Here is a 57,068-nt window from a genome sequence, read left to right as displayed (position 1 = left end):
GTGGAGGGAGAAGGACCAGGGGCTCTGGGAGCTGCGCTGCGAGCCGCGCCACCACGTGCACTCGAAGCTGATGTGCTGGGTGGCGTTGGACAGGGCCGTCTCGCTGGCGGAGCGGCTGGAGGCGCAGGACAGGGTGGCGCGCTGGCGCCGCACGCGTGATGACATCCGCGGGGCGCTGCTGGAGGAGGGCTGGAACGAGCAGGTGGGCGCCTTCACGCAGTCCTTCGGCTCGGACGCGCTGGACGCCGCCTGCCTGATGATTCCGATTGTCGGCTTCCTGCCCGCGGACGACCCGCGCGTGCGCTCCACCGTCCGGGCCATCCAGGCGCACCTGACGGACCGGCACGGGCTCGTGCACCGCTACTCCGTGGACGACGGGCTGGAGGGGAAGGAGGGCGCGTTCCTCCTGTGCACCTTCTGGCTGGCGCAGGTGCAGGCGCTGGCGGGCGAGCTGGAGGCGGCCACCGTCACCTTCACGCGCGCGGCGTCGTATGCGAACGACGTGGGGCTCCTGGCGGAGGAGGTGGACCCGGAGCGGCGGGTGCTGCTGGGCAACTACCCGCAGGCCTTCAGCCACGTGGGGCTGGTGAACGCGGCCTGGGCCATCTCCCAGGCGCGCGAGCACCCGGGCAGGCCGGCGGAGTCCACCGACGCGGCGCCTCCCGCCGGCTGAGGCCGGGTGCGCCTCGGGTGAAGTCCACGTCCGTCGGGGTGCGTGCCTTCGTCCAGGGCGCTGCGTCCTGGTGAGACGCGGGCGCGTCCCACCAGGACGCAAGGCATTGGGGGAAGGCACTGGGAGGGAGAGTCTGGTATATCGCTTGCTCTTACAGTTCAATGGCAGGACGGGCCGCGCGGCCCGCTTCCTTGGAGAGACATTGCATGCGCTACAGGGCCCTGGCCTTCACCGTGGTAATGGCTGTCGCTGGCTGCAAGGAAGACCCCGGGGAAACGGCCCCGCCTGGCGGGCAGCGCTCGTCTGACGCATTGTCCGTGGCGCCTCCCATCCCCTCTGGCTTCGACTACCCGCTGTCGGCCCAGGTGCTGGAGCAGGCGGTGGCCAACAGGGACGAGAAGCGCATCCGCCAGCACGGCTGGTACCTCTTCGCCGGCATCAACTTCCCCGCCAAGGAAGACCTGTCGCTCTGGCGGAGCTGGCACACGTCGACGGAGGCCTACGCTTCGCCGCACCCGGCCTCCTCGCAGGACGCGAGCCCGCACCGCGCGCGCTCGCTGATTCAGGCGAACAAGGACAATGTCCCGGTGTCCCTGCCGGGGCCCCTGTACCCGGTGCCGGAGGACGTGTGCAGGAAGTACGGGCTCGACGGGTGCCCGGGCTCGCCCGGCTCGCTCTACCAGCTCGCCGACGGCCTCACCTTCCAGAACAACGGCGACATCATGATTGCCGGCGTCATCTACAACGAGGCTGCGTTCACCTGGCTTCGCGGCAATAACGGGACGGGCAATCCGCCGTTCTACAAGGGCTCCGTCCTCACGGGCCTGCTGCCGCCGAAGGGCCAGACGAAGCAGGTATTTCCCTTTCCCATCCGCTCCGTCGTGCTCAAGCACATGTACTGGCCGGTGCCCGGTGATGCGTGCGGCGCCCTGCCGGTCTGGGACAACCCCACGCCGCCCACGCCCTCGACGTACATGGGCTATGAGAACAACACGGACGCGTGGACCCGCGCCGTAGCCGTGGCGACCCCGGGCTGCCCGGTGCCTCCTGGCGGAATCACGGAGGTCTCCTTCCTCCACGGGGTGCTGGACGCGGACGGCCATCCGCTCGAGCCCCTCGTGTTCAAGGAGGCGAAGGTCGTCCCGCTCACGGACTTCTACCACCAGACCTTCTCCCAGGAGGCGCTGGACGCGCTGGGCCCGCAGGACCGCGCCATCCTCGACGCGTCCGCGTGGTGGGCCTATGGCCGCGAGTTCCAGGCCGGTGACGCCGTGGTCTCCATCGCCACGCACATCCTCACCAAGGAGATGCCCAGGTGGACCATGCAGACCTTCTGGTGGCACGACGACGCGGACTCGGGGCCGTACGCGAGCGACCGCCCCGCCATCTCGCAGGGGCCGCCGACCTGGCGCAACTACCTCATGGTCAGTGAGTACGGCATTCCCGACCTCGGGGCCCCCTCGCAGCTGCCCGCCCACTTCAATCCATACATCGAGCTGGTCAGTCACCCGGTGGAGACGAACTGTCGCAACTGCCACCAGCGCGCGGCCTGGCCGCGCGGGGGGCTGGGCATGAGCCCCTCCGCGCAATACCAGTTGGACGCTGGCGACCCGGGCCTGCTCACCCTGCTGAAGCCGACGGACTCCCTCTTCCAGAGCCTGCTGCTGGTGGACTTCCAGTGGGCGCTGAGCGACCGCGCCTTCGTGCCCACGGTGCCGTCTCCGGCCGCTCCGTAGCGGGCTTCAGCCCCAGGGGCCTCTGCGGCCTGCTCTATTTGGAGCTGGCGGGCGCGGCATCGCCGACGCGCTCGGCAATCGGACGGGCATGGCGGACGAGTGAGAGCAGCACCTTGCCCGGCTCCTCGGCCATCAGCTCGTGCGCCGACTGCTCGAACCAGACGAGCTGCTTCGACGGCGCCTTGACGCCCGCGAACCATTCGGCGGCGACCGTCGCCGAGACATTGTAGTCGTGGCGTCCGAGGAACAGGAGCAGCGGCGTCTTCAGCCGCTTCACCTGCGACAGGTCCGTCGTCAGTATCGCGGAAAGAAGCCTCTCGACCGAGAGCTCCTCCGCCTTCCAGACCTGGCGCACCTCCTCGTCGGTGTATTCGGGCGACAGCGCCATCGCTGCGCCCTCGAAGCTCGCATCGGGACGGCGCCAGGCGGCACCCCCGAAGAAGTTGAGCCAGCGGCGCTGCACCATGATGTCCTTCAGCGGAACCGGCTCCTTGCCGGCGGCATAGGGCGCAATCGAGTTGAGGTCGCGGATGGCCTCTTCGTTCTTCGCCGCGCGAGCCTGTTCCATCGCCCAGGCCCAGCCGCGCCGTTCGCTCTCCATCGCGTCGATGCCCTGGCCCACGCCGATGTAGGCGTGGAGCCATTCGGGGTGCTTCGCCGCGAGGGTGAGCCCGAGGATGCTGCCCCAGCTATGGCCGAGGACGAAGACCTTCTCCTTGCGGAACGTCTTGCGCGCCCATTGGACGACCTCCGCGGCATCGGCGTGCATCCGGTCGACCGTGAGCGTGGGGGCGACCGTGGCCGCGTCGTTCGCGCCATAAGTCTTGCCCGCGCCGCGCTGGTCCCACTGGATGACGGTGAAGAACTCGTCCCAGCCGTGCGCGACATACCAACTCGTCGGCATGGCCACCCAGCCGGGGCCGCCATGGAGCACGAGCAGCACCGGATTGCGCGGGTCTCGGCTGCGAACCGAGACCCATTGGTCGATGCCGCCGATGCGGAGCTTCTCCGTGCGCTCCAATCCCTCGGGCGCCACGATTTTTCGGAGGTCCGCGATGACCTTGACGGCCTCGGCCCGGCAATTGGGGCCCGGCGCCTCCTGCGCCTGTGCCTGAATGCCTCCCAGCAGCAGCACCGCCAGCAGCAGCCACGATTCTTTGCGCACCCTATCCCCCGACTCTGCTCGTGATTCCCGTGGGTACCACGAGCCCTATCACCGAGCCAATGACCGGCCGCTCATGGCGGCTCTCCCTTCCTCGCCCTCAACAGGGCCCCCATCCAGCTTATTCGTTGATGATGATTGGCAATACACTGCTGTGTTCAGCGCACGTATCTTGCCGCGCTCGATGACGTGGCAGGTTAGCACTACTGCGTCAGGGGCCCGAGGGGTGCTCGGGGAGACCGGGCAGGCTACGTGAGGCGCGCCGGTAGTTGGAGCGGTGGCAGGTGGGGCAGCGCGGCAGCCAGGTGGCAATCACGCGCGCCATGGCGAGCCGTGCGGTGATGAAGCTGTCGTGGAAGTGGCGCTCAGGCCTGGAGCGGCTGCGTGTGGGCTTCAGCCGTCCCTCGTGCCGAGGGGGGAAAACGCCGCGCGCGTTCCGCCACGAGGAACGCGTAGCAGCACAGGGCCACCGAGACGTAGTGATGCCAGCCAGGGAAGCGGCGGCCTTCGTAATGGTCCAGCCCCAGTTCGCCCTTGAGGTCCTCGTAGACGCGCTCGGTTCTCCAGCGCTGCATCACCAGGCGGATGAGCTGCTTCTTCGTTCTGAGCTCTGGCAGGGAAACGAGGAAGTAATTGGCGGGCTCGGGCTCATCGTCCCGCCACTCGATGAGCAGCCACAGCGGCTCCTGCTCGCGCTGGGGCACGCCCGCGGCGATGACTCGACGCAGGGCAAAACATGCCGACAAGTCCTCCTGGGTGCCCTTGCGCCAGGAGCACCGTCGGAAGCCTTCCCGCTCATGAAGGCGCAGGGCCAGGTCCGAAACGCTCCGCGCGTCACCTCGGGGGCGCCCCTTTTCATCCAACAGGCAGACGGCGGTCTGGGGGGCCACCGCGACCGCGTAATGCAAGCCCAGCGAGCGCAGGTGCGCGCGGAACTTACTGGACGTGCCATAGGCGGTGTCCCCCAAGACAACGCCCGGAGGGACACCGTCCTGCACGGCCCGGTCAATCATTTGCAGTGCCAGTTGGGGTTTGGTCTTGAAGGGGACGTCGGGAGGGATTCGGGCCTCGCGGCGGCGAGCCTCGTCGTTGGCCCATCTGTCGGGCAGGTACAGTTCGAAGTCGAGGGGCAGGTGCTCGGTGCGAGTGGCGACACTGAGGCTGACGCCAATCTGGCAGTTCGTGATTTTGCCCGCCGAGCCGGTGTACTGCCGCTGCACGCCCACCGAGTGCTTGCCCTGCTTGAGGAAGCCCGTGTCATCCACAATCCAGGCGTCCACCGGCTCTCGCCGGGTCATCGCCTCCAGCGCGTACTGCGCCGCCGCCCGCCGCACGTCCCGGTCGCTCCACTTCGAGTCCACAGCGAAGTGCAACAGCCGTTGGTGCATGGCATCCACCCGTCCGGGGTCCGGGCATGCGCGGGCGGCGATGGGCTCGACGCTCTTGCGCTCTCCGTCTCCCAGCAGGCCCATGGCATAGAGGGCGAACGAGCCACGTCGGCTCTCCTCGCCGAGCACGTCGCCGATTCGCTGGAAGTACCTCTCAAGCCGCTGCACGGCAGCGGCATTCATGAAGGAGTCCATACCTACTTCATGAGTAGGTCGCCGGGCGCACAACGCAATGGTAGCCAGGGGCGCGCAGCCCTCAGTCGCTCGCTCCCCCGCATACCCCTAACGCAGTAGTGCTAGGTGCCCCTGCTCGTCGAGCGGATGGCCACCGTCGCCTCCGACGTGAAGGACATCAAGGCGGACCTGCGCCGGGTGAGGGAGCACGAGTCTCACTTGCGTGAGGTGAGTCTACGACTGAAGGCGCTGGAGACATGGTAACTGGAGGCTCGCCCGCAACTCGCCTGCGCCGCGAGCGATGCCCACTTGTTGATGGGCGAGCGCAGCGCCCGGCAGATGCAGCATGCTGCGAACGTGGTGGCCTCCAAGGATGCCGGGCGCGCCGGTCCTTAAGGACTTTGCTCTGACTGTCTGAATCCACGCGACGAATGCACTGCGGACCCTTTCCGAGCTTGCGCGACAACAGAGGGTGTCCAGAGCAGTCAGCACGCACGCCAGCGAAGCGCCTCTTTGAATGGCGAAATCAAGCGTGCCAATCCAATGTGCATTCGTCGACAAATTCGGCCTGGGCTCCCTTGTTGCTCTTGAATCGATATTGGACCATCTTGGGTATGATCAAAGTCACCCTTCAGTCGTTCGAGAATGCAACCCAAGGGCAGCAATCTTTTGGCCTTTCAACGACTCGCTACCTGGAGGACATGGTAAACGATCCTACTTTTCTAGGGCGCCTCATCTCGGTGCCTTACACGCGAAATATATACTTCCCAAACGACAAATACCAGATCGAAGCCACGAACGACGATCTTGTAAGAGTCATTACTGGCGGGCTTGAGTGGCGGGCCATTCCAAGTGGCGTGCCAGATAACGAAATAGACCTTCAGGTGAAGTTAGTGCCCAACGAAGACGGAATCCTTGGGGGGGCGGATCATCCAGACCCAACCATTAAGACAAATCCTGTTTATTACAATCGCTGGTATGAAGCCAACGACTGGTTGTCCTTAGCAGGGCACTGGTTTCACGAGTGGCTGCATGTTGCTGGTTTCCAGCATGCCTATCGTGAAGCGGGAGTGGGGCCGGACTTTGGTGATGCAGTCTATGTGGTGGGAAATCTATTGGTCGAAGTCGCAAGGGAGCGAGCGGAAGTCCAAAAGTCTGGGGTGCCTTCCAGGCTGGGACAGGGATACTTTGATTTGTATCATTCCGACGAATCGCCCCATAACGGCCCATTCTTAGATCCAAACTCCATGGCGCGGGCGGTCGCACGGTGAGTGTTCACCTGCTTTTCGGTTTTGCGGCTGCGTACACCTGCTTGAGCAGCATTGCGGAACGCTTGGCGTGCCCATTCCCCTGGTAACTGTCCTCTAGAAGCCCAGGATCTTCCATTCTGACTCCGGGGTGCGTCACCTTCCTCGCCCTCATTCTCCAGCATCTGCACGTTCCCTAACCGCTGGAACGTGAAGGGGACGCGGGACGCCACCACCGGGCAGCGCCTCTTCGACTGCTCGGGCTAGTGACGTGGGCCCTGCGTGAGGTGGGCAAGCTGGACTGGCGCGCCACCCACGACACGGACTGGCTCTGGGCGGAGTGCCGGCCGGTGCTGCTCGCCGGCGAGCTGCTGCCCGGGGACCTAGCGATGTGCCCACCGCGCGGGCGTGCCCGAGGATGCCGAGCACGTCATGGTGCACGTGGGCGGGATCGTGGTGGTGGACGCCTCTGGCGGGGGCCGTGCCACCCTAACGCTGGCGGACGCCATGGCGCACGAGGCGCGCGTGAAGGCCTTTCTGCACTTCAGCTACCGGGCTGCCACAGGGGGGGGATTCCGCCGGCTGCCCTTCGCATCCTGAGCGCCTCTTCTCCTTGGGGCTGTTCCCCTCGCAGTCCGCCGGAGTCCTCCATGAAGAAGCGTCTCACCCTCACCGTTGTGCTCGCACTGGCCCTCTCCGCGCCGGTGGCCCTGGCCCAGGCAGGCAGCTCGCCGTCGGAGCCCTCGCTGAAGTCCATCCTCATGTCCGCAGAGGTCTCGGTGACGCCCGTGGTGGCCACGGCCCTGGCCGGACTCCTCGCGACCGCGCTCCTCGCCCTGACGAAGAAGCTCCAGGCCCAGGCCGGGGAGTCGAAGCTCTCGCAGGTGGGCGCGCGGGTCAGCATGGTCGCCGAGGGCGTCGTCCGGGACATCGAGGTGACGCTGAAGCCGAAGCTTGAGGCCGCCGTCGCGGACGGCGTGCTCGCTCCGGCCGAGCTGAAGCAGCTCAAGGACGAGGCCCTCGCGGAGCTGAAGCGCAGCCTGGGCGAGCACGGCTTGGCCGAGTTGCAGCAGGTGCTCCAGCTCACCTCCGGCAGCGTGGACACTTTCCTCTCCGGGCTCATCGAGGCGGCCTTGGACCGGATGAAGGCGAGCCGCGCGCCCGCGCTGGCGGACGAGGTGGTGTCGGCGGCGCTGTCGCTGGGGCCAGCGGCAGCACTGCCGCGCTGGCCCCGGTGGCGGCCTCCCCTCAGACGCCCCGCGGGTAGCCGTCGCCGCAGGGCTCTCCCGGGTGCTCAGTGACGTGCCCGTGCGCAGCGGGAACGTGGGGAGGCTCAGGCCGGCGTGTCTTCGCTCTCCGGCGCTACGCGCGCCTGGAGGGCGGGGCGCGGCTCCGGACGGGGCTGGGGCGCTTCGTCTTCGCCGAGGCCCACCAGCACGATCGCATGGCGGGCGCGGACGTGAGGTGGACGTTCGGATGGTGAGACACAGTGGCTGACGTGCGACGGCCCGCTCTGGACATCCAGGGCGGGCCGTTGTGCTTCCATCAGGAGTCCTTCACGTGCCGCTGGTCGTCTTCTTGGCGGCGGGTGCCTTGACCGCTGTTGGAGGACTTGCTGCCGACGCCGCTGGATTCATTAGCACGTCTATCATCGACTCTTGGTGAGGTAGGGTCGTTGGATCCAGCACGGGCACTTTACAGAGCTTCGCAGCTTCAATCAGATCCGTATCCATGCACAGAAGGAGTTCCGCGTTGTGACGAATTGCGGACGCCAGGATCATTTCATCGTACTTGGCGACGGTGCGGGACGTGCCCGTGTGCATCTTGATGACAGGCCAGTTCGGCAGCTTGGTCGCGAGATCGACGGCCGCATCCTGGTCAAATGCGACCACCTCTACCCGCGAGTGACGCTTGGGCTGGTCGTGTGGCGGCCTGCGCATGTACTCAGCTAGCGCGACTGCGGGAATCAGAATGTGCCGCCCTGAGCGAAGCAGTTCCCTGAAGAGCTCCTGACAAAGCTCAGAATGAGGGGCCGTCGAGTTCGCTCGGGTGCGTGTTAGCACGGACGAGTCGAACATGATGCGATGCGGCAGTCCGCTCAGGTCAATCATCACGCCGCCCCAGTTCCTCCAGCGGGTCCTTCACCTCGTCCCAGTGTTTCCCATTCTCAGTCAGCCACCGGATCCACTCTTCGCCATCGTCGTTCGACTCCATCGGATAGAAGTGAAGGACGGTGCCGTCGTCAATGTCGCCGTACCTGTTACGGCGGAACGTAAAGACGAGGTCGAGATCTTCGTTGAGGTGATGGCGGAGTTCCTCTGCTTGCGCCACTGAGACTGGAAGGCTGAATGGGTTCTTCTCGGACCCTGACGTGAATCGTGCTCGCGCCGGTTCAACTCCGATGTCGGTCAGGTGAACTCGAAGCGTGGTCGTGCTGATGGGCGGCAGAGGAAGTTGTGGGTCCACCAGCTTGAGTTGCTGCTCCCACCTGCCCACCGCAATTGTTGCGGTCGCTTCCTTCCCGAACTGACGCACCAGTTTGTTGAAGTGGCGGACCACCTCTTCATCGGGCTTGGAGTCAATCTCTTCTTCACCCGAGACCCATGCGCTGACTGTTTCCAGGGCCTTCTTGGTGAGATGGGGCTCAGAGGTGCCAAATCCAGCGTGGAAGCACTTGTCCTCGATGGTGATGCCCTTGAGATGAAGGGGGACACCTGCGGCAGATGCAGCCCGGCTCAGGAGCTGGAAAAAGCTGTGGATGAGGTCGGCGGCAAGGCGCGGGTCAACGGTGGACGGATGGATGTCCGTCCCGTCAATCTCCAGATGCGCTTCGACGAGGCCGCTCACGCGGGCATGGATAGCACACGGACGCCATGAGGTCACCCACGGCCCCCTCGCTGGACGCTGTATGGAGGGGCCGACGCTATTTTGCTGACGCATTGCGGATGACTCAGGGCCTCAGGCACCCGTCCTGCACTTGTCAGTAGTGCCGCGCCGGAAAGGACCGCGTGAAGCCCTACTACCGCAACGACTCCGTCACCCTGTAACCTCGGCGACTGCCGCGACCAGCTTCTGGACTTCCCGTCTCACTCCGTGGACCTGCTGCTCACGGACCCGCCCTACGGCATGGCCTACGAGGGGAAGGGCGAGCACGCCGCGCTCCTCCGCGCGGACGTGCGCGCCAGGGCGTGCGCGTGCTTCGGCAGGCACTCACCGCCGCCAGACTCCAGGCGGAATGGGGGCCCTGTTTGAGGGGACGGGCTGGTGCAAAGGGCGTGAAAAGGGTCGCTGGAGGGTGACGCGCGGGCTGTGCGCCGGGCCGGAGCAGAGGCCGAGCCGCCCCTTGGGGCCCACGCCGGCCCAAGTGCCCTGGCCAGGCGGCAGGCCGCCGGCGAGCGCCCGGCGTGATGCGGCTCATGCCTCCGCGCGCAGCACCGTCATCGGGTCCACGCGCGCCGCGCGCCGCGCCGGCAGCCAGCTCGCGAGCAGCGCCACGCCGAGCAGGAGGAGCGCCACCGCGCCGAGGACCAGCGGGTCGGTGGTGCTCACCCCATACACGAGCCCCGCGAGCACCCGGCTCAGCCCCACGGCGCCCAGTACGCCGAGCGCCACGCCCACCCCCGCGAGCAGCGCGGCCTGACGGAGCACCAGCCCCAGCACGTCTCCCGCCGTCGCCCCCAGGGCGAAGCGGATGCCGAACTCCTTCGTGCGCTGCGCCACCGCGTAGGACACGACAGCCGCGAGGCCGGCCACCGAGAGCAGCAGCGCCACCGCGCCGAAGGCCCCCAGCAGCAGGAAGCTGAAGCGCCGCTGGGCGAGTGCGCCCGCGAGGAGGCTCTCCACGGTGCGCATGCGCACGGGGAGCTCGGGGGCGAGCTCGCGCAGCACCGGTCGCGCCGCGGTGGCCAGGGCCGTGGAGCCCGCCGGGCCGTGCACGGCGAGGTGGAAGCGCTCGGAGGCCCGCAGTCGCTGGCGGGAGCAGCCGTAGAGCGTGGGCTTCGGCTCCTCGTCCAGCCCCGCGTCGCGCACGTCCGCGACCACGCCCACGACGGTGAAGGCGCGCAAATCTCCGTCCATGTTGCCGAACTGGATGAGCTTGCCCAGCGGGTCCTCGTCGGGCCAGCGGGCCCTCGCGAGCGACTCACTGATGACGGCCACGTGCGGCGCCTCGGAGGTGTCGCGCGCGTCGAAGAGGCGCCCGCGCACGAGCGGGATGCCGAGCGCGCGGAAGTAGCCCTCGCTCGCCACGCGGTAGTCGGCGGAACCCGTGCGCGCGGGCTCGTGCACCAGGCGTCCGAAGTCCTCGAAGTTCTTCACCTCGTCGGGACGGTTGAGCACGAGGAAGGTGCCGTCACCCGCCGGGCTTCCCTCGAGCGGGAAGTTGCTCACGGCGCCCACCGCGCGCACGCCGGGCAGCGCGCTCAGCCGGGAGATGAGGTGCTCCTGCATCCGCACATTGCGCAGCCGCCCCGCCTCGTCCTCGGCCGAGGGAAGCACGAGGCTCAGCACCGCGACGTCCTCGGTGCGATAGCCCGGGTCCAGCGCGAGCAGGCGCGCCAGGCTGCGCGCGAGCAGCGCAGCCCCCACGAGCAGCACCAATGCCAGTGCGAGCTGCCCCACCACCAGGGCGCGGCGCGTGCGCTCCGCGCCCCCACCCCCGGCCTGCGTGCGCGCGCCCTGCACCAGCGTGGCCCATGGGCCCTGGCGCGCCGCACGCAGCGCCGTCACCAGCCCCAGCCCCAGCGCGAGCAGCAACGAGAGCCCGAGCGCGAAGAGGAGCGCCGTGGCATTCACCTCCACCTCGCCGACGCGCGGCAGGTTGCCGGGCTCGGCGGCCAGCAGCGCATGCACGCCCCATGCGGCGAGCAGGGCCCCCAGCGCGCCGCCTGTCAGCGAGAGCAGCAGTGACTCGGTGAGGAACTGCCGCACCAGCGCGCCGGGCCCCGCGCCCAGCGCCACATGGATGGCGAGCTCGCGCCTGCGTGTCGCCGCCCGGGCGAGCAGCAGGTTGGTGACATTGGCGCCCGCCACCAGGAGCAGGAAGGCCGCGGCGCCCAGCAGCACGAAGAGCGTGGGCCGGGCACGTCCCACCAGGCTCTCGTGCAGGGGCACCCCGGCGATGTCGTGCATCCGGGTGTCCTGGCCGTACTGTGCCAGGAGCCCGCGCGCGATGCCCGTGAGCTCCGCCCGCGCGGCCTCCAGGCTGACTCCGTCCGCCAGCCGTCCCACCACCCGCCAGTTGTGCGCGGTGCGGCTGGGCAGGCGCGGCTCCAGCTCACGGGGAACCCACAACTGCGTGCCCACCGGGTAGTCGAAGGCCTCGGGCATCACCCCCACCACGGTATGGGCGCGCCCATCGAAGGTGAGGGTGCGCGACAGCGGCAGCGGCTGCGCGCCCAGGTGCCGCCTCCAGAAGGCGTGGTTCACCACCACCACGGGAGCGCCTCCCGCCCGCTGCTCGTCCGCGTCGAACAGGCGGCCCCGCACCGGCTGCACCGCGAAGGCACGGAAGAAGTCGCGCGAGGCCAGCGCCAGCGTGGCGAAGGTCGGCTCGTCGGTACCGGTGACGGCGACGCTCGCCCCTCCCGCTACCTGGGCCAGCGCCCCGAAGCTTCGGCTCTGCGCCTGGACGTCCTCGAAGTTGGGGTCGGAGAACTGCATCAGGTGGCCGTCGGCCGCCCGCTGGGAGACTTGCAGGAGTCGCTCGGGGCGCGGATAGGGCAGGGGGCGCAGCAACACCCCTTCCACCACGCTGAAGAGCGCCGTGCTCGCCCCGATGCCCACGGCCAGCATCAGGATGCAACTGAACGCGAAGCCGGGGCTCCGCCGCAGCGAGCGCAAGGCTTGACGCAAGCCACCGTGAAGGGTGTCCATGCCGGCAGTCTCCTGGAGACGCGGGGAAAGTCCCCGGGAGGCTACGTCCTCGCCTCGAGATGATTGCCTTGACCTCAATCGAGCAGCCGTCCCTTGACGCGGCGGTTGTTCGGCTCCCTGTCACCTGGTAGCGGCTGCCATCGAAGGTGACCGAGGGCCGCTGCTGTCCGAAAGGACTCTAGGCGGAATGTGGGCCCTGGTTGAGGGGCGGGCGGGTGCAAAGGGGTTCAAAAGGGTCGCTGGAGGGTGACGCGCGGGCTGTGCGCCGGGCCGGAGCACAGGCCGTGCCGCCCCATGGGGCACACGCCGGCCCAAGCGGCCTGGCCAGGCGGCAGGCCCACGCGTCACCAGAAGCCGCGAGGCAGGTCCCACTCGACGCGCGCGTAGCCGGCGGTGGCTGCCTCCAGCAGGGACCGGTGCCTCGCCTTGAGGCGGCGCCGGGAGTGGAGGCGGAGCGCGCGGGCACCGAAGCCCGCCGCGGCGCGGAGGGCTTCCGCCAAGGCCGCGCAGTGAGCCTCGTGCTCCAGGGTGGCCTCGACGGGCACTTCCGCCGCCGGCACTACCGCGAGCGACCAGGCGCCGGGGCTCGATGCCTCGAAGCGCTCCAGCCGCCGGGCCAGCGGGGAGCTTGCGCACAGGTGTACGTCCTGGGGTTCGGCTTCCTGGACCTCCACCCATGACAGATGCGGCAGGGCGGCCAGCCCGGTGAACACGTCCGGTCCGTCGCGGGTGAGCTGCCCCCTCAGCTCGAGCCGTCGCACCGCGAGGGGGTGCAGGCCCAGCCGCCGGGCGACTTCGGCGTTCACCTGCCGCAGCACCGTCACGCGGCGCAGGTGCGGGTGCGCGAGCCAGTCCGCCCGCGCCTCGCGGCCAAGCCAGGCCCAGGCGATTTCCCGGACGGTGCTCCAGAACGGCCCGGGAGGCGGCAGGTGCCAGCTGGGTGGCGCCCCCACCTGGACGGCCACCGGGAAGCCTCGCTCGAAGCGGACGCTCTCGAGCACGGCACAGGGGCCGAGCGGCGCCGCCCACCGGTTCCGGTGCACCTCGAGCAGCCGGGCGACGCGAACCTCGTCGGGCTGGGGCATGCATTGGAGCGTGATGAATTCACCGAGCGGGTCTCCCTGCTCCAACAGGTGGTCGGCCAGTACCAGCCGCGGGCCGTCATCGTCCGGATTGGCGGCGACGCGGGCAAGGAGCGACTCGCGCAGGGGCGCGCTCCGGGCCGTGGCTTCCTCGCGCCGGGTGAGGGCCTTCTCCAGCGCGTCGCACAGGGTGGAGGTCTCCGCGCCTGGCGTGGAGACCTGCTGCATGGCGATGCGTTGGATGGCGACGTCGAGCCTGTCCGCGTACCGGCTGGCGGGAGGCAGGGTGGCGTGAAGGGCGCGGAGTGGCCCGAGGCTGCGCGGGTCCCTCACGTGGCAGAGCAGGTCGCAGAGCCGGCGGAAGACTCCCTCTCGCTGGGCATCGGGCATCGGTGCGAGGGCGAGCAACACGGGGGTGAGCCGGGGGTCGGCGGGCCACTTCTCGTGGTCGATGAGCTGGGTGCTCAGCAAACGAGGGTACCTGCCTCGCGCGAGCACCAGGAGGTCCTCGACCAGCAGCGGCAGGTCGACCGGTCCCGTGAGCGGAGCGAGCCAGGTGGGGAGCAACACCGACAGCCGCTCGATGAGCCGGGCGAGGCGTTCAGCACGCGACTCGCGCCAGGCCTCCAGCAACTGCTGGAGGGCCTCCTCGTCCTCGTAGTGCTCGAAGGCCGCCACCGCGCGCTCGAGGAACTCGGCCAGGGAATCGCTCACGGTGGGGAGTCTACCTCTCCCGCGAGAAGTGTACGGAAGGTGCTTCCACTTGCCTCGAGGCGCTGCATCAGCGCCTCTGCCACAGTGGCGCTGAGGGCCTCTCTACCTCTGAGGGGGATGCTCATTGCGGTTGCCAACGACTGGAGCTTGTTCCGAAGCTCTTTGGCATTCCCGCATACAGGCTGGGCTTCGAGATGCCGGGCTCGGTCGTCAGGTCCTCGCGGGAGGCCCCCCCGGGAGCTGCTGCCCCCGGAGGGTCATGTCCGCGACGAGAACGCGGTGGCGCTTCCACGACCGCCCGCGCCCTGGCTGCCAGCTGCCGACGTGGCGACTACGGGCTGATGGAGAAGCTCCCCCCCCAGTAACCGTAGGAGAGCGTGGTGATGCCGTTGCGGGTGGTGCTCAGGTAACTGCTCTGTCCCGGCTGGAGGGTGACGGCCAACTGCCCGCCGGTGGAGGGAATCGCGCCCGCGTGCACGGCCGCCGCGCAGACATCCGAGTCATCGGTATAGAGGTCCGTGCCCCACACCGACGCCCCGAGGCTCACCGTCGGGCAGTTGCACCGGATGCTCGACCCGTTCTGCCCGCGGTAGGACATGATGTTGAAGCTGGAGCAGAGCGGCGGCGGCTGCGGCACCTGCGCACCGATGAAGCGGAAGCTCCCCGGCCAGGCGCCGTAGGAACTCGTGGTGACGCCGTTGCGGGTGGTTCCGATGAAGATGCTCTGGGCCGGCTGGACCTCGAGGACCACCGCCCCGCCGCTGGTGGTCATCACCCCCGCGTGCACCGCGGCGGTGCAGATGTTCGAGTCATCGGTGTAGAGGTTCGTTCCCCAGACCGGGCCTCCGCCCCCCGAGGAGCAGGTGCAGCGAATCTGCGCCCCCGTCTGCCCTTGGTAGGCCGCGACGTTGACGTTCGGGCAACTCTGGGTCGCGCTCGGGCCATAGAGGATGTTCAGCGCGGTGATGTCCACGCTGGTGAACTCGCCGGTATTGTCGATGTGGGGGCAGGCGTTCATGACGGACCCGTTCCAGACAGCGGTGGTCGGTGTTCCCGGAATGTGGATGACGCCCACTCCCTCGTCCCCTTCGACGCCGCTGTAGGGGCCTGGGGGGCAGCTGATGCTGCGATCAAAGTAGTCCGTGTGGCGCAGGCCGAGGGTGTGGCCGAGCTCGTGAGTGATGATGTGCTCGTTGATGTCGAGGGGTTGGTCGTTCAGCGCGGGGATCATGTTGATGGACCCGCCGGGCAGGCCGTACGAAGGGAAGTCCGCCCAGTTTTCGTCTGGTCGGATGATGGAGATCCCCGCGGTGATGGTCGCGGAGCAGCCGGTCGTCGGACCGCGCGCGAAGGTGAATCGCAGACCGAGCGCGTTGTAGTTGCCGATGGCCAGGTCGAGTCCCTGGCTCATATTGGAGTAGCTGTTGAACGCGGCCGAGGAGTCGATGCAGATCTTCGTCACCTGAGGGCCGACGAGGTTGGTCGAGCGGTAATGCTCGGCGCTCCCCGGGGGAGCCTGAATCATCTCGCGGGACGCCTGGAGCGTCACATGCCCGTCGCCGCTCACGAACACGGCCTCGTTGATGACGTGGATGTCCTCGGCCGGATAGCCGGCCTCGATGAGGTTGGAGATGATCTCCTCGTTCTCCATCTGCGGGTCCATACCGCCGCAGCCGACCAGCAATGCGACACCGGTCACCGCGAGGACTGCTGCCTGCTTGAACATGGATGCTCGTTTCTCTGACTGCGGGGAATGCTTCGTCCGGCTCGAGGTTCCAGCCGCGACCGCGCGGCGTCTCAGGTAAGGCGTCACGTGCGGGGCCGCCCCGGGCTGGCAGGCGGCCCCGCACGTGTGTCCTGCGGGGACTGCTCAGTCGTCGATGTCCTCGTCGCAGTTGGTGCCGCAGGCCTCGTGGCAGTCGCAGAGCTTGGCGGTGCAGCGCTGGACGCAGGCCCCGTAGCCGACTTCCTCGCCGGTGCCACACGAGGCCACGCACGTGGTGTGCTTGTTCGTGCACGCGGAGGACTCCTCGGCGGTGCACTCACCATCATCTCCGCAGGCGGTGGCGAAGAAGGCGAGCGACATCGAGGCGGCGAGAACCAGAACGAACGTCTTCATGAAGAGGCAGCTCCGTGGATGGGGATGATTGGGTTTCGGCACGCGGCTTCCGTGCGTGCAGGGGAGGTTGCACGCCCCATGCCCTCAGCGGAGCCGGTGCGCTCCCGGCGCTTCCCGCGCCTCATCTCGCGGGGTTGGCGCGTCAGGCCCTTTAGGAGCGCGGCAAGGCTGTCCCCTGCCAGGAGACAGCTGTCCGGGGGCACGACACTTCGGGCCTCAGCGGGTCGGCTCGAAGTCCACTCGCAGGATGGCGACAGCGCCCGGCTCGATTCGGACGGTGCGCTGCTCGGTCCGTCCCAGCACGGGGTTGTGGAAGACGATGGTGTGGCGTCCCGCGGGCAACGGGTAGCGGGCCAGCGGCGTCCGGTCCACCTCGCGCCCGTCCACGGAGATGACCGCCCACGGACGCGCGTCCACGGTCAGGTAGCCGATACCGGCAGGGGCCTTCGCCTCCATGGCCCGTGGGGGCTCGCGCCTCACCGGCGCAGCGGAGGACGACGGGCGCCTCGGGACCTCTACGGGGGCGGGCTGCTCCATGGGGGACGGAGACGGGATAGCGACGGCCGGTGGTTGCCGGGCACCGTCGGCGGACGCCTCCCCGGTACGGCTGGCAGCCGCTGGCCGCGAGCCCTGCCACCAGAGCCCGCCGCCCGCCACCACCACGGCCGCGCCTCCCACCAGGACGAGGCTCCGTCTTCTCCTGGGTGGGCGTGTCCCTCCCTGACGCTCCACCGCCTCCGGCTCGCCGGCAGGGGGCACGGTCCGGGTAGGGCCTGCGTCCAGCGACGGCAGAGGCTGGCGGAAGCGGGCCAGCTCGGCGGCGCACAGTGACTCGACGAGCGCGCCCAGCTCGGCGGGCCCGGCCACCGGCCCCTCCAGGAAGCCGTCGAGGAGCGCCCGCGCTGACGGCAGCCGCAGCTCCCGCTCGCGAGCGGCGCCCCGCTGGAGCGTGTCGCGCAGGCGTGCGCTGGCATCCGGCCGGAGGTGCGTCACATCCGGCAGCGACTCGCGGCGGATGGCGTCCATGGTGGCCGGGTCCGTCTCGCGCTGGAACGGTGAGCTCAACGTGAGCGCCTGGTACAGCGTCACGGCCGCCGCGAAGACATCCGCCCGTGCATCCACGGGCCCCGTCGCCTCCAGCTGCTCCGGAGCCATGTACGCGAACTTGCCCCATGGACGGCCGCCGCGGGTCGTCACGTGGGAGAGCAACCGGGCGATGCCGAAGTCGCCGAGCAGCACGGCCCCGCGTGTGGACACCATGACGTTGGACGGGCTGACGTCGCGGTGGACGACACCGAAGTCCTCGCCCCCGGGGCCCCGGAGGTGGTGTGCGTAGTCGAGCGCCTCGCAAAGGCCGGTGGCCACCGCCCGCACCACGGGAAGCGAAAGGCGCCGGCCTTCCCGCCGGCACGCGCGCAGCAACTGCGACAGGCTCACGCCCTCCACGAGCGCCATCGCCATGTAGTAGCGCCCGTCTGCCTGGCCCGCGTCGAAGAGCGGGATGATGTGGGGGTGCTCCATCAGCGCGGCGATGCGGGCCTCCTCCAGGAAGAGGTCCACCAGCCCGGGCTCCTCGGAGAGGTGGGGCAGCAGCAGCTTGAGTGCCGCGCGCTTCTCGAAGCCGGCCGGGCCCGTGCGCCGGGCGATGAACACCTCGCCCATGCCCCCCGCTGCGATTCGCGAGAGCAGCTCGTAGGGGCCCACGCGCAGCCCCCGGTTGGCGAGCCCGGTCGCTACCATGTGAGGAGATAGCCGCCGCCGAGCGCCGCCGCTCCGCCGCCGATGAAGAGGCCCGTGGCCCAACCGGCCTGCGTGCGCGCCCGCTCGGAGTGTCGCCGCGAGTCACCGGCCCACTCCGCGCGCGACGCGGCGTCATGCGACTCGCCGGACCGGACCTGGAGCCACGTGCCGCCCACGCCCGCGGCGACTGCCACCCCCAGCGACACCCACCCCAGCGTCCTGCGGAGGCGGGGCGTCGTGGAGGCCCTCCTGTCCCCATGCACGTCCCCGGGTCCGGCACCCGGAGGAGGCACGGGAGCCACCAGGGACTCCGTCACGCCACCGTCCTGGGCCTCGGTGCCCGGCGCAGACGCGGAAGCCATGCCCCGCGTCCACTCCTGCGGCGCCTCCGGAGCACCCAGCCGGGTCAGCCCGGTGCCCTCCGGGCCCTGCGCCTCGACGTACCAGCGCACGGGGCCGGGCCCACCGCCGGGAAGCTGGAAGACGCAGCACTCCGCGTCGGGCCGGGCACGCAGCGGCCGCCAGTCCGCGTCGCGCGGGCCGCGCCAGTGCAGCACCACGGCGTCGACGCGCCGCCACGGGTCCACCACCTCCGCGCGCACCAGGCCTTCGGCCGCGGGCAGCTGCTTGAGGGCCACGTAGCCGGCTGGAAAGAGCCGGGCCTTCACGGCCTGGAACGTCTCGAGAATCTTGGGCGACAGGTCCGCCGGAGGCTCGGCGCGCGGGTCGAGCATCAGCATCCGCTCGTAGGTGGCCTCGGCCTCCTGGCGCCGGCCCTCGGCCAGCTCACAGCGGGCCCGCAGCTCGAGGATGTCCAGGTGCTGGGCGCGGGTGCTGGAGGGCACCTGCTCGGCGAGCTCGAGCAGCTCCACCGCTTCGCTGAAGTGAAGCGCCTCGTACCGCGCCCGTGCCTGCTCCAGATAGGGATTGGCCGGCACGGCATGTCCCAGCACCACCAGCAGTGTCACGGCGAGCCACATGTCGCGCGCATCCTAGCTCAGCCCCTGTCGCGTCCGGGGAGCAGCCCGTGTGTCTTGAGGAGCCGGTAGAAGTAGGAGCGCGCCAGGCCCGCCTCCCGCGCGGCCGCCGAGGCGGAGCCCCGGTGCCGTGCGAGCTGCGCCTCCAGGTAGCTGCGCTCGAAGACCCCGAGGACGCGCTCGCGTGCCGCGTGGAAGTCCTCCTTCGCTCCGCCAGGGAGCGCGAGCTCGGGCAGCGCGGCCTCGGCGCCCAGGGTGAGGGTCCGCTCCACCGCGTTGCGCAGCTCCCGCACGTTGCCGGGCCAGTGATAGGCGGTCAGCGTGGCGAGGCTCGCGGGGGACAGCGGAAGCGAGGCCCCGAGGCTCCGGGCGAAGTGCTCGGCGAGCAGCGGAATGTCGTCCAGCCGCTCCCGCAAGGGCGGCGCGTGCAGCACGAGGCTCGCCAGCCGGTGGTAGAGGTCCGGCCGGAAGGTGCCCTTCTTCATCGCGGCCGTGAGGTCCCGGTGCGTGGCGGCGACGAGCCGGAAGCGGACGTGGCGCTCGCGCGTCTCGCCCAGCCGGCAGAAGCGCCCCGTCTCCAGGACCCGCAGGAAGGTGGGTTGGACTTCCAGCGGCAGCTCCGCCACCTCGTCGAGGAAGAGGGTGCCCTGATGGGCGGCCTCGAGGGCGCCCGGGGTGTCCGCCACCGCGCCCGTGAAGGCGCCGCGCGCATGGCCGAAGAGGATGCCGGGCAGCAGGGACGCGGGGACGGCGCCACAGTCGAAGGCGCGCAGCGCGCCCGTCTTTCCGGACAGGGCATGCAGGGCCCTCGCGATGCCCTCCTTGCCCGTGCCCGTCTCGCCCTGGATGAGGACGGAGATGTCCACGGGAGCCACGCGCTCGACTTCGGCGAAGAGCCGGCGCATCGCGAGCGAGCGGCCGAGCAGTCCCGCGAGCTCGGTCTGTTCGCTGAGGCGCTCGGGCGCGGCCTCCGCCGGGAGCAGGGCGAGCCGGGTCTTCCCGAGCGAGACGATGGCGCCCAGGGGGACCTCCACCACCTCCACCCGGGCCCCCAGGTAGCGCGTCCCGTTGCGGCTCTTGAGGTCCCTGACACGCACGCGGGGCCCGAGCAGCTCGAGGCTCACGTGCTGGCGGGACACGGTGTCATCGGTGAGGACCAGCTGGCAGTCCGGCAGCGTCCCCACCACGACGGTGCCCCCCTCCACCAGGGCGGACCGGCCACGGTCCGGTCCCTCCAGGACGAGCAGCCGTACCCGGGGCGGGCCGTCGGGGTCCGTCTTCTCGGTGATGGGCGAGGTGCGCGGGGGAGCCGCGCTCATGGCGCGTCCTCGCAGAGCGAGCTGTCCGAGCGCCACAGCTTCACGTCATCGACCCACACCGGCGTCTCGACTCCGGCCGGAAGGACGAGCCGCACGGAGCCCACCATGTCCGGGAAGAAGAGCGTGGAGGCGGTGACCTGCCGCCAGGTGTCATCCAGCGGCAGCTCCACTGTCTCCTCGGGCTCGGAGTCCACCAGCAGGTGGAGCACGGCGGTGCGGCCCTCGCTTCCGCGAATCCAGGCCGAGGCGCAGTAGAAGCCCTCCACCGGGTCGAGGAGCGGCGGTGAGCGGGGCGTCAGCGTCACGGGGGTCCCCTCCTGCCGGGCCACGAGCCGCGCCGCGACGGCGCCGGTGAAGCCCGGGGCCTCGGAAGTCAGCACGCCGGGGGTTTCCCACCCTTGCGCACCCTCTTCGAAGCCGGAGTTGGACACGAGGTTGGCCGGCCGCGGCGTCTCGTCCCCCGCCGAGCAGCGCCCCGCCAGACACTGGAGGCCCGGCCCACAGGACTGGTCCGGGCCACAGCGCTTGCCGGTGACGTCGACGGCCTCGGGAATGCAGCCTGGCGCGGCGGCGACACCGAGCACGAGCAGCGCGGCGCGTTTCCTGAAGCGTCCCAGCACGGGCGCGACACTACCGGCTCGGCCCGCATGGAGCCAGCGTCACACCGTCAGGCCAGGGCCCCCCCGTACATCGACTCAATCAACGCCGCGTACTTCCGAACGACCGCGTGGCGCTTGACCTTCAGCGACGCCGTGAGCTCGCCCCCCTCCACCGTGAACGGGCCGGGCGACACACGAAACGTCTTGATGCGCTCGAAGGACGCCAGGCTCGAATTCGCTTCCGCGACCAGTGTCTGCAGGACGTCGTTGATTCGCGGGTGCGAGGGAGCCGCCGGAATCCCCTCGCGTCGCGCCACCACGGCGAGTATCTCCGGGTCGAGCGCAAACAAGGCCGTACAGAAATTCCGCCCCTCACCGATAACGACCGCCTCCTGGACGAGCGGGTTTCGCTTGAGCAGTGCCTCGAGCTTCAGCGGCGCCACGTATTTTCCACCACTCGTCTTGAGCAGCTCCTTCTTCCGCCCGGTAATCCGAACGAACCCCTCCGAATCAATGGAGCCAAGATCTCCCGTCCGGAACCATCCGTCGTCATCGAAGGCTTCAGCCGTTGCCTCCGGGCGATTCAAGTACCCCCGGGAGATATTCGGCCCGCGAGCAAGGAGCTCACCATCGGGCCCCACCTTGAGCTCGCATCGCTTGAACGGTCTCCCAACGCTCCCTGGACGCACGTCCTCTTTGCGATTGACGGTCAATCCGGGGCACGTCTCCGTCAGCCCGTAGGCTTCAAGAACGGTCAGACCCAGGGAGAGAAAGAACATCTGAACGTCCACGCGAAGCGCGGCGGCCCCCGAGAGGAGAACGGAAGCGTTGTCCAAACCCAGTCGTGCGCGCAGCTTCGCCAGCACGAGGCGGTCCGCCAGGCCACGCTGGGCCTCCAGCAACACCGGCAGCGACTTGCCGGCAGCGCCACGGGCCGCGACTTGACGACCCACGCCCAGGGCCCATTCCAGAACCCATCGTCGCAACCCCTGCTCGCTCTCGATGGCGCTCGTAATCTTCGCCATCATCTTCTCGAAGACACGCGGCGCCGCCGGGAAGAACCCCGGGCGCGCGGCGAGAAGATCCGCTGCCAGCGTGGGCACCGACGACATGACCAGCGGCGCGCCGAAGAACGGACCCGCGAACTCCACCATTCGTCCGAAGGAGTGCGCAGCGGGTAGGAAGAGAAACAAGCCGTGGCTGCGCACGTTGTCATCCACGAGCCCCGCGTCGGCGACGTCTTCGAGCATCGCCAGCATGTTGTCGTGGGTTTGAATCACCGCCTTCGGTGCTCCGGTGGTTCCCGAGGTATAGGTGTAGGTCGCGACGTGCTCGCGTCGAATCAGCGATGCTCTTCGACGCATCTCCTCCTCCAGCGCGGTTCGTCGGGCGCGACCCCGGGCCTCGAGGCTCTCCAGGCTCTCCCAGTCGTCCGCGGGAGCAAGACCGGCCGGATGGATGACCACCACCTTCGCTCGGGCACCGAGCTCGGCCGGCGAGTAACGCCTCTCGAAGAACGTGAATCCCTCTCGAAAGGCTCGCACCTTGTCGAGTTGACTCCCGTCGTCCACGACGACGAGCTGTGCGGCGGTGTCCACGTGCATGTAGCCCACCTCTTCCGGCAGCAGGCTCGCGTAGACGGGGACCGTCTTGAGACCGACGCTCAGTGCAGCGAAGTCGACGAGACACGATTCCATCGTGGTGTTTCCGACGATGGTGATGCACGCGCCATCGTCCACCGGCCCGGCGCTCAACAACCCCGCCGCGATGGCTTCGATGCGCGGGGACAACTCCGCCCAGGGGACGTCGACATAGGCCTCGTCTCGTCGCACACGGAATGCGACGCGCTGCGGCGACGCGCGCGCCCGGTCGAGAATCATCTGGGAGAGGGACGGGGTTTCATGGGCCATGAGGCCTCCTCTGTTCGAACGAAGAGCCATCGCTACGGGCTGGGGCAAGGGGCAGGGGAGCGGCGGGGTTCAACGCCTCAAGCTACGTGCGGCGCCACGTCCACGCTTGTATGATTCTGCACATGCAGAGCCACTTGTTGCTGGGCGGAGGAAGAGCGCTGTACGTCGGCCGCTTCCACGAGCTGCCCAGGCATCGGTTCGCCGCCAACGCCGTTCTCGTGGGTCTCGATGATGCGTTCGACCTCGTCGACGGCGACGGCCACGTCGAACACCACGAAGCCGCCTTCGTGCGTGGGTGGCAGTGGCATGCGCTCGACTTTCATGGCGGACGGGCAGCAGTGCTGTTTCTGGAGCCTGGCGCGGGACTCAGCCGTCGGGTCGACGCGGGCGCGTTGCGCGCGGCAGTCGAAACCGCCCTTGCTGCGCGAAAGCCCGAACCCTGGACCGAGCTCTTCCAGCACGCTCTGAACCTAGGACCCTGTCCGCTGACGGTCGACGCACGCATCGCTCGTGTCGCTGGGCTTCTTTCCACACCCGACGACGAACCCTCCGATGCGGTGACGCTGGCGCAACGGGTGGGGGCCTCCACTTCCCTCGTCGAACACCGATTCAGGGAACAGGTCGGCGTCCCGATGGGCGCATTTCGCGCCTGGCACCGGATGCAAGCGGCCACCGCGCTCGCACTCAGGGGCCGAAGCCTCACCGAAGTCGCGCACGCCGCGGGCTTCTACGATTCGGCCCATTTCTCCCGACTGTTTCGCGGCATGTTCGGCTTGCCGCCCTCGAAGGTCTTCACCCATGGCCTCACGGGCGCCGTCCTCGATGGCGGCCGGCCGCCCGGCGGGTAGAGACTGGCGTCAGGGAGTGAGGTGCGAATCCTTACGATGATGCATGTGAAACCCAGTGGCGTGATTGGCATGGGGTGTGCTTCGATGCCGCTCGACCCCTCAAGGAGAGACATGCCATGAAGAGCTTCCTGGGTGTGCTGACGGTACTCGTCGTCCCGGTGCTGGTGGCCTGTGGTGGAGTGGAACCTGTCGAGGCGCCGGAGCTGGGGCAGGAGTCGAGCGCCCTCGTCACGTGCACACAGACCTGTCCGAATGGCTCGACAGTGTCTTGTGAGGGGAACACCTGCTCGGTGCAGGCGGACTCCGTCGAGTGCGATGGCTTCTACAATATCTGCTTCACGCCCATCCCCATCTGTGGGCTGAACAATCGCTGCAGCAAGCTCGCGGGGACCCCGTGTTCGCCCGTTGGCGGGACGCGGAGCTGCTGCCTGACAGGCCACCCCAATCCCAATTGCTACTGCACGCCCCTTGGCGTCTGGGCCTGCAGCGCGCTGTGACGCTCTGGGGCCGCGCGGGCGCCATGCCGGACGCCCGCCCTCCCTCGCGCTCCCTTCACGTACGCCAAGACCCTCCAGCCAGCCTCCGGCTCGGCGCACCCGGAGGCTGAGGGGGTCGGCCCCGCCGATTACGGGGTCTCGAAGAAGCCCTTCGGCGTCTGGCCTTTCAGGAACGGCTCGATGAAGGCGTGAAGCAGCTCCGACTGGCTGATGACGGCGGTGTGTGCAGTCGCCGGCATGACCGCCAGCCGCGAGGGGGACAGCGGCTTGCCCATCTCGCCCGGGCCGCCGCCGCCGAGGAGCCGGAACATGGCGACGGAGTGCTCGAGCGTCGCGACGTCGGCGTCGCCGGTGATGATGAGGACGGGCGTCTTGAGCGCCTTCACGTCCTTCTCCCACGCCATCGGCTCCTTCTCGAGCTGGATCAGCTTCTTGACCAGCTCAGGGAAGCCCTTCGGATTGGCCGCGAGCTTCGGGTACTCCTTCGCGAAGGGCATCTCGAGGAACATCTCCACGGTCATCTTCGGGATGAACTCCCTGAACTCGGGCTGCCAGCCCTGGATGTCGTACGCGACAGAAGCCGCGACGAGCTTGTTCACCTTTTCCGGATGGCGGATGGCGAGCTGCAACCCGGCGGCGGACCCCATCGAGTAGCCGAACACGTCGGCTTTCTTCAGACCGACCGCGTCCATGAAGGCGGCCACGTCGTCCGCGAGGTTTTGATAGGTGATGGGCCGGTCGATGTCGGTGGTGCGGCCGTGTCCCTGGAACTCGAGCGCGTAGACCTTATGGGTCTTCGCGAGCTTCGGGATGATGGCGCCCATCGTCGGGATGTTCATGTAGGCGCCGTGCAGCACGACCAGCGGCTCGCCTTTGCCCGAAACCTCGTAATAGACCTGCATCCCGTTCACCTTGACCCGAGCGCCCTTCGGTTGCGCGTCGGCCGCGGTGGAGGTGAAGAGCAGGCTCACAGCCATCAAGGCAGCGTGGATCATCGTCAACCGCATGTGGGTCTCCTTCAGGGAAGCGAGGACCGGCACCTGCCGGCCCCTTCACCGATGCGTCGAACGAAGTCCGCGCGGATCGACAACCGGCGATTATTTTTCCGTCGCCCTCTCGAGCAGCCCAGCGAATCTCGATAGATAGCTCCGCGTGGCCCTGCTGATGAGCCGGCGGTAGTCGCTCGCGTGCTACGCATGGAGGAGGTGAAGCGGTCGGCCAGCCACGGAGGTGGAGGCCGGCCCACCGAGCCCTGGACCAGGCGGCACTCCGCCTGCTGCGGGCGAAGAAACCCGAGACAGCCCATTTGCGCGCTGCCCTGGCCCTCCAGGAGCAGCCCCAGGCGGACGAGAGCCCCAGGCCCGCATCAGTCGCGCAGCGCCTGCTCGGCGTACGCCCGGCCGTTCAGAAGCCCGTCAACAGGTAGAAGTCGTCCTGGCCTGTCAGGCCGTAGACCAGCTTCTTGCCGTCCTGGGAGACATCCAGTTCCCTGGGCGCGCCGCCTTCGAGCACGAGGTTTCGCTGCGGCGTCACGCCGGAGGGGTCGACGAAGGTGAACCCATCCTTCGTCACCACCACGAGTCGTCCATCGGGCATCCAGGCCATGGGCTGATGATTGTGGATGGCTCTCATCACCGGCAGGTCTTCCCCTGTGCTGATCGTGAGCACTCGGACTTCGAAGGGGCCTGGCGCCACGCGGACCAGATACGCCACACGCTGGCCGTCCGGCGAGAGGACCGGCGAGAAGCCGTCCTCCCTGAGCGTCCGCACTTCCCGGGTCGTCCAGTCGAAGAGGTTCAGCCCGCGGCGCTCGCCGCTGGAGGACGTGCCCGCCATGCCAAAGACAATCCACTGATTGTCGGGCGACACGTCCATGCGGCCGTCGGAAGGGAAGCCGATGTCCTCGGCCTCGAGCACCTCTGGGAGTCCATCCACCGGGCGGCTGTGAAGACTGCCCCACCGGGGATAGATGAAGCGGGTTCCGTCCGCGCTCCAGATGGCGGCATGGGGAACGTGCGCTTCCTGGAGGTCCGTGCCGTCCACGTTCACACGCTGAACGTTGTTCACGCCGGTATCGCCGATCGGGGCAAAGCTCGAGAAGAGGATGCGGGAGCCATCTGGAGAGAACCGGGGCGAGCTCCAGGACTCACCTGCCGTGGCCGCGAGGACGGTACGCACGGGCTCGGGCTCATCACCACAAGCCGCGAGCAGGAAGGCCATGGGAAGCATGGCGAGGACTCGGGGAAGGCGCAGCGACGTCAACCAGGACCTCACGAGCTCGAAAGTGGAGAGGGCCATCTTGGCTTCGAGGCGGTGGCGCTGTGTACAGCGCTCGTCGGCGCGCATCGTCACGAACCGGCGCTCCCAGCGGCTCAGGTCCTCGGGAGAGGAGCCCAGGCTGCAGTGGTTCTTCGATGAACAGCCAGCGCATCCAACACCCCAAACCTGAGGGCCCCAGGCGGAATGGGGGCCCTGTTTGAGGGGGGCTGGTGCAAAGGGGGTGAAAAGGGTCGGCGCAGCAGTCCCGCCCAATCCCATCGCGGCGTGCGGACTCCACCGTCGCAGCCAGGGTCGGGCTCTGCTCCTCCAGCCCAGGCTCCGCCCCCGCTTGAGGGAGCTCCTTCCCGGCCGGACGCGCTGCAAGGCGGCTCAGGTCCGCCGCCAGGCCGGCGAGAGATGCCTTCAGCGCTCTGCGGAGCGCATCCCGGAGGACTTCTTCCAACGGCAGCGGGCCCAACGCGGGGCCACCGGAAACGCGGGGACGCGTGCTTCGGGGGGGACGGAGTGGCACGACGGCGACGGGCTCTGGGCATGTGGGCTTCGCTGCTGGAGGTGTGGGCGCTCCAGGATGCGAGTTGACGCTTGGCACCCCCAGCCTGCTGAGCAGCCCACACCGAGCCATGGCTACCAGTTCATGTCAGTATCGCTGCCTCACCAAATGGCCTGTGAAGTTGTAGCTATAAAGATGCCGCTTCACGCCAGTGTCATTGAACGTGAAGGTCTGGATGTAATCCCCTTGCTCCAGCACGAGGGCAACGCTGTATGAGCCGGCGGCACGGTCTTGGTCGGCGGTGTAGCCGCTCCAGGCAAGTCCCTTGCTGACTCCGTTCTGCAGAATCTGGACATACACGTCTCTATTCGTTGCGCCGTAATTGGTTGCGTCCTTCACGAAGGACACGGCAAAGAAGTACAGCCCGGCACATGGCGCGACGAATGTGCCTCCGCCAGTCGGCCAATTTGCGCCTTCATTCGTGATGACATGGGGATACCCCAAGAGCGTGGCGCCACCCTCTGAGACATGATTTCCGCCGGATACGCTGAACGCAACGATTCCAGATTCCGGGCAGAGATATGGGTTGTAGGTCGCGAGGTAGGCGGGAAGTACGGGGTCCGCAGTCCTGTAGTCGTGGATGACCTGCCCACTCATGCGAGCGCCATCGACGGCAGCATCACTGCCCTCTGCCTGCGCGGCGCTTGCAATGAGCGATGATGCGATTCCAAATACCAATGTCTTCCATGGTCGCTGCATAATTGCCTTCCTGGTGGGTGTGCTGCTTCTGGTTTGGAAGTGGAATGCTGGGTTGCGCACTTCTGTCTTTCAAAAATGGGCGCGAACCGACGGCGGAATTCATTGTCATTCACGTGCTCTCGCGCCCGCTCCTCGTGAGCCCTAACAGCCGGTGGGCGCTCAGAGTCCGTAGGTGTGCGTGTTGGAAGCCGCGTAGTTCCGGCAGTCGCTCGGCCTCGCGCAGAGTGGCGAGCACTGGTTGTGTCGCTGGTGGCATGCGTGGGCTGCACTCTCGCCACCAGGCCCGTTCCGCGTCCAGGGCCACACCCGCCTCCGCCAGGAAGACTGTGGTCTCCACCGTGCTTCCTCCCGTGTGTCCTCGAGCGACGCACTGTGCGCGAGCCGCAGGGCGGTGTCACGGGGGCAGCGGGCGATAGTCCTGGAAGGCAGGCGCTGCGGAAAGGCGCGCCTGCTCCCAACGTTTGTTGTCAGCTAATGGCAGAGCCCATTCCAGCGCACGTATCCCTCGGTCCGCCCTATCGTTGTACGACCGGGCGCCCAGTACTCTCCTTCGGAGAGAATCGGGTTGCCCAGCACTTCGAAGTTGTTGCCGCTACCTCTATGAAGCGTTGTGTGAAGGTAGGAGCTCGTTGACGGGCCGTTGTAGACACCGAGCGCTGGCCAGCACAGCATATAGACGGCTGCCGCGCGCTTGATGTCGCCGTCCTCCGGTGTCGCCTCGGAAGGTGTCGGCGCGGTGGGACTCGCGTTGTCCTCGACAGGCACACCACATCCGGCTCCAAACAACAGGGCTGTTCCGACAGCACAGCGCAGTGCTCGCACCAGCGTCATTGGCGTCTCCTCATGGGGATTGATGACGGCCGCGGCTGCAGCACCACGAACAGGCCACGAAGTCGCACGATGCGAAACATCCAGGCCTCCTTCGAAGCCACCTCATCAGTCGCATCCCGTCGCGCCGCCCAAGGGCAGCACAAACGATATAGACCAGATCTCCGGTTAAATGCAAACGTCCCAAGAGAGTCCTTGAGAAGAGGTTGTCAGCCTCTTCTTGAGTCAAGGCATGCAAGTTCATGGCATGCGAAAAATCGCATATCATTGACTGGCCAACATCGCGCCCTACATTCATGACCCATGACTTCGGGATGGGGCCGCGCCCCCGGAACGCGCCTCGTGACTCGTACAAGGCATCAGTGAACCGGAGCGGTCGTTCGCGGTGAAGCGCTCCCTTTCCCAAGGAGGGAGCGTCCCCACCGCCAGCCACGGCGAGCTGCTTCGTCGCGGACTCCGGCGACGTGCCACCGTCCGTCTCGGGGAGGGGCCCGACGGGTCCCGGCGGCTCGCTCGGCTCGGTCTGGATAGGCTCGCGAACCTCGGGCGGAGCAGAAATGGCCGCAATTTCGCGCCTGGAGCGAAGACGCCGTGGAACCTTGTGCGCTTCCACAGCCCGGCCCGAAGGCCAGTCCGAGTAGGGTGATGTAGCTCAGCCCCGCGGCAGAGAGCGCGGGCTGGTCGATGAAGCCCTCCGACTGTCCCGTGGCGATGTCGAAGCGCAGCACCTGGCTGGGGAGACCGGAGAAGGTGGGCTGTCCCCGCTCGACACGTACAGGTCGCCGCTGGGACCGAAGACGAGTGCGACGAGCCCTGCCGGGCCATCGTCCGCGACGAAGTCCTCGAGGAAATCGCCCGTCTCCGCGTCGACGCGCACCACGTTGTCCGCGCGCGTGTTTCCGATGCGCAGGACGCCACGCCCGGCGGGGGGCTCTGGCGGGTCATCGCTATAGTCCACGGTGAAGGCAAGGACGCAGCAGGCCAGCGCGAAGAGGTTGGAACGCGAAGGAGGGAGACAAGGGGACGTGGACGGACGGCGATTCTTGCCGTGCACGATAGGGGAGGCGATAGCCTCACGCCCATGCACTACCAGCCCAGCCGGGTTCCACTCCGCGACGGACGCTCCTGTGTCATCCGCCAGGCCACGAGCGAGGACGCGGCGGCGCTATACGCGCTGGATCGAGCCATCGTCCGGGCCCGGCAGGGCATCGTGAAGCACGAGGACGAGCTGCCGCCGGACGCGGCCACGTTCGCCGCGGGACGCGAGAGCGCGGGGCTCCACAAGACGGACGGCACGGCGTTCCCCCTCCTCGTGGAAGCGGAGGACGGCGGCGTATTGGGTGAGGCGTCCGTGCTGCGCATCGGCTACCGGATGCTGCGCCACGTGGGTGTGCTGGGCATCGGCGTCCACCCGGCGGCCCAGGGACTGGGCGTGGGCCGCCTGTTGATGCAGCACCTGCTCCAGTGGGTGCGGTCGCACCGGGATGCGGATGGCCAGCGAGTGCTTCGAGTGGAACTCTACGTCCGCGCCGACAATCCCCGCGCCATCGCCCTCTATCGCTCGCTGGGCTTCGAGCACGAGGGAACGCGCAGGGCGTTCCTCCGGGCCGACGACGGCGCGCTCGTGGATGACCTGCTCATGGGGCTCCTGCTCACGTAGGTGCAACATGGCTACGGGAAATTCACAGGGTCATGGATGTCCCGGGCGGGTGTGGCGCCGCGGGTCGAGGAGGGGGCGCTTCCCCACACCGAGCTCCGCGAGGGAATGTGCTCTCATTCAGGCCCCCCTTTTGAAAGGAGTGTCACCATGAAGAGCACCCTGAGTGGCTTCGTCGTGCTGGCTGCGGGCTTCCTGATGGCGTGTGGCGCGGAGCCCCAGCCGCCCGCGGAGCAGTCCGCCCCGCCGACCGTCTCGGAAGGAGCGCCCACGGAGGGCACCGCTGGCGAGGTGTCCGCCCAGGCCTGTGTGCAGCTCTACCGCCCCCGGTACAGCTCCTGGCACAACTCGCTCCCCTACACCGAGGAGGGGTGGGTGCTCTCCTGCTACACGAACGACGACTGCACCACGGATTGCTGGGGCCCGGGCGGGGACGGGCCGTACGCCTCGCACTCCGACTTCTTCTACTGCACTTACTGCCCCTGACGGGCGGCGGGGCCGAGCGCTTCCACGGCGCTCGGCGGTGGAAACCCTGAGTGGAGCCGCATCACCCGAACGAGCCGGCGTGCACGGCCTGCACCGCGGTCTCCGCTCGCGCACGGCCAGCTGAGCCCCGCTGTCAGTGCAGGCACTCGCCGCAGGAGCCGGACAGCCTGGTATTGGCGACAAAGGAATCGTAGTCCGCCTTCGAGGTGACAACTGCTGAGCCGAAGTCGGCGTAGACCGCCCAGGTGGAGGGAGTGGCCGCGGCGTCCTTGAATGTTCCGCGATAGTAGTCCACCCCATTGTTCTTCTTGATGAAGCTCCACCCGTAATTGCTATTCCATGGACGGCAGCTCGCATGGGTAGCCATGTAGCCCTCCGAGGGAGGACCTCCACGCCCCTTCCACAGGTAGCACGCATTTGCGGGCGTCTGAGTCGAGGGAGCCTGAGCGGGTGGTGTCTGCGCTCCAGCGCCAGTCATCAGCAGACAGCTGCCCAGTGAGAAGAGAGTCACGAACTTGCGCATGGTTGTAGTTCATCTCCGGTAGGGGCCCGTGGTTGGTGGGCCTGAGTCCACACAGCAAGCCTCATGCCCAGGAGCGACGAGGCTCAGCGCGAGTCAACCCGCGCATGCCCGAGGTCCGCTCCACTCTCGTTGACGTGTCAGTTGACGCGAATGACGCGTCAGCAGACGTGCTGGTGCCGGCATGTGTTCCCTGGATTGGGTCCAAATCGGGTCCGCCAGGCGCCCCTCTCGGCTGCAGCTGGCTCGCGGGCTTGACTCGACCGCCGGCGCCCGCCGTGCCACCCTTTCGTCGCCTTCCCCCTTTATCGTCTGCCGAGGTGTTCTCACATGCCGAAACCGATGACGCTTTCCCAGGTGATGAAGCAACTCGAGAGCCATGGCGACGAGAAGGTGCGCCAGCGCTACGTGCGCGACGGTGCGGGCGACAACGTCTTCGGCGTGCTGCTCGGCAAGCTCCGTGGCCTCGCAGAGGCGCTTGGGACGAACCACGGGCTCGGCCTGGAACTGTGGGCGACCGGCAACCACGAGGCGCGCATCCTCGCGTGCATGCTGCTCGAGCCCGCGGCGCTCACCGAGAAGGAGGCGCGCGGACTCCTCGAGCCGCTCTCGACCCCGACCCTGGTCGACGAGCTCGTCGGACGCGTGCTCGTGCATGCGCCCATCGCCCAGGCGCTGCAGGTGCGGTGGATGGACGGCCGCGCGGAGCTCCCTCGCCGCGCCGGATGGAAGCTCCTCGCCGGGCGCATCGCGCGCGGGCTCGCGACGGAGCTCGACGTTGGCGCGACGCTCGCGCGCATCGAGAGTGAGCTGCCGGACGCACCGTACCGGGTGAAGGAGGGCATCAACTTCTGCCTGGTCTGGATTGGCCTCCACCTGCCCGAGTACACCGCGGAGGTCATCGCCATCGGCGAGCGCCTCGGCCGGTGGGACCCGAGACCGATTCCGAAGGGCTGCACGTCGAGCTACGCGCCGGAGTGGATTGCCGCGGCGCTCGCGCTGCGGAAAGGCGAGAAGACCGCGGCCCGAAAGGCGATGGAGGCGGCGGCACCCTCGAAGGCGAAGGCCGCTCCGGCCAGGAACAAGAGCGCCGCAAAGAAGCCATCCGCTGGGAGGCGTGCGCGCTGACGTCGGCCATGTCGGAGCAACGTCCGGCACCTGGGCAGTCCGGTCCCGAACCTGACGTTTCGAAGAGCGTGTGCCGTTTCGGGTTTAGGGCACCCCCTCGTCCACGGGTTCAAATCCTGTCTCCCCGACCACCTACTTGTCCTCCTCAAGCCAGAAAAACCGGCGCATCCGCCCTCAGGTGCCCGGACGAGAGTAGGACGGCTGAATGGGGCCGCCGCGAAGTTGGGAGCGGTAGATAATCTCCCCGGCGTGCTTGTAGATCTCCTCCGGGGTGGCCCGCTGGTTCCCCTTCATGCCCATGCGTCCTCCGCTGCTGGGGTAGCCTCCCGCCCGCCCCGGCGGTCCGGGGCCTCGGAGGCACGGATGGCAGCACGCAAGGTGACGGCGAAGAAGACACCCACGAAGAAGACCCCTGTGAAGACGAGCACCGCCAGGAAGACGCCCGCGAAGAGCGCGGCTGCGAAGAAGACCCCGGCGAAGAGCGCGGCTGCGAAGAAGGCGCCGGCGAAGGGCGCGGCCGCGAAGAAGGCCCCTGTCCGCCCGTACCTGCGCCGCGAGGACCTCGGCGCCCCGGCGGACGCCTTCTTCGCGCAGCAGCCCCCGGAGCGGCGCGAGCACCTCGAGGCCCTGCGTGCCCTGGTGAAGAAGGCCGCCCCCGGCGCTCGCGAGTCCATGAAGTGGGGCATGCCCTATTTCGAGCTGAAGGGCGGCTTCTGTGCGCTCTACACCTCGACGACCTACGCCGCCCTCAGCATCATGGCGCCCCCGGAGAAGCTCGACGACCCGGAAGGAAAGCTCGAGGGCACCGGGAAGACCATGCGCCACCTCAAGGTGCGCAGCGCCGCGGACATTGACGAGGCGAGCATCCTGCGCTGGGTGAAGGCCGCGGTGGCGCACCACTCCTGAAGGAGGCACGCCCCGAAGTGGCCTACCGACGCGAGCCCGGGGGCTACACCAGTGGCTCAGTGAGCTCCTGGCTTCGTCTCCAAAATGTCTCCAAGGGGCCCGGGCTCGCGCTAGGCCGGCGCCGTCTCGCGCTGGCCCGAGGCGTCGTCACGGCGCATGGGCTGGGCTTTTCCATACGTCAGAGACCGCCACACCCACTCCGCGGGGCCGAAGCGGAACTTCGACAGCCACAGGTGGCTCCACACCACTTGGACGGAGAAGACGGTCAGGCAATACGCCACGCACGCCAGGGGGCCCAGCTTCGTGATGTAGCCCAGTCCGTAGCCGTAGAAGAACAGCACGCTGATGATGGACTGTGAGAGGTAGTTCGTCAGCGCCATGCGCCCCACGGGTGCGAGCAGGCCCAGCACCCGCTGCCAGGTGGCTCGCTGGAAGAGCAGGGCGATGGCGGACACGTAGACGGCCGCGAAGCCCAGCTCACCCAGGTGCCGCAGCGGCGCCATGACGAAGCCCACCCAGGTCGGCAACGTCTCCGGAGTGAAGACCTTTCGGAGGATGAGTTGTTGCACCACCAGGCCGGCGCCGCCGCCAATCACCCCGGCCACGAAGCCCCACCCGAGGAGCCGGCGGAACAACCGCAGGTGCTGTGGCACGTCATGGAAGATGCGGAGCCGTCCCGCCAGCAGGCCCAGCAGGAACCGGCCAAACGTCGAGAGCGTGATGGCGATGAGCATGGGCAGGTAGTCGCCGAAGAGGAAATTGACGGTCGCCTTCGTTGCGTCCAGCCAACTCCCGTTCGTGTAGGCCGCCAGCGATTGTGCCCGGATGGCTGCGGACTTCTCGCTGGCCGCCTTGGCGATGGCCGCGGCGGCCTCTGGCGTGTCCGCCATCAGCTGTGGGTACTTGTTGATGAAAACACCGACGATGGACCACCCCAGGACGAACAGCACGGCGCAGATGAGCAGCGTGCGGTTCGACCGCCCCCGGAACAGGAGCAGGCCGAATCCCAGCACCGCGTAGGTGCTGAGGATGTCGCCGTACCAGATGAGGAACATGTGGGCGAGACCCATCACCAGCATCACCCCCAGTCGTCGGACGTAGACCGGGGTGATGGCGGCGCCTCGCGCCTCGGCGCGGCCCATCTGCACCGCGAAGCCGAGGCCGAAGAGGAACGAGAAGATGGTGATGAACTTCCCCGCCACCAGCACCGAGAACGCCTGCCAGGTGATGGTGTCGACGAGCGACGCATTGTTCATCGCCGCCAGGACCTGCTCTCGCGGCAGGAACACCCTGCCGCTGAACCACACCATGACATTGGAGATGAACACGCCGCACAGGGCGAAGCCACGCAGCGTGTCGAGGAGTATCAGTCGCTCGCTGGACTCCACGGGACGGGCCTCGGTGCTGGGGGCCTCGCTTGCGGAAGGGGCAGGGGTCATGTCCGGAGAAGAGTCGGGCAACGTGAGACCGGTGGCCTGTATTCCCCAGGTTCTCCAGGTGTGGGCGTCACGTGAGCGGCGCTGCTCGCGTCCCGGACCCGGACGCCATTCCACACCGTGCAGCGTCACCAGCTCGTCGACGGTGCGCGGCACAGCGCCGCTGAAGTGTTCCAGCAGCGCGCGGCTCATGGCCTGAACGGATTGGGTCTTCTGCTTGTAGAAGCCGGTGGGCTAGAGGTCCTCCTCCAGCTCGGCGGTGTCCGCGTCGGCAAGGGCTGGGGGCCCGCGTACTTCGCTCCAGCCCCTGCCTGTCGTTGGCATGGAGGTGCGTATTGGCATGCAGGGAGAAGCCTTCCAGCAAGGCGCACCGGGGCTGCTTTCGGGGAGGGGACCGGACGTCCACCTCCGTCCAGCGCAGCAGTTGCCACCTTGCGTGGGCGGCGGCAACGCCTCGAAGCGCACGTCGCCCTCCCGCGGCACGAAGACGCCATCCGGCACCAGCGAGTGGAAGTGCAGCGTGACCTGCAACGCCGAGCCGAAGAATTGGATGAACGACACGGCCCCGACCTGCCCACCCCGCAGACCCTGCCGCCGTGCCCTCCGCCGCTGTAGGGCGAACAGCGCCCGCAGGAAGAGGGTGAGGACGTCCGAGAGCAGCCCCACGTCCTTGAGCAGCACCCACCGCGCCCGGTGCATGGACCGCAGGGAGGGCAGAGGTGCTGGTGCCCGTCCCTCGCCTGAACCTGCGACTGTTGGCACGAAGACTGCTCAGGGCACCACGAAGTCTGCGGTCGCATCTCGCGCCGCAGCTCCTGAAGCTGGAGGTTTCGTGATGAAGAAGCTCGTCGTGGCGCTGACCCTCGCTGTCACCCCTGCTTTCGCGGGTCAGGCCAGTCCTGCCGCCGCGGAGTCCAAGCCCGCTCCTGCGGAGGCCAGTGCCGGCTCCCAGATGATGAAGGCTTCGGAAGCGGCGCAGGGAGATGAAGCGGTGATGGGGGAGAAGGGCGGAAAGGGAACAGAGGGGAAGGGGAAGGGGAAGGGCAAGGGAAAGGGGAAGGGCAAGGGCGGGAAGGAAGCGGCGGAATAGCGACGCGCGTCGAGCCACGGTGCTCGGCTGCCAGGGCCCGTTGTGCTGGCTGACACGTCAGTGACGTGTCAGCGCGCCACAGGTTCCGAGGGGATGCCCGGTGGCCACCCGTGCTCAGGGGGGCTCAGGTTCATGAGTCGTGGGTCCCCTTTCTCAAGGTGGTTGTCGCGTGAGGAGGGGCAGGGCAACTACCCGCAAGCCTTGAGCCACGTGGGACTGGTGAACGCGGCCGGGGCTGGCTCCCAGGCTCGCGAGCATCCCGGCGGAGGCAAGCGACGCGTCGCCTCCCGCCGGCTGAAGCCCCTTGCCTACCGTGCCCCCACGGCCCCCGCGGGAGCCGCGTGCACTTCCAGGAACCGGGCCGAGCGGGAGAGGAACTCGATCACGTTCTCCTTGCGCGCGAGCGAGTGCCCCTCGTTGTCCGACACCATGTACTCCACGGGCACCTTGCGCTCGCGCAGGGCGCGGACGATGAGGTCGGACTCGCTGCGGGGAACGCGCGGGTCATTGGCCCCTGCGTAGACGAAGAGCGGGTCGACGATGCGGTCCACGTCCTTGAGCGGAGAGATGGACTCCAGGAAGGCGGCGTCCTTGTCGGGGTCGCCGAACTCCACGAGGAAGATTTCGCGGATGAAGCCGCTGGTGGTGGCCATGAACGTCTTCAGGTCCGCGACGCCGAACAGGTCCACGCCCGCGCGCCACAAGTCGGGCATGCGGGTGAGGCCCACCAGCACGGTGTAGCCGCCATAGCTGCCGCCGTAGATGATGACGCGCTCCGGGTCTGCCCAGGGCTGGCTCGCCGCCCAGCGGCCGGTGGCCTCGATGTCCTTGAACGCCTCCAGGCGCGCGGGCCCGTTGTCTCCCTCCTCGAACGCGCGGCCGAAGCCGCCGGAGCCGCGCACGTTGGGCTCCACCCACGCGTAACCCTGCGACAGGAAGAACGCGGTGGCCGGAGACCAGCGGATCTGCGAGCTGCCGGAAGGTCCACCGTGGTAGCTGACGATGACGGGCAGCTTCCCGGTGCGCTTCTTCGGCAGGTACACGTTGACGGGCAGGTCCAGCCCGTCATGCGCGCGCACGGAGGTGATGCTCGAGTCGATGGCGGGCACCGCTTGCAGGGTTGGGCGCGGCTCGCGGCGCAGGGGCGACACCTTGCCCGTCTTCGTGTCCACCGCCCACACGTCGCCGGGCGTGGTGGGCGTGGACCAGGAGGCGGTGAGGCGCCGGCCGTCCTCGGAGAACTTCCCCAGGGAGCCCTGGCCCAGCGGCATGGCGATGCGGGCGCGGGGCTTCAGCGTGCGGCCATCCAGCAGCCGCAACTCGCTGCGGTTGCCCGCGGCGAGCGACAGGCCGACGAGGCCCCCCACCTTGGACACCTCGACACCCTGGATGATGGCGGTGGTGGGGGACGTCTCGACGTAGCGCGCCTTCTCCTCGCCGCTCTCCGCGTCGAGCGCGAGCAGCCACGCCTGCTCACCGCCTCCGTCGGTGGCCACGTACACCGTCTTCCCGTCCGGGGAGAAGCGGGCCTCGAAGACGGACACCTTGCCCTCGCGGGGGTAGAGCGGCCGGGTCTGGCCGGTCGCCAGGTCCACGCGCACCAGGTAGTTCTCGGAGCGGGACGGGTAGCGCACGTAGAGGCCGTGCTTGCCGTCGCGGCTCACGTCGGTGAGGAAGCCCGGCAGGTCATCCTGGAAGACGACGCGGGACTCGCCACCAGAAACAGGTACGGCATGGACGGTGGACTGCGCCGCGCTCATCGGGCGAGCGCTGAAGTAGACGGTGTCCGGGGCCAGGTCGGGCAGGAGCGCGTTGTCGCGGTTGAGCTTCTCGCCCGCGGTGAGCTCCACGGGCACCGAGCCGTCCAGTCCCACCTTCCAGATGGACCAGTTCTCATCGGCGCCGGTGTCGGAGAGGAACAGCAGCGAGCGGCCATCCGGAGTCGTGGACACCTGCGACACGCGCTCCTTCCACTCGAAGAGGCGCTTCGCGGGAGCATCGGGGCGCTTGGCGTCGGCCAGGTAGACCTGCGGCAGGCCGTCGCGGTTGGAGATGAAGATGGCGCGCTGGCCGTCGCGGGTGAGCTGCGGCTCCAGGTTGATGAACGCGTCCACCAGCGGCGCCGCCTTCTTGGACAGGTCGGCGATGCGCGCCGCGTCCTGGCCTTCGGGGGAGTCGGGGGCCACCTTCTCCGGCCTGGCCTCGGCGCCCGAGGTAGCGGCAGCCTCGGCGGTGGCGGTCCCCGTGCTGCCCTGGGCGGGAGCCGGTTGGGCCGAGGCAGCGGCCGTGGCAGTGGAGTCGGGAGCGGTGGGAGCCGCCTCCGGCTGTGGCTGCGGCGAGCTCGCGCAGGCACACACCAGGGTGACGAGGGCGAACAGGAAGGAGCGCATGGCGCGGCAAGCTACAGCGCTGCCCACGCCCACTCCATTCCGCGCGCGCCGGGACACCGGCCGTCTGTCCTTCCCCGCACACGTCCGTCAGTCCAGGTAGCCCCAGCGGTCTTCCTCGAAGACGTAGAAGGGGCGGCCGAAGGGAATCAGCTCCGTCCACCCCAGCACGTGGCGGGTTGCACCTGCATCCGCGTCGTAGGTGAAACCGAAGTGCGGCCCGTCATACTTCGCGCGGGGCAGCTCGGGCAGGAAGGCGGGCACCAGCTCCTGGAGCGCGGAGGGGAGCCGGCCGTGCTGCGCCTGGAAGGCCCGGCAGGCGGCGATGAGCACGTCGGCGTTCTTCCGGGCCCGCTCGCTCCCCGCGCGGTTGGGCCGGAGGACGACAGCCAGTGTCAGCAGGCCTCCGACGACGTTGCCCGCGACTCGGAGCGGGGTGGCGAGGAGCCGGTGGAGGGCTCCCTTCTTCGGGGACATGCGTGCCTCCGGTGCGAGTCCTCATCTTCCCATGGCTGACTATCTTCGTAGAAGGGAGGAACCCATGCCGGACATCAAGGACCCCCGGCGCATGACGGAGCCGGAGGAGGAAGCGCTGGAGCGTCAGGGCGCCTACGAGGATGAGGAACCGGGCCACACGCCGGGCTGTGCCGAGGGCGACGACGAGGAGGCGCCGCACCGGACGCATCCCTGGCCGGACCCGGACAAGACACCGGGCAGCGCCGAGGGCTGAGCGAGGTCGCACGCTCCGAGGTGGGGCGTGCCACCTGCCTCAGCTCTCCCGGGGGCCGGAGCGCTCCGCGGCCATGTCGATGCCGGTGGCCACCTCGGGGATGATGCCCAGGCGGACGTAGATGGGGCGCACGCGCTCGCGCAGCGCGGGCAGCTTCCTCCGGAACCACGCGGCGCCCAGCAGGCACATGCCCCCGCCGATGGCGAGCGTCCCCGGCGCGCCGATGTGCGTGGCCATCACGCCGGCCAGCAGGCTGCCGAAGGGCGCGGTGCCCATGAAGGCCATGACGTAGAAGCTCATCAACCGCCCGCGCATCCGCTCCTCGACGATGGTCTGCAGGACGGTGTTGCTGGCCGCGGTCGTCACCATCATCCCGAAGCCGCAGAGCACCATGGTGACGAGCGACAGGGCCAGGTGCCGCGACGCGGCGAAGGCCACCAGCCCGACGCCGAAGAGCAGGGTGGTGGTGAAGATGACGCCGCCCAGCCCGCGCACGGAGCGGCGGGACGCCAGGAACAGCGCGCCCCCGAGCGCCCCCAGGCCCGACGCGGCCATCAGGAAGCCCAGCGTGTTGGGCCCGCCCTCGAGCACCTCCGAGGCCATCACCGGCATCAGCGTGGTGAGGGGCATGCCCATCAGGCTCACCACGGCGATGAGTCCCAGCAGCGCCCGCACGGGCGGGAAGTGGAAGGAGTACAGGAAGCCCTCCTTCAATTCGGTGAGGACGTGCTGGGGCTGGTGCTCCCTCACTCGCGGGGTGATGCGCATGACCAGCAGCGAGGCAATCACCGCGAGGTAGCTGACGCTGTCGATGAGAAAGCAGCCGCCCTCGCCCACCAGCGCGATGAGGGCCCCGGCGACGGACGGCCCCAGCAGCCGCGCCCCGTTGAACATGGACGAGTTGAGGGCGATGGCATTGGGCAGGTCCGCGCGGTCCTCCACCATCTCCACGACGAAGGACTGCCGCGCCGGCATGTCGAAGGCGTTGATGAGCCCCTGGAACACGCTGAGCGCGGCGACGTGCCACACGGCGATGTGGCCGGAGAGGGCGAGCACCGCCAGCGCGAGCGACTGGAGCATCGCCAGCACCTGCGTCACCACCAGCAGCCGGTGGCGGTTCCACCGGTCCACGAGGACGCCCGCGAAGGGGCCCAGGATGAAGGACGGAATCTGCCCGCAGAATCCGATGACGCCCAGCAGCAGCGCCGAGCCCGTGAGCCGGTACACCAGCCAGGCGGTGGCCACGCGGGTGAGCCACGTGCCGATGAGCGACACGCTCTGTCCGGCGAAGAAGAGCCGGTAGTTGCGGTGGCCCAGGGCCCGGAGCAGGAACCTCCACCCGCCGCGTGGGCGCTGCTCCCCGGAGCCCCGTGCCTGCATCCCGTGCCTGCTCCTTCTCCTGGCCCGGCGGGAGGTCCGCGGGGGCGTGCTCCTGGGAACCTAGGCCCGGAGGCGCCTCGGGTCGACGCCTGTCTGGGGGGCGGGCGGCCAGGCACCCGCCCTGTCGCGAGGGCCGCCTCCCGCCAGCTCGGCGGAAGCGTCGCGCCGCGCATCGTCCCGGGGAATGGCGCACCCGTTGCTCATCCAGCGCTCCCATGGGGCTTGAGGGAGGCGGCGTGTGAGAAGGAAGACAGCGGCGGTGGTGGGATGGGGCCTGGGTGTGGCGCTCGCGCTCCTGGCGGGGTGCGGGAGTCCCCAGGGTGAGGCGGGAAGTTCCACGGGGGGCTCCAGCGACCTGGACACCCGGCGGGTGGAGCTGACGAAGCAGACTGTGACGCTGGGTGCGCTCGCGGACACGCACGTGGTGGCGACGACGCCGGGGACGAGCTACGGCTCCTCTCCGACGCTGGAGGTGGACCTCTCTCCGGAGTCCCAGGCGTACTTCAAGTTCAGCGTGCCGGACCTGGAGGGGAGGGTGATGGCGGCGCGGCTGCGCCTGTACGCGCTGGACGGCTCCGCCGACGGGCCCACCGTGTATGACCCGCCGGGAGCCGGCGACTGGAACGAGGCGGACACCTGGAACACCCGCCCGGACTGCTGCGAGTACTGGGCCGTCGCGAGCGCGGGCGCCGTCGCGAGCGGCACGTGGCTGGAGCTGGACGTGACGAGCGTCTACTTCTACGAGGGCGGCGTCATCCGGCTCTACCTGGCGGCGGACAGCACGGACGGTGTCACGCTCGCGTCGAGCGAGCACCCCGACCCGGCGCTGCGCCCGCAGCTCGTCCTCACCGTGGAGTCCGCCGCGGACCACCCGTGGCCGGCCCCCGCGCCGCTGGTGTCCGCGAGCGCACCGGTGAGCTTCTCCCCATCGGCCGACACGTACGTCTCCGCGGACAACCCGGGCGCGTCCAGCGGGGGCGCCTCCACGTCGCTCATCGCGGACAGCTCGCCACAGCAGGAGGTGCACCTGCGCTTCTCGGTGCAGGGCCTGCCGGAGACGGTGCAGCGCGCGGTGCTGCGCCTGTACGCCAGCGCGGGCACGGAGGACGGGCCGGCGGTGTACGCGACGCAGGGCGGCTGGAGCGAGTCGTCCGCCACCTGGACCTCCCGCCCGGCGAAGGTGGGCGCGGCGCTGGACGACTCCCAGGTCATCGCCGCGGGTGCGTACGCGGACTACGACGTGACGGACCTGGTGCGCGGCAACGGCGAGTACACGCTCGGGCTGTACGGGACGTCGAGCGACGGGGTGACGTTCTCCTCGCGCGAGAGCATGGACTCCGCGCGCCGCCCCGCGCTCCTCGTCTGGACGGGGGCGCCCCGGGCCGCTCCCACGGATGCGTGCCTGACGCGCACGGATGTGTTCTCCCACTCGGTCTCCGCCTCGCATGACACGTACGCCACGGCGGACCCGGCGGACCGGACGTTCCAGCATGAGGCCTCGGTGCGGGTGGACGCGGAGCCTCGCGCGGAGGGCTTCCTGGACTTCGACGTGACGCTGGGCGCCGGGCAGGTGCGCCGCGTGCTGCTGCGCCTGTACGCGGTGGACGCGACGGGGAACGGGCCCCGGCTGTTCCGGGCGGCGCCGTTCGACGGGGCGACGACGGACTGGAACCACCGCCCGGCGGTGACGGGCAGCGCCCTGGGCGACCTGGGCGCCGTCGGCAGGGACCAGTGGGTGGAGTACGACGTGACGGGCGTGGTGACGGCCTCGGGCCGGTACTCCTTCGCGCTCCATCCGGACAGCACGGACGGCACGGCCTTCGTCTCCAGGGAGGCGGAGGAGAAGGGCCTCCTCTCCGGCGCGCCCCGGCTCGTCATCGTCTATGAGAGTGACGCCTTCTGCTCCTACCGGGGCACGAAGCCCTCGGGCACCACCGCGTGGGCGCGGCAGTCGGGTGGCTCGCTCGCGGAGCGCTCTGTCCACGTCGCTCCCGCGCCGGGCGGTGGGTTCGCCGCCCTGAGCACGGTGGAGCAGACGCCGGGCGCGCTGCCCTCGGCCGAGCAGACCGACGTCATCACCCTGCACCGCGCGGACGGCACCGTGGCGTGGACGCGCACCTTCACGCAGGCGGGCCTGAGTCTGGGCAAGGTGGTGGTGACGACGCTGGGCAACGTCCTGGTGGCGGGCAGCTACTCGGGCAGTCCGGACCTGGGGAAGGGCCCGCTCCCGCAGGGCACGGGCCTGGTGGTCATCAAGCTCACGCCGTCGGGCGCGGTGGATTGGACGCGCGGCTTCACCGCCTGGTTCGACACATACGAGGAGCGCCTCGACAACCCCATGGACGTGCTGGACCTCGCCACGGACGCGCACGGCAGCGCGGTGCTCGTGGGCACGTACTGGGGCTACACGGACTTCGGGGCGGGCCCGGTGTACTCGGGCAAGGCCTTTCCGTACGACGACGAGTACCCCAACTCCTTCGTCCTGAAGCTCCAGTGGGACGGCGCGCACCTCTGGTCGAAGGTGCTGAAGGCCAACAGCCTGCGCGGCACGCGGGTGGGCAGCGTCGTCGTGGACGGCGCGGAGAACGTCACCCTCGCCGGCTGGGCGGGCACGGGCACCGACTTCGGAGGCGGAGCCCTCACCGAGCGCGGCGCCTTCGTCGCGCGGTACACGGTGGACGGCGCCTACACCTGGTCCCGCGTCCTCCCGGTCCTCTGGAGCGACCTGACGGGCGTGGACGTGCTGCCGGACGGCCGCGTGGTCTTCGCGGGCCACTTCGGGGGGCGCTTCACGTTCGCCGGCCAGGACTACGCCAGCAGCGAGCCGGACGACTACGAGGGCGGCCCGCGCGACGGCTTCCTGGGGCTGCTCTCCAGCACGGGCGCGGACGTGTCACTGCGCCAGTTCCCACGGCATTACTTCCACGACTTCACCGTGGACGCGGCGGGCACCATCATCACCTCGCAGGAGGGCGGCGGCAGCGACTTCGGGCTGGGCCCGGTGGGCTGGGCGGCCAGTGACGAGTCACAGCCCACGCTGGCGGCCTTTGGCGGCGGCCTGGAGACTCGCTGGGTCCGCGTCTTCGACGCGCTGGAGGCTCCGCTGCGAATCACCGCGACGTCGGATGGCCTCGTGGCCTCGGTCCACTTCACCGGGCCGTTCGAGCTGGACGGCACCTGGTACACGCCGCTGTCCCGGCGCGGGGACCTGCTGCGCCTGAAGCTGCGGCCGTAGTCACCGGAAGCCAGGGGACCTCGCGCGGGGCCGGGCCACGGTGGCTCCGCGCGAAGGGCCGGGTGGCCTCACCAGTTGATGACGTAGGTGCAGCTCGTCGCACCCTTCAGTCGGCAGTCCTGGTTCGGGCCATGGGTGAGGGTGGCCTTGGGCTCGAAGCGCTGGGCCATGCCCCGGATGAGTCCCACGTTGAAGCGGCACGGATAGAAGTCGTCACACACCACGGCGATTTCGTTCTTCCCGGCCACGGGCTGGTACCGGACGTGCCCGATTCCCTCCAGCATCTCCCCCGTCGACGGGTCGAACATCACCTTCCCGTCCTTGCAGTGGTTCATGTGGTAGGCGACGTCGATGGCGGCCAGGGCCGAGTGGATGTCGCGGATGTTGGGCGGGAACTCAGCGAACTGGGGAATCATCGAGCCCACCTTCTCGAGTCCCCGTCCCCCGAGCAGGGTCTCAATCTTCTTGTAGACGGGCATGTAGTTCTCGAGTGGGTACCAGGCCTTCGGGTCCACCGCGGGCCTGCCCTCGGCGTTGCGCGTCTGGATCTTCATCGTCTGCATCAACTCCTCGACGAGGACCGAGAAGCCCTTGACGGCATCGATGATGGTGATGGTGCTGGATCCGCTGACGGTGATGCCGCGATAGGCTGAGATGTCTGTCATTGAGAAGTCTCTGTTGAAGGGGCTTCAGCGCGGGGCGCTCAGGCGCCGCGGGTGCTGGCCTGGAAGGTGCCGAGGGCGGAGCTGTTGCGGAGGTGGAGCAGGCACTCCTGGATGCCGTCCCGGAGGGTGGCGAGCGTCTTCACGCCGCGCAGCTCCACGCCAATCTGGGTCAGCGTCTGGGCGATGATGGGGCTGATGCCGGTGATGACGCAGTGGGTGCCGAGCAGGCGCGCGGCGGCCACCATCTTCACGAAGTGGTTGGCCGTCGCGGTGTCGACGACCTCCACGCCGGTGATGTCGATGATGGCGCAGCGGGCCTTGCCCTGGGAGATGCGCTGGAGGAGCCGCTCGGTCATCTCCACGGAGCGCTGCGTGTCCATGACGCCGACGATGGGCAGCGTCAGGATGTTGTCCCACAGCTCGATGATGGGCGTGGACAAGTCGCGGATGGCCAGGCGCTGCTGCTCGATGGTGGCCAGCTTCTCCTCCAGCTCGCTCCGGGCGGCCTCCAGCTTCTGGATGGACTGCGCGTTCTCCCGCACCGAGGCGTGAAGCTGCCGGGCGAACAGGTTGATGGTCTCCTCGAACGAGGAGAACGCGTCCTCCTCCGCCAGGGGGATGAGGTGCTGGGACGGGTCGAACTCGCCCAGGGAAATCATCGCGAGCACGTCGCGCACGCGCTCCAGGCGGTCCTGGTGGACGCCGACGATGGGGGACTCCGGTTGCGGCACGAGCATGGGGGGCTGCGCCGGAACCCGGGGGGAGGAAGTAGGGGGGATGTAGCCCGGGCCGAGGCTGCGAAACCTTATGTCCAGAATGTGACTTGATAACAATGGGTGGGGGCTGACCCCGAGGCCGCCTGCACGGGCGCCATGCTGAGACATGTAGACGAGACCTGGCTGCAACCGCTGGTTTCCGGGCGCCTTGTCACGCAGTGCGGGTTGAGCGGCTCTTGATAAGTCATTGCATGGGGCGGCCGGCCTGCCGGAGCGGGCAGCCGCGTCCACCTGCGTCGCGGGGACACGGGGCCCTACGGGACGCGGGCGAGCGGCGCTTGGGGGCGCTGGCAGGCGTCGGTGACTCCCTCGCGGTGCGCTTCGGGCCCCCGAGGTGGGGCCGCGTCGCCGCCGTTCCGGAGCCCCATTTCATGATGCGCCGCGTCGCGGACTGGTGAGCAGGCAGGGAGACGCTGGGGCCCCTCCCTTCCCTTTGGAGGGGAGAAGCCGCGACACTGCGTCCCCCACCGCGCACCCGTTCCGAAGGAGGGACCGAGTCCATGCCGCACCTGGAGTTGATTCCGAAGCGAGACCTGTCGAGCTTCCGCAAGCTGGCGATTGGAAGCTGGAAGACGGCGTACGACCCCACCGTCTACGGGACGCTGACGGTGCGCATGGACAAGGCGATGGCGTACATCGAGGCCTTCCGCCAGCGCACGGGCGTGCGGCTCACGGTGACGCACCTGGTGGCGAAGGCGATGGGGGAGGCGCTGCGCCGCTGCCCGGACGCGAACGCCATCCTCCGCTACAACCGCATCTACCTGCGCCAGCGGGTGACGCTCTCCACGCTGGTGGTGCAGACGGACGGCGGGAAGGTGGACCTCACCTCGGCGCGCATCGAGGACGCGGACAAGAAGAGCCTGCGCGAGATTGCCAACGACCTGGAGGAGGCGGTGCGCCGGGTGCGTGAGCGCCGCGACGTGGCGCTGGAGAAGGGCAAGGGGACGATTCAGAAGATTCCGTACCTCTTCCTGAACACCTTCACGTGGCTGCTGTCCTTCTTCATGTACACGCTGAACCTGGACCTGAGCCGGTTCGGCATGCCGAAGGACGCGTTTGGCTCGGCCATCATCACCAACGTGGGCTCGCTGGGGCTGGACACGGCGTACGTGCCGCTGGCGCCGTACACGCGGGTGCCCATCTTCGTCGCGCCGGGCGCGGTGAAGGAGGTGCCGGTGGTGGAGGACGGCAAGGTGGTGCCGGGCAAGGTGATGAACATCAACGCCACATTCGACCACCGCTTCATCGACGGGTTCCACGCGGGAGTGCTGGCCAACACGCTGCGGGAGATGCTGGAGAACCCCTTCGAGAGCTTCGACGCGCTCCCGGAGCCCGCCGACGCGCCGGTGGTCGCGGCTTAAGCATTTCGCAAGGTGTCTCGGTTGGAATCTGCTCCATGGCCCTGACCGGGCGGGAAAGGATTCACGATGCACGAGCATGACGATGGCGGCCTGGCGCAGGACCTGAAGCTGCTTCGCGCCAACCTGGAGCGCAGGACGCTGCTGCGCTTCGCCCTGGGGGCGAGTCTGCTGCCCCTGGTCGGCTGTGGCGGAGACGACTCGCCGGGAACGGAAGACCCGGGTGACGGCTCGTGCACCCGGATTCCGACGGAGACGGCGGGCCCGTATCCGGGGGACGGCTCGAACGGTCCCAACGTGCTGACGCAGACGGGCATCGTCCGGAGCGACATCCGTACGAGCGTGGGGACGGGCACGGCGACGGCGGGGGGCATCCCGCTGACCGTCACGCTGACGCTCGTCAACGCCTCGGGCACGTGCGAGCCGCTGCAGGGGTACGCCATCTACCTGTGGCACTGCGACCGCGAGGGCCGGTACTCGCTCTACTCCTCCGGGGTGACGGGCGAGAACTACCTGCGCGGGGTGCAGCAGACGGATGCGAACGGGCAGCTGACGTTCACGACCATCTTCCCCGCGTGTTACTCGGGGCGCTGGCCGCACATCCACTTCGAGGTCTACCCGAGCCTGGCGTCGGCGACGGCGTCGGGGAACAAGGTGGCCGTCTCGCAGCTGGCGCTGCCCAAGGCCCCGTGCGACGAGGTGTACGCCACCACCGGCTACTCGGCGAGCGTCAGCAACCTGCGGCAGGTCAGCCTCAGCAGCGACAACGTGTTCAGCGACGGCTCGGACTCGCAGCTGGCGGCCGTCACCGGCAACACCACGGACGGCTACGTGGCGACGCTGACCGTCGCCATCGCCGTGTAGCTGCGGCCCGCCGGGTTCGACCCTCGAGCAGCCCCGACTCCGGGCTGTTGGAACCGCGTTGCACGGAGAGTTGAGAGACCCCGCACGATAAGTGACGGCGACCGCAAGTCCCGGTGGACGGCGTCATCGCGGGTCGTGCTGGCGGAAAGGGGAGGGCGGCCGCAGAGGCGGCCCCTGGCCCCCGGGCGGCTCGTGGGGGAGGGCGGCGGCCCGCCTCGCGCGCCTCCGGGGCGGGGCGCGGCGGGCGCCTCGCTGGGGGAGCAGTCAGGGCACTCTGCGTCGCACCGTCTTCACTCCTCGAAGGGGCTGCGGCGGAATGATCAGGGCGCGAAAAACGTATGCTTGACAGTGCCGAACGCGGCCTATACAAGCCGGCCTCGTTGCAGCGCGGCGGACGCCTTCAGGGCGGATAGCTCAGCGGTAGAGCGTCGCCCTTACAAGGCGAGGGTCACAGGTTCAATCCCTGTTCCGCCCAAAAGTTGTGGGGAGTTAGTTCAGTTGGTTAGAACGCCGGCCTGTCACGCCGGAGGCCACGGGTTCAAGTCCCGTACTCCTCGCCAATAGAAGGGCCCGGAATCGCAAGGTTCCGGGCCCTTCGTCTTTCCGGGCCCTGCTCGGACGCCTGCTGTTTGGGAGTCTATTGGGAGTTGCCGCGCGGCCTCAGCGCGCCTGCTCTGAGGCGGGCCGCCAGCCTCTCCTTCGCCTCGCCTCCCGCTCCCGCTGCGCGGCCTCCACCGCCACCACTGCGGCACGCAGGGACTCCGTGGGCACCGTGGCCAGGTCCTCCGGCCGCGACGCGATGATCCGCGCGGCGAGGTAGCGCCGCACCGCCCCACCGCCCGTAGGCGCTCGAGCCGTCCGCCAGCTCCAGGTGCGTGCCGAGGCTGGTGAGTTGCACCACCCGCGCGGCGAAGGGCTCGACGGGCCCCTCCACTCCTCGAGGCACACCGCGCACTTCCACCAGCACGGCCTCGTCCACCGTCGCCCGGCCGGCCTCCACCAGTTCCGCGTTCACCGGCCCCCCTTGGGCTTGATTCCCCGTGCGGCGGCCAGCTCCAGCAGCGCGAGGCCCACCACGACGCTCGGACTCAGTGCCGTCACCAGCGAGAGCATGCGCAGCGCCTCCGCCTCCGCCGCCGTGAGGTAGATGTCGGCCAGCGGCTGCCCGCGCCCCACGGGATCGCGCGGAACTCCAGACGGAGATGGAGCGCCTCCTGGGCCCGAGGAAGGAGCCTGCGCCGCAGGGGTAACTCCGGCCTCGCAGGACCACCAGGCCGAACCATGCCGACAGGATGAGCCAGTAGAAGGGCCCGGGTCCGTGCAGGACTGAGGCTGTGAGTGGAATTCTCTCACGGACATGGCGTAGAAGCCGGGCCTATGGCCACCGAAGCCCACCGACAGTACTGCAAGCGCCAGCACCGCATTCTCGCCCAATACCTCAGCGCCGAAGCATGGAGACGCGGGCTTGACTGCATCGTGCTGGTTCGCTCCGAGTTGGAATCCTTCCTGGGGCTTAAGCGCTTCAAGAGCATACGGATTGAGTGGCTCCTTGAAGACGTTAAGCCCTGGTTCAGCTACCAGCAGCAGTACAAAAAGAGCCACGCCCCCGCGTCGATCAGCTCTCTGTTCCTTTCACGGGTTCCCCTTAAGCCTCATCTCCCGCCGGGCACCATGGCGGTAGAGGCGCGGCTCAAGGGCATTTCGCGAGAGTCATTGCGAGCGGGTCTCCTCAAGGCGGGACGTCTTGAAGAGGCGACCATGGTGTCGCTGATGGTTCAGCGGGCAACGGGCTTGGCCGCCCCGCCTCCGGTAGAGGTGGAGGCAGTCCGCCTGCGTCGAAGAATGCGTGCCGTCGCAGCCTGACGACGCGGCGCTACGGGATGACCCGCCAGTTCGCGCCGCTGGGTAGCGACACCTGCTTGTCCGGCGCCGCGAGGAGGTCCGCCCAGGCGTCCGTGGTGGTGGCGTTGGGGCCGCTGTCGTAGCCGCTGCACAGCGGCTGGAGAGCGGCGAGGCCCGGCTCCAGGAGGGCAAGGTGCTAGGGTTCGCCGGCTATGCGAACTCTTCACGTTTTGTGGCTTTCGCTGCTCGCCGCCTCGTTGCTGGGTTGCTCCACGACCCCAGGCCCTGCCTTGCAACAGGCGTGGGACGGGGCTGCGGTGGAGTGCGACGACCCCGAGGAGGACCAGTGCGTCACTCTCCTGTGTCTGGGTGACACCTGCGGCTTCTACCGCTGCGAGGACGCGCCCGGTGAAGTCGCGCCGGCACGTTTCCCGGGGGCGCGCCCTCCTCCGGCGGCGCCGGGCAGTGGCCCGCGGAGGAACTGGGGCGGCGCGGGGAAGCTGCCCGGTGGCGCCGTCAAGGTCTTCCCCAACTGGAACGGCGCCCCCGAGCGAATCATCCCCCCGTCACACCGGCTCCCGCCTGGTCGCTGGGAGAAACACCACATCTTTCCCCAGGAGCGAGAGCTGGCGCTCTGGTTCGAGCAGCAAGGCGTCAAGATCCACAGCTACACCCTGCCCATTCCGCTGGACCTGCACCGGCGGATTCACAACCCCGGAGGACGTGGGGGGCCGTGGAACCAAGCTTGGCGGGATTTCAAGGAGGCGTACCCCGGTGCCTCTCCCGAGCAGATCTTCAAGCACGCCGGCGAGCTCATCTACCGGTTCCAACTCCTGGGAGGGCCCATCCAGCCCTATCATGCCGGCACATGACCCGGTTTTTCTGGATGCGCGAGGACAGGTCGGTCGCGGAGACGTACGGCGGGGAGGTCAACGCCGCGTCCAAATGGTCGCTTCCAGGGACCACATGCCCCGCCTGCGTCACCTGGGCCGCCGCAGGCCACTACTATCCGTGCGTGGACCTGTCCCAGTTGCCCGAGCGCCGTGAGTTCGAGAAGGCAAGGCGCGAGTCCTTCTCCGAGTTCACCCGCCTGCGCGAACTGGTGCGCCCCCTGGCGCCTTCGGGGGCCATACTGCCACCCGGCACGGGCTTCGGCCCATTGGTGGGCCCCGCCTTCGGAAGATTCCCTGCCTTCTCGTGGCTGGTGGGGGTGCTCATGGCGCGCCGGGACGCGCTGGAGCGCCTGCAGGCCGAAGACCTACGGGGCTTGGAGCCCTGCCGGACGGCGCTGCGCTTCCGACAGAAGAACAACCCGCCGGAGCTGCTCGACCTCCAGCTTCATCCCCTGGGCAAGCTGCACCCGGACTGCATCCCGCCGGACGCGCCTCCGCCATGTGCCACCTGCGGCCGGCACGGTTTCGGACGCCCGGACGAGCCCATTCTCGACGCGGCCTCACTCCCCACGGACCTGGACCTGTTCCGTGTGGGCAACTTCGCCACGATGCTCATCGGCACCGAGCGCTTCATGGAGGCGGTGCGCCGACTGGAACTGGACGGCGTCACCTTCCGCGAACTGCCCGCGCGCTGAACGGCGCTGGAGCGCCGAACTCACCTCCGGTTGAGAAGCCTGTCGCTGGCCGGCGCTTCGCCCTCGAACACCTTTCTCCCGGGCGCCTCCGGGGCGCCTGGGGCTCGGCCACCGCGTGGGCCTGCTGCATGCCATACAGCAACCGTCAGCGGCTCTGGTGGGAACCTTGGCCTCTACAGCGTGGAGGCCTCTGACCGGCCGATTGTGCGGGTTCGCAGGATGATGGGGCCAGGTGTGTTTGCGTCTGGCATTGGGAAGAGCGCTTCCCAGGCCTCAGTCGAGATTTACGCAGACGGTTTCGGCGCAGGTGCCCTCACCCGGGGGACATCCGATGGTATGGCTGCAGAACCTGCAGGAAAGAGTGCAGATCATGGGCCGCGGAAAGGAGTTGTCGTTGCCATCCTCCGACAAGGACACGGGCTCCGCTTTCCCAGTCGCGACGGCCGTCGAGGGAGAAAACCCCGGTGCGGAGTCGGGGGCGATTGCCAAGGTCATGCCCGTGAAGAGCCCCATCAGCAGTGCAAGTCCGGACAACGACATCTTCAGCTTTATCGAGTTCATGGTGACTCCCTGGATAGCCATCGACTACAGAGAGAATTGTAGACGTTCAGGAGAAAACAGAAAGCCGTAAGCCAAGGACTGCCAACTCCAGTTCCTCCGACAGCCGCCCCGGCGTTGCTCCCGAAGGGAGGTTGGATGGCTCTCAGCATGACTCCGCCAACGACCTGACGGCCCTCGAGCGGGAGGGCCAACTGCGGACCTCTGCCCGCTGCTCGCCCCAATGCGGCAACGGGCCCACAGCATGGTCCGCCGCCTACGAACGGGCCCGGCGGCGGACCGCGGCGAGCGCAACCCACAGCATCAGGGCATACGCCGCCAGCGGCACGTCGGCGGTGCTGGCGCAGCCGCACCCGCTCTCGCCACCGCCCTGTCCCTCCTCCTCATCCTCATCCTCCTCCTCATCATCCTCACCACGGACCCGCACCGGGAAGGTGCAGCTCGCGCGGTTGCCCGAGTCATCCGTCGCCGTCACCGTCACGCGAGTCTCCCCCACGGAAAACTCCGAGCCGGACGCATGGCTGTATTCCAGCGCCGGTGACGCATCCACGAGGTCCGTGGCCACCGCCGAGAACTCCGGCCGGGTGCTCTCGGTCTCCACCGCGGCGGGGCAGCTCAAGCCCGGAGCCACCGTGTCCCGCACCGCCACCTGGAACGTGCAGGTGCTCACGTTGCCAGCCGCGTCCCGCGCCGACGCGCTCACCTGTGTGGTCCCCAGCCCCACCGCCGTGCCGGGGGACACGCTCGTCGTCACCATGGGCGCCGCGTCCATCGCATCCTGGGCCACCGGAGCGGGGAGCGCCGCCGCCCCGTCCGGCCCGGTGGCCTCCAGTTGGACGGGGTCCGGGCAGTTCAGCGTGGGCGGCGTGGCGTCCCGCTTGAGCAGCACGCTCTGCGTGGCGCTCCCGCCCCAGGAGGACGCCGTACAGGTGACGGTCCGCCCGGCGCTGTCGAAGGTGAGCACGAAAGGCCCACACCCGCTCGCCTCGCCCAGCGGCGACTCGTCATCCTCCACGTGGAAGGAGACGCTCACGTCGGAGGTGTACCAGCCCCCCTCCCCCAGGGTGCCCACCACCTCCGGCACGATGCGCGGCGGAGTGGGGTCCACCGAGTGCGCCCACAGCTCGCGGTCCCCGTCCGCATCACTGGCCGCGAAGAACAGCTTGCCGCCCGCCCCGACCACCGGCCCGGGGCTGGAGGAAGTCGCCCCGGCCGCGATGTCATGGACCCGCCGCGTCCCCTGCACCGTGCCGTCCGACTGCCACAGCTCCAAGCCACTGGTGCCGTCGCTGCCCGCGAACCACAGCAGGCGCTGGCTGGCGATCAGCGGCCCCACCACCGAGGCCATCGGCCCGGGCGCCAGGTCCGTCAGGCGCGCGGTGCCCTCCCACGTGCCATCCGTCTTCCACAGCTCCGCCCCGTGCACACCGTCATCCGCGGCGAAGAACAGCGTGGAGCCCACCGGCAGGAGCCCGCCGGAGTACCGGGCGGACGGCGCCCCGGGGTTCCAGTCCCCCACCATGGAGGTGCCTGGCGGCGTGCCGTCGCTGCGCCAGAGCTGGTGGCCCTCGGCGACGAAGTAGAGGTGGCCCCGGAACTCCACCATCGAGTCAATCGCGCTGTCGCACGAGAAGGTGCCGAGCTGGATGCTGCCGTCGCTCGTGCCATCCGACCTCCACAGCTCGCAGCGCTCATCCTCGGGGCTGCTGAGGTAATGGACGGAGTAGAAGACGTTGCTGCCCACGCGCGCCAGCCTGGAGGAGCCATTGTAGCTCAGCCCCTCGCTCCCGGGGCGCATGTCCCTCACCAGCGCGGTGCCCGCCGGGGTGCCATCCGACTTCCACAGCTCCCAGCCGCTGGCGCCGTCGTTGGCCTCGAAGAAGAGCAGCCCGTTGGCCACCACCGGCTTCGCGGTGCTGGACGACCCGCTGACGCCACCGGTGCGGATGTCCTTCAGCCTCACGGTGCCCGCCTCGGTGCCGTCCGTCTTCCACAGCTCGTCGCCGCTCCCCGCGATGTTGGCGAGGAAGTAGAGGCTCTCCCCCCACGCCGTCAGCCACGTGAACAAGGAGCGCCCCTGGCCGGGCGGAAGGTCCGTCACGCGCGTGGTGCCCGCCTCGGTGCCATCCGTCTTCCACAGCTCCTCGCCGCTCGTCCCGTCGTTGGCCGCGAAGTACACCACGCTCCCCAGTCGCGTGAAGGACGTGGGGTTCGAGGAGGAACTCCCCGGCCGGAGGTCCTTCACCAGCACCGTGCCCGCCTCGGTGCCGTCCGTCTTCCACAGCTCCTTGCCGAGCGTTCCATCCTCCGCCGCGAAGAGCAGCACGTTGCCCAGCGCCACGCCCACCTCCGGCGAGGACGAGCTGTTGCGCGGGTGGATGTCCTTCACGCTCACGGTGCCGGCCGAGGTGCCGTCGCTCGTCCACAGCTCCAGGCCCGCCGCGCTGCTGCTAGCAGCGAAGAACAGCCGTCCGCCGGAGCTGGCGAACTGGCCCCACCCGATCTCCCCGGTGATGGCCGGCAGCGCACTCACCAGCAGGGTGCCCGCGGCGGTGCCGTCGGTCTTCCACAGCACCTTCTCGCTGTGGGTGGCGCCGGTGCCGGAGGTGAAGAAGACGGTGGAGCCCACGGCCGCGATGTCGTAGGGGATGAAGCGGTTACCGGCCGCGTTGCGGATGGGTACGGTGCCCGCCGCCGTCCCGTCCGTCTTCCACAAGGCGAGCCCCGTGCTGGTGCCCGAGGCGACGAAGTAGAGCGTCGAGCCCACCACGGTCCTCACGTCGTAGCGGGGGTTGTTCTTGTCCACGGAGCTCGAGCTCCCCGTCGCCAGGTCCGCCACCATGACGGTCCCCTCCGGAGTGCCGTCCGACCTCCAGGGCTCGTACCCGTTCGCCCCATTGTGGGCGAAGAAGACGAGCGTGGAGCCCACCGCCGTGAGGCCGAAGGGGGTCGAGTGCTCGGACGCGGGCGAGATGTTCGCCACCAGCACCGTGCCGTCCCGGGTGCCATCCGACTTCCACAGCTCCCTGCCGTTGACCCCGTCGCTGGCGGCGAAGAAGAGCGTGGAGCCCACCGCGGCGAAGTCCGCGGGATCGGAGCTTTCGGCGCCGGGACTGATGTCGCGAACCATGACGGTCCCCTCGGCTGTGCCGTCGCTCTTCCACAACTCCGAGCCCGTCGCGCTCTGGTCGGCGCCGAAGAAGAGGGTGCTGCCCACGGCGGTGAAGCTCCAGGCGTTGAGGACGCCGCTGCTGCTGCTGGGGAGCGGCGCGACTGGGACGGTGCCCTCGGAGGTGCCGTCGCTCTTCCAGAGGCTGAAGCCGGAGGCCGTCTTGCCATCTCCGGCGGAGAAGAACAGGGTGGAGCCCACCACGGTGAGGTTGCGGGCAGCCCTCAGCCGGCGCACCTGGCGTGTCCCTCCGGGGGTGCCGTCCGTCACGAAGAGCGCCTGGTCGGCGTAGGAGTAGCTCACCTGGGCCACGAAGAAGAGCCTGTCGCCCATGGGCGTGAACTCATGTGGATCCGAGGAGCCCGGCCCCAGGTGCGCATCCACGAGCTGCACGGTGCCCGCCGCCGTGCCATCGCTCCACCAGGGCTCACGCTCCAAGCTGCGCAGCGGGGCGAAGACGACGCCGTTCTTGAACGCGGTGACTTCCGTCGGGTGCGAGTCCGCCGCCGCGGTGTCCTGCACCTGCCGGAGGTCGCGGACCCGGAAGGCCGGCTGCGCCACCGCCACGAGGGGGACGAGCCAGAGCCAGAGCACATGTCGCATGGTGTCTTTTGCCTTGGTATGGATGCCAGGCGCACGCTTAGCAGCCTTCCCCGGCGGGAGGCAAAACAGTCCGGGCACCCGTCATTCCAGGCCGCTCGAAAGGCAGTCAGTCGCCTGACGAGCAGCGGCCTCTCCCTTGGGTTGCGAGGAGCGGGTGAGCGCGCATCCCGCCTTGGCCAGCAGTCCAGGGCCACAGTATAGAGGGCACCCTCGCGACCGGCGACCCGTTCGCCGCACGGGAGCGCCCGTTCGCCGCAGGCCCGTCCCCACCGGCTGAAGACTCCTCCCGTGCGGCGCCCACTCTGGCACCGTGGCGCCTGCAATCCCGTTGCTCCGGAGACAGCACCTCATGCTGCGCAAGTCTTTCGTGTCGTCGTTCCTCCTCCTCGGCCTGACGTCCTCCCCCGCCATGGCCGCCGCGGGTGAAGGCGCCCCCGCCATCGACCGTCATCAGCAGGTGGACGCCCTCCTCGCGCCATGGAGTGGCAGGGACTCACCCGGCTGCGCCGTGGGAATCTCTCGCGATGGCGCACTCGACTACGCGCGCGGCTACGGCATGGCGAACCTGGAGTACGACGTGCCGATTACGCCGCAATCCAACTTCCACACCGCCTCCATCTCAAAGCAGTTCATCGCCTTCGCCATCGGACTGCTGGCGCAGGAGGGCAAGCTGTCGCTGGACGACGACATCCGAAAACACCTGCCGGAGATGCCCGACCATGGAAAGACAATCACCGTCGCGCACCTGATACATCACACGAATGGCCTGCGCGAACAGGGCCAGTTGCTGAATCTGGCCGGCTGGCGCGGCGACGACCTGTACACCGATGCAGACATCCTCTGGGTGTTGACCCGGCAGCGCGGTGTGAACTTCGCGCCGGGCACGGAGATCGTGTACGGCAATGCCGCGTACACGCTGCTGGCGGTGATCGTGCGGCGCGTCTCCGGCAAGCCGCTGCGGGCGTTCGCCGACGAGCGGATCTTCAAGCCGCTCGGCATGACCGACACCCATTTCCGCGACGACCACAAAGAGGTCGTGCCCCAGCGCGCCTCGGCGTACAGCATCCGGGAAGGCGGCGGCTGGAGGATCAGCGTCCCACATAATGACGGCTCCACCAGCCTGCTCACCACGGTCGGCGACCTGCTGAAGTGGGAGCAGAACCTGCTCGACGGGCGTGTCGGCGGGAAGAAGCTGGTCGCGTGGTTGCAGACCTCCGGCAAGCTGAACGACGGCACCGCCACCACCTATGGCGGTGGCCTGCATCTGGCGGACTACCGCGGCCTGCGCATGGTGAGCCACGACGGCATGGACGCCGGCTACCGCACGGACGCCCTCCTCTTCCCGGACCACCGGCTGGCCATCGTCGCGTTGTGCAACGGCTCGACGATCGATCCTTCGGCGCTCACGCGGAAGGCGGCCGACCTCTACCTGAGCAAGCACATGAAGGACGTGATGCCGCCCGCCGTGAAGCTGCCGGAGGCGCAGCTGTCGGCGCTGGCCGGCAACTACTGGAGCCCCTTGACGGATGAGGTGGTGCGGCTGGAGTTCAAGGACGGAGCGCTGCGCCAGGTCGGCGTGCCCACGGCCTTCGTGCACACCGGCAATGGCTCGTTCCGTCCGGGCGAGTCGATGCACGTGTGGCGCTTTTCGAAGCCGGCGGCCGGGGCCCCACGCGAGCTGAGTATCAGGGATGTCTGGCCCACGACGAGGGACTTCGTCCGCGTGAGCGCGCCCATGCCCACGGCCTCGGCGTTGGCGGCATTCGTCGGGCAGTACCGCGGCGATGAGGTCGACATGACCTACACCGTGCGCGTCGCGGACGGCAGGCTGGCGATACGCTGGCCTCGCCGGGACGAGGTCGTGCTGGATGCCGTCGGAGGAGACCGCTTCGCCGGCTCGCTCGGCACCGTCACCTTCACGCGAGCGGCCTCCGGCGACATAGACGGGCTGACCATCAGCAATCGTCGCCTGCGCCGACTGCGAGCGGAAAGGCTCGTGAAAGCGGAGGTGCCACGAGCGGCCGGAGCCCACTGAGGCCGCACGGCGTATAGGCGTTGAGGGTGAGGGCTGGAGCGGAGGGGCCGAGGAGGGCCGCTGATGGGGGCCGCACGGACGCATGGGCAGGACGCTGTTGTTGGACGGCTATCCCGAATCGGTCACACCGGGCGCTGACACTGGGTTGGTGTCGCAGCGTAACCTGACGGTGGCCGCGCGCTTGGCCTCGCATCGGTTCTGGCTCCGGCAACGGGCAAAGCCCGGCCCTCTCCTGCCGG

At 68.8% G+C, this 57,068-nt stretch carries 47 protein-coding genes, 2 tRNA genes and 2 pseudogenes (1 of these 51 running past the window's edge); 23 read left to right on the top strand and 28 right to left on the bottom strand.

From position 1 onward, the window contains the following. Positions 1-673, top strand: partial view of a glycoside hydrolase family 15 protein gene (locus G4D85_RS45565; RefSeq protein ID WP_164020863.1) — the final stretch only. The gene continues 1,184 nt to the left of window position 1, outside the view; 673 of the gene's 1,857 nt are visible here — the last part of the coding sequence; its start codon lies off the left edge, out of view; it ends in the stop codon at positions 671-673. A gap of 206 nt (positions 674-879) precedes the next feature. Beyond that, positions 880-2,409 carry a hypothetical protein gene (locus G4D85_RS45560; RefSeq protein ID WP_164020861.1) on the top strand — a complete coding sequence of 510 codons (1,530 nt, stop codon included), beginning with the start codon at positions 880-882 and terminating at the stop codon, positions 2,407-2,409. 34 nt (positions 2,410-2,443) lie between these two features. Here G4D85_RS45560 and G4D85_RS45555 read toward each other — a convergent pair whose 3' ends face one another. Together G4D85_RS45555 and G4D85_RS45550 are read right to left on the bottom strand one after the other, a co-directional pair. Then, a complete protein-coding gene (locus tag G4D85_RS45555) occupies positions 2,444-3,574 on the bottom strand; it encodes an alpha/beta fold hydrolase (RefSeq protein ID WP_240359905.1) in 1,131 nt (376 codons plus the stop codon). Positions 3,575-3,936: 362 nt separating this feature from the next. After that, complete coding sequence (locus G4D85_RS45550; RefSeq protein ID WP_164020991.1) at positions 3,937-5,142, bottom strand: IS701 family transposase; 1,206 nt, start codon at positions 5,140-5,142, stop codon at positions 3,937-3,939. A gap of 117 nt (positions 5,143-5,259) precedes the next feature. On the opposite strand from G4D85_RS45550, the gene G4D85_RS50130 reads away from it, so the two are divergent. From G4D85_RS50130 to G4D85_RS45535, 3 genes are all read left to right on the top strand, one after another. Next, entirely contained in the window at positions 5,260-5,397 is a 138-nt protein-coding gene (locus tag G4D85_RS50130; RefSeq protein WP_240359903.1) for a hypothetical protein, read from the top strand. Positions 5,398-5,747: 350 nt separating this feature from the next. Further along, positions 5,748-6,404 (top strand): hypothetical protein, encoded by a 657-nt coding sequence (locus G4D85_RS45540; RefSeq protein ID WP_164020859.1) that lies wholly within the window; start codon positions 5,748-5,750, stop codon positions 6,402-6,404. A 626-nt stretch (positions 6,405-7,030) separates the two neighbouring features. Further along, complete coding sequence (locus G4D85_RS45535; protein WP_164020857.1) at positions 7,031-7,681, top strand: hypothetical protein; 651 nt, start codon at positions 7,031-7,033, stop codon at positions 7,679-7,681. A gap of 255 nt (positions 7,682-7,936) precedes the next feature. On the opposite strand, the gene G4D85_RS45530 is transcribed toward G4D85_RS45535, so the two are convergent. The 11 genes from G4D85_RS45530 to G4D85_RS45480 form a co-directional block, all read right to left on the bottom strand. Then, positions 7,937-8,491, bottom strand: a complete 555-nt coding sequence (locus G4D85_RS45530; protein WP_338052950.1) for a type II toxin-antitoxin system VapC family toxin — start codon at positions 8,489-8,491, stop codon at positions 7,937-7,939. Next, positions 8,484-9,227 carry a hypothetical protein gene (locus G4D85_RS45525; RefSeq protein ID WP_164020853.1) on the bottom strand — a complete coding sequence of 248 codons (744 nt, stop codon included), beginning with the start codon at positions 9,225-9,227 and terminating at the stop codon, positions 8,484-8,486. Before G4D85_RS45525 ends, G4D85_RS45530 begins: the two co-directional genes overlap by 8 nt. A 567-nt stretch (positions 9,228-9,794) precedes the next feature. After that, the gene (locus G4D85_RS45520) at positions 9,795-12,254 is read right to left on the bottom strand and encodes an ABC transporter permease (protein ID WP_164020851.1); all 2,460 of its coding nucleotides are present in this window, start codon (positions 12,252-12,254) and stop codon (positions 9,795-9,797) included. Positions 12,255-12,598: 344 nt separating this feature from the next. Further along, a complete protein-coding gene (locus tag G4D85_RS45515) occupies positions 12,599-14,050 on the bottom strand; it encodes a TIGR02996 domain-containing protein (RefSeq protein WP_164020849.1) in 1,452 nt (483 codons plus the stop codon). A gap of 331 nt (positions 14,051-14,381) precedes the next feature. Beyond that, positions 14,382-15,776, bottom strand: a complete 1,395-nt coding sequence (locus G4D85_RS50645) for a M57 family metalloprotease (protein ID WP_164020847.1) — start codon at positions 15,774-15,776, stop codon at positions 14,382-14,384. Positions 15,777-15,920: 144 nt separating this feature from the next. After that, positions 15,921-16,169 carry a hypothetical protein gene (locus tag G4D85_RS45505; RefSeq protein ID WP_164020845.1) on the bottom strand — a complete coding sequence of 83 codons (249 nt, stop codon included), beginning with the start codon at positions 16,167-16,169 and terminating at the stop codon, positions 15,921-15,923. 216 nt (positions 16,170-16,385) lie between these two features. Continuing rightward, a complete protein-coding gene (locus G4D85_RS45500) occupies positions 16,386-17,909 on the bottom strand; it encodes a serine/threonine-protein kinase (RefSeq protein ID WP_164020843.1) in 1,524 nt (507 codons plus the stop codon). Next, positions 17,903-18,889 (bottom strand): tetratricopeptide repeat protein, encoded by a 987-nt coding sequence (locus tag G4D85_RS45495; RefSeq protein WP_164020841.1) that lies wholly within the window; start codon positions 18,887-18,889, stop codon positions 17,903-17,905. Before G4D85_RS45495 ends, G4D85_RS45500 begins: the two co-directional genes overlap by 7 nt. Positions 18,890-18,906: 17 nt before the next feature. Continuing rightward, positions 18,907-20,205: a sigma 54-interacting transcriptional regulator gene (locus tag G4D85_RS45490; RefSeq protein WP_164020839.1), complete on the bottom strand. Its 1,299-nt coding sequence runs from the start codon at positions 20,203-20,205 to the stop codon at positions 18,907-18,909. Then, entirely contained in the window at positions 20,202-20,825 is a 624-nt protein-coding gene (locus tag G4D85_RS45485; protein ID WP_164020837.1) for a hypothetical protein, read from the bottom strand. Before G4D85_RS45485 ends, G4D85_RS45490 begins: the two co-directional genes overlap by 4 nt. A gap of 47 nt (positions 20,826-20,872) precedes the next feature. Then, positions 20,873-22,714: an AMP-dependent synthetase/ligase gene (locus G4D85_RS45480; RefSeq protein ID WP_164020835.1), complete on the bottom strand. Its 1,842-nt coding sequence runs from the start codon at positions 22,712-22,714 to the stop codon at positions 20,873-20,875. A gap of 110 nt (positions 22,715-22,824) precedes the next feature. On the opposite strand from G4D85_RS45480, the gene G4D85_RS45475 reads away from it, so the two are divergent. Both G4D85_RS45475 and G4D85_RS45470 read left to right on the top strand, forming a co-directional pair. Next, positions 22,825-23,562, top strand: coding sequence for an AraC family transcriptional regulator (locus G4D85_RS45475; RefSeq protein WP_164020833.1), 738 nt, complete (start codon positions 22,825-22,827; stop codon positions 23,560-23,562). A 116-nt stretch (positions 23,563-23,678) separates the two neighbouring features. Continuing rightward, the gene (locus G4D85_RS45470; RefSeq protein ID WP_164020831.1) at positions 23,679-24,059 is read left to right on the top strand and encodes a hypothetical protein; all 381 of its coding nucleotides are present in this window, start codon (positions 23,679-23,681) and stop codon (positions 24,057-24,059) included. Between the two features lie 128 nt (positions 24,060-24,187). Here the strand turns inward: G4D85_RS45470 and G4D85_RS45465 are convergent, their stop codons facing one another. From G4D85_RS45465 to G4D85_RS45455, 3 genes are all read right to left on the bottom strand, one after another. Continuing rightward, the gene (locus G4D85_RS45465; RefSeq protein ID WP_240359902.1) at positions 24,188-25,066 is read right to left on the bottom strand and encodes an alpha/beta fold hydrolase; all 879 of its coding nucleotides are present in this window, start codon (positions 25,064-25,066) and stop codon (positions 24,188-24,190) included. Between the two features lie 397 nt (positions 25,067-25,463). Next, positions 25,464-26,357: a TolB family protein gene (locus tag G4D85_RS45460; protein WP_205525998.1), complete on the bottom strand. Its 894-nt coding sequence runs from the start codon at positions 26,355-26,357 to the stop codon at positions 25,464-25,466. A gap of 619 nt (positions 26,358-26,976) precedes the next feature. Beyond that, entirely contained in the window at positions 26,977-27,588 is a 612-nt protein-coding gene (locus G4D85_RS45455) for a C1q-like domain-containing protein (protein WP_164020827.1), read from the bottom strand. A gap of 1,909 nt (positions 27,589-29,497) precedes the next feature. Here G4D85_RS45455 and G4D85_RS45450 point away from each other — a divergent pair. Then, positions 29,498-30,076: a GNAT family N-acetyltransferase gene (locus G4D85_RS45450; RefSeq protein WP_164020825.1), complete on the top strand. Its 579-nt coding sequence runs from the start codon at positions 29,498-29,500 to the stop codon at positions 30,074-30,076. Positions 30,077-30,223: 147 nt separating this feature from the next. Beyond that, positions 30,224-30,559 (top strand): hypothetical protein, encoded by a 336-nt coding sequence (locus G4D85_RS45445; RefSeq protein ID WP_164020823.1) that lies wholly within the window; start codon positions 30,224-30,226, stop codon positions 30,557-30,559. 133 nt (positions 30,560-30,692) lie between these two features. Here G4D85_RS45445 and G4D85_RS45440 read toward each other — a convergent pair whose 3' ends face one another. Further along, the gene (locus tag G4D85_RS45440; protein WP_164020821.1) at positions 30,693-30,926 is read right to left on the bottom strand and encodes a hypothetical protein; all 234 of its coding nucleotides are present in this window, start codon (positions 30,924-30,926) and stop codon (positions 30,693-30,695) included. Positions 30,927-31,409: 483 nt separating this feature from the next. Between G4D85_RS45440 and G4D85_RS45435 the strand changes: the two genes are divergently transcribed. Further along, a complete protein-coding gene (locus G4D85_RS45435; protein ID WP_164020819.1) occupies positions 31,410-32,207 on the top strand; it encodes a DNA alkylation repair protein in 798 nt (265 codons plus the stop codon). A gap of 174 nt (positions 32,208-32,381) precedes the next feature. Here G4D85_RS45435 and G4D85_RS50115 read toward each other — a convergent pair. Further along, positions 32,382-32,492 (bottom strand): annotated as a pseudogene (locus G4D85_RS50115) (SitA6 family polymorphic toxin lipoprotein); the annotation flags it as partial. Between the two features lie 78 nt (positions 32,493-32,570). Here G4D85_RS50115 and G4D85_RS45430 point away from each other — a divergent pair. Further along, positions 32,571-33,113, top strand: coding sequence for a DUF1801 domain-containing protein (locus G4D85_RS45430; RefSeq protein ID WP_164020817.1), 543 nt, complete (start codon positions 32,571-32,573; stop codon positions 33,111-33,113). A gap of 110 nt (positions 33,114-33,223) precedes the next feature. Here G4D85_RS45430 and G4D85_RS45425 read toward each other — a convergent pair whose 3' ends face one another. After that, the gene (locus tag G4D85_RS45425) at positions 33,224-34,552 is read right to left on the bottom strand and encodes a DUF418 domain-containing protein (RefSeq protein ID WP_164020815.1); all 1,329 of its coding nucleotides are present in this window, start codon (positions 34,550-34,552) and stop codon (positions 33,224-33,226) included. Between the two features lie 111 nt (positions 34,553-34,663). After that, positions 34,664-34,837: pseudogene (locus G4D85_RS50110) on the bottom strand (endonuclease III domain-containing protein); the annotation flags it as partial. A 547-nt stretch (positions 34,838-35,384) separates the two neighbouring features. Here G4D85_RS50110 and G4D85_RS45415 point away from each other — a divergent pair. Further along, on the top strand, positions 35,385-35,639 hold the full coding sequence (locus G4D85_RS45415; protein ID WP_164020811.1) for a hypothetical protein: 255 nt from the start codon (positions 35,385-35,387) through the stop codon (positions 35,637-35,639). Positions 35,640-35,947: 308 nt separating this feature from the next. Here the strand turns inward: G4D85_RS45415 and G4D85_RS45410 are convergent, their stop codons facing one another. Then, positions 35,948-38,029 carry a S9 family peptidase gene (locus G4D85_RS45410; RefSeq protein WP_164020808.1) on the bottom strand — a complete coding sequence of 694 codons (2,082 nt, stop codon included), beginning with the start codon at positions 38,027-38,029 and terminating at the stop codon, positions 35,948-35,950. A gap of 87 nt (positions 38,030-38,116) precedes the next feature. After that, on the bottom strand, positions 38,117-38,503 hold the full coding sequence (locus G4D85_RS45405) for a hypothetical protein (RefSeq protein WP_164020806.1): 387 nt from the start codon (positions 38,501-38,503) through the stop codon (positions 38,117-38,119). Positions 38,504-38,567: 64 nt separating this feature from the next. On the opposite strand from G4D85_RS45405, the gene G4D85_RS45400 reads away from it, so the two are divergent. Then, entirely contained in the window at positions 38,568-38,756 is a 189-nt protein-coding gene (locus G4D85_RS45400) for a hypothetical protein (RefSeq protein WP_164020804.1), read from the top strand. Between the two features lie 39 nt (positions 38,757-38,795). On the opposite strand, the gene G4D85_RS45395 is transcribed toward G4D85_RS45400, so the two are convergent. Then, positions 38,796-40,136 carry an MFS transporter gene (locus G4D85_RS45395; RefSeq protein ID WP_164020802.1) on the bottom strand — a complete coding sequence of 447 codons (1,341 nt, stop codon included), beginning with the start codon at positions 40,134-40,136 and terminating at the stop codon, positions 38,796-38,798. Positions 40,137-40,374: 238 nt separating this feature from the next. Here G4D85_RS45395 and G4D85_RS45390 point away from each other — a divergent pair, with 238 nt between their 5' ends. Further along, positions 40,375-43,371, top strand: coding sequence for a CBM96 family carbohydrate-binding protein (locus G4D85_RS45390; RefSeq protein ID WP_240359901.1), 2,997 nt, complete (start codon positions 40,375-40,377; stop codon positions 43,369-43,371). A gap of 68 nt (positions 43,372-43,439) precedes the next feature. Here G4D85_RS45390 and G4D85_RS45385 read toward each other — a convergent pair whose 3' ends face one another. Continuing rightward, complete coding sequence (locus G4D85_RS45385; protein WP_164020801.1) at positions 43,440-44,036, bottom strand: hypothetical protein; 597 nt, start codon at positions 44,034-44,036, stop codon at positions 43,440-43,442. A gap of 38 nt (positions 44,037-44,074) precedes the next feature. Further along, positions 44,075-44,773, bottom strand: coding sequence for an STAS domain-containing protein (locus G4D85_RS45380; RefSeq protein ID WP_164020799.1), 699 nt, complete (start codon positions 44,771-44,773; stop codon positions 44,075-44,077). Positions 44,774-45,312: 539 nt separating this feature from the next. Between G4D85_RS45380 and G4D85_RS45375 the strand changes: the two genes are divergently transcribed. The 4 genes from G4D85_RS45375 (at position 45,313) to G4D85_RS45360 (ending at position 47,594) form a co-directional block, all read left to right on the top strand. Next, complete coding sequence (locus G4D85_RS45375; RefSeq protein WP_164020797.1) at positions 45,313-46,173, top strand: 2-oxo acid dehydrogenase subunit E2; 861 nt, start codon at positions 45,313-45,315, stop codon at positions 46,171-46,173. Between the two features lie 66 nt (positions 46,174-46,239). Then, positions 46,240-47,034 (top strand): intradiol ring-cleavage dioxygenase, encoded by a 795-nt coding sequence (locus G4D85_RS45370; protein ID WP_164020795.1) that lies wholly within the window; start codon positions 46,240-46,242, stop codon positions 47,032-47,034. A gap of 403 nt (positions 47,035-47,437) precedes the next feature. Next, positions 47,438-47,509 (top strand) — tRNA-Val (locus G4D85_RS45365). Between the two features lie 8 nt (positions 47,510-47,517). Continuing rightward, positions 47,518-47,594: transfer RNA gene (locus G4D85_RS45360), tRNA-Asp, on the top strand. A gap of 77 nt (positions 47,595-47,671) precedes the next feature. Here G4D85_RS45360 and G4D85_RS45355 read toward each other — a convergent pair. Next, positions 47,672-48,049, bottom strand: a complete 378-nt coding sequence (locus tag G4D85_RS45355; protein ID WP_164020793.1) for a hypothetical protein — start codon at positions 48,047-48,049, stop codon at positions 47,672-47,674. Further along, the gene (locus G4D85_RS45350; RefSeq protein ID WP_164020791.1) at positions 48,046-48,210 is read right to left on the bottom strand and encodes a hypothetical protein; all 165 of its coding nucleotides are present in this window, start codon (positions 48,208-48,210) and stop codon (positions 48,046-48,048) included. The genes G4D85_RS45355 and G4D85_RS45350 overlap by 4 nt, the downstream gene beginning before the upstream one ends. Before the next feature lie 201 nt (positions 48,211-48,411). Between G4D85_RS45350 and G4D85_RS45345 the strand changes: the two genes are divergently transcribed. The 4 genes from G4D85_RS45345 to G4D85_RS45330 all read left to right on the top strand — a co-directional run bounded on the left by G4D85_RS45345 (position 48,412) and on the right by G4D85_RS45330 (position 51,095). Further along, positions 48,412-48,897 carry a hypothetical protein gene (locus tag G4D85_RS45345; protein WP_164020790.1) on the top strand — a complete coding sequence of 162 codons (486 nt, stop codon included), beginning with the start codon at positions 48,412-48,414 and terminating at the stop codon, positions 48,895-48,897. Between the two features lie 191 nt (positions 48,898-49,088). Next, on the top strand, positions 49,089-49,748 hold the full coding sequence (sitA6, locus tag G4D85_RS45340; protein WP_164020788.1) for a SitA6 family polymorphic toxin lipoprotein: 660 nt from the start codon (positions 49,089-49,091) through the stop codon (positions 49,746-49,748). Continuing rightward, on the top strand, positions 49,745-50,464 hold the full coding sequence (gene sitI6, locus G4D85_RS45335; RefSeq protein ID WP_164020786.1) for a SitI6 family double-CXXCG motif immunity protein: 720 nt from the start codon (positions 49,745-49,747) through the stop codon (positions 50,462-50,464). Before sitA6 ends, sitI6 begins: the two co-directional genes overlap by 4 nt. A 370-nt stretch (positions 50,465-50,834) precedes the next feature. Further along, positions 50,835-51,095 (top strand): hypothetical protein, encoded by a 261-nt coding sequence (locus G4D85_RS45330; protein ID WP_164020784.1) that lies wholly within the window; start codon positions 50,835-50,837, stop codon positions 51,093-51,095. A 183-nt stretch (positions 51,096-51,278) separates the two neighbouring features. Here G4D85_RS45330 and G4D85_RS45325 read toward each other — a convergent pair whose 3' ends face one another. Further along, positions 51,279-54,794, bottom strand: coding sequence for an ELWxxDGT repeat protein (locus tag G4D85_RS45325; protein WP_164020782.1), 3,516 nt, complete (start codon positions 54,792-54,794; stop codon positions 51,279-51,281). Between the two features lie 349 nt (positions 54,795-55,143). Here G4D85_RS45325 and G4D85_RS45320 point away from each other — a divergent pair, with 349 nt between their 5' ends. Continuing rightward, complete coding sequence (locus G4D85_RS45320; RefSeq protein WP_164020780.1) at positions 55,144-56,829, top strand: serine hydrolase domain-containing protein; 1,686 nt, start codon at positions 55,144-55,146, stop codon at positions 56,827-56,829. Positions 56,830-57,068: the final 239 nt, after the last annotated feature.

The organism is Pyxidicoccus trucidator (assembly GCF_010894435.1).
GTDB lineage: Bacteria > Myxococcota > Myxococcia > Myxococcales > Myxococcaceae > Myxococcus > Myxococcus trucidator.
This window is presented reverse-complemented; position numbering and strand designations above follow the sequence as displayed.

Coding starts and splice junctions, on each gene's coding strand:
- G4D85_RS45560 (WP_164020861.1), top strand. CDS start 880: ATGCGCTACAGGGCCCTGGCCTTCACCGTGGTAATGGCTGTCGCTGGC.
- G4D85_RS45550 (WP_164020991.1), bottom strand. CDS start 5,142: ATGAATGCCGCTGCCGTGCAGCGGCTTGAGAGGTACTTCCAGCGAATC.
- G4D85_RS45540 (WP_164020859.1), top strand. CDS start 5,748: ATGATCAAAGTCACCCTTCAGTCGTTCGAGAATGCAACCCAAGGGCAG.
- G4D85_RS45535 (WP_164020857.1), top strand. CDS start 7,031: ATGAAGAAGCGTCTCACCCTCACCGTTGTGCTCGCACTGGCCCTCTCC.
- G4D85_RS45530 (WP_338052950.1), bottom strand. CDS start 8,491: ATGATTGACCTGAGCGGACTGCCGCATCGCATCATGTTCGACTCGTCC.
- G4D85_RS45520 (WP_164020851.1), bottom strand. CDS start 12,254: ATGGACACCCTTCACGGTGGCTTGCGTCAAGCCTTGCGCTCGCTGCGG.
- G4D85_RS50645 (WP_164020847.1), bottom strand. CDS start 15,776: ATGTTCAAGCAGGCAGCAGTCCTCGCGGTGACCGGTGTCGCATTGCTG.
- G4D85_RS45505 (WP_164020845.1), bottom strand. CDS start 16,169: ATGAAGACGTTCGTTCTGGTTCTCGCCGCCTCGATGTCGCTCGCCTTC.
- G4D85_RS45500 (WP_164020843.1), bottom strand. CDS start 17,909: ATGGTAGCGACCGGGCTCGCCAACCGGGGGCTGCGCGTGGGCCCCTAC.
- G4D85_RS45495 (WP_164020841.1), bottom strand. CDS start 18,889: ATGTGGCTCGCCGTGACACTGCTGGTGGTGCTGGGACATGCCGTGCCG.
- G4D85_RS45490 (WP_164020839.1), bottom strand. CDS start 20,205: ATGAGCGCGGCTCCCCCGCGCACCTCGCCCATCACCGAGAAGACGGAC.
- G4D85_RS45480 (WP_164020835.1), bottom strand. CDS start 22,714: ATGGCCCATGAAACCCCGTCCCTCTCCCAGATGATTCTCGACCGGGCG.
- G4D85_RS45475 (WP_164020833.1), top strand. CDS start 22,825: ATGATTCTGCACATGCAGAGCCACTTGTTGCTGGGCGGAGGAAGAGCG.
- G4D85_RS45470 (WP_164020831.1), top strand. CDS start 23,679: ATGAAGAGCTTCCTGGGTGTGCTGACGGTACTCGTCGTCCCGGTGCTG.
- G4D85_RS45465 (WP_240359902.1), bottom strand. CDS start 25,066: ATGCGGTTGACGATGATCCACGCTGCCTTGATGGCTGTGAGCCTGCTC.
- G4D85_RS45460 (WP_205525998.1), bottom strand. CDS start 26,357: ATGGCCCTCTCCACTTTCGAGCTCGTGAGGTCCTGGTTGACGTCGCTG.
- G4D85_RS45455 (WP_164020827.1), bottom strand. CDS start 27,588: ATGCAGCGACCATGGAAGACATTGGTATTTGGAATCGCATCATCGCTC.
- G4D85_RS45450 (WP_164020825.1), top strand. CDS start 29,498: ATGCACTACCAGCCCAGCCGGGTTCCACTCCGCGACGGACGCTCCTGT.
- G4D85_RS45445 (WP_164020823.1), top strand. CDS start 30,224: ATGAAGAGCACCCTGAGTGGCTTCGTCGTGCTGGCTGCGGGCTTCCTG.
- G4D85_RS45440 (WP_164020821.1), bottom strand. CDS start 30,926: ATGGCTACCCATGCGAGCTGCCGTCCATGGAATAGCAATTACGGGTGG.
- G4D85_RS45435 (WP_164020819.1), top strand. CDS start 31,410: ATGCCGAAACCGATGACGCTTTCCCAGGTGATGAAGCAACTCGAGAGC.
- G4D85_RS45430 (WP_164020817.1), top strand. CDS start 32,571: ATGGCAGCACGCAAGGTGACGGCGAAGAAGACACCCACGAAGAAGACC.
- G4D85_RS45425 (WP_164020815.1), bottom strand. CDS start 34,552: ATGACCCCTGCCCCTTCCGCAAGCGAGGCCCCCAGCACCGAGGCCCGT.
- G4D85_RS45415 (WP_164020811.1), top strand. CDS start 35,385: ATGAAGAAGCTCGTCGTGGCGCTGACCCTCGCTGTCACCCCTGCTTTC.
- G4D85_RS45410 (WP_164020808.1), bottom strand. CDS start 38,029: ATGCGCTCCTTCCTGTTCGCCCTCGTCACCCTGGTGTGTGCCTGCGCG.
- G4D85_RS45405 (WP_164020806.1), bottom strand. CDS start 38,503: ATGTCCCCGAAGAAGGGAGCCCTCCACCGGCTCCTCGCCACCCCGCTC.
- G4D85_RS45400 (WP_164020804.1), top strand. CDS start 38,568: ATGCCGGACATCAAGGACCCCCGGCGCATGACGGAGCCGGAGGAGGAA.
- G4D85_RS45395 (WP_164020802.1), bottom strand. CDS start 40,136: ATGCAGGCACGGGGCTCCGGGGAGCAGCGCCCACGCGGCGGGTGGAGG.
- G4D85_RS45385 (WP_164020801.1), bottom strand. CDS start 44,036: ATGACAGACATCTCAGCCTATCGCGGCATCACCGTCAGCGGATCCAGC.
- G4D85_RS45380 (WP_164020799.1), bottom strand. CDS start 44,773: ATGCTCGTGCCGCAACCGGAGTCCCCCATCGTCGGCGTCCACCAGGAC.
- G4D85_RS45375 (WP_164020797.1), top strand. CDS start 45,313: ATGCCGCACCTGGAGTTGATTCCGAAGCGAGACCTGTCGAGCTTCCGC.
- G4D85_RS45370 (WP_164020795.1), top strand. CDS start 46,240: ATGCACGAGCATGACGATGGCGGCCTGGCGCAGGACCTGAAGCTGCTT.
- G4D85_RS45345 (WP_164020790.1), top strand. CDS start 48,412: ATGGCCACCGAAGCCCACCGACAGTACTGCAAGCGCCAGCACCGCATT.
- sitA6 (WP_164020788.1), top strand. CDS start 49,089: ATGCGAACTCTTCACGTTTTGTGGCTTTCGCTGCTCGCCGCCTCGTTG.
- sitI6 (WP_164020786.1), top strand. CDS start 49,745: ATGACCCGGTTTTTCTGGATGCGCGAGGACAGGTCGGTCGCGGAGACG.
- G4D85_RS45330 (WP_164020784.1), top strand. CDS start 50,835: ATGGGCCGCGGAAAGGAGTTGTCGTTGCCATCCTCCGACAAGGACACG.
- G4D85_RS45325 (WP_164020782.1), bottom strand. CDS start 54,794: ATGCGACATGTGCTCTGGCTCTGGCTCGTCCCCCTCGTGGCGGTGGCG.
- G4D85_RS45320 (WP_164020780.1), top strand. CDS start 55,144: ATGCTGCGCAAGTCTTTCGTGTCGTCGTTCCTCCTCCTCGGCCTGACG.